The organism is Streptomyces sp. NPDC045431, from assembly GCF_040646655.1.
Taxonomy (GTDB): domain Bacteria; phylum Actinomycetota; class Actinomycetes; order Streptomycetales; family Streptomycetaceae; genus Streptomyces.
The window spans coordinates 226121-283121 of sequence record NZ_JBEZAQ010000008.1 but is presented as its reverse complement, the minus strand read 5'-3'; the positions used below and the strand labels follow the sequence as shown (position 1 = coordinate 283121).

The 57001-nt window shown below is 72.4% G+C and carries 51 protein-coding genes, 1 tRNA gene and 1 pseudogene (2 of these 53 cut by a window edge); 34 read left to right on the top strand and 19 right to left on the bottom strand.

Translation table 11 applies throughout. From position 1 onward, the window contains the following. The 4 genes from AB0A69_RS19795 to AB0A69_RS19780 form a co-directional block, all read right to left on the bottom strand. Positions 1-1670: the 5' portion of an ATP-dependent RecD-like DNA helicase gene (locus AB0A69_RS19795; RefSeq protein WP_361423169.1), read on the bottom strand. 625 nt of this gene lie to the left of the window's left edge; only the first 1670 of its 2295 coding nucleotides appear in the window; it begins with the start codon at positions 1668-1670; its stop codon lies beyond the left edge, outside the window. Between the two features lie 265 nt (positions 1671-1935). Further along, on the bottom strand, positions 1936-2745 hold the full coding sequence (locus tag AB0A69_RS19790; protein WP_361423166.1) for a sugar phosphate isomerase/epimerase family protein: 810 nt from the start codon (positions 2743-2745) through the stop codon (positions 1936-1938). Continuing rightward, on the bottom strand, positions 2742-3881 hold the full coding sequence (locus AB0A69_RS19785) for a dihydrodipicolinate synthase family protein (RefSeq protein WP_361423163.1): 1140 nt from the start codon (positions 3879-3881) through the stop codon (positions 2742-2744). Before AB0A69_RS19785 ends, AB0A69_RS19790 begins: the two co-directional genes overlap by 4 nt. Then, on the bottom strand, positions 3878-5029 hold the full coding sequence (locus AB0A69_RS19780; protein WP_361423160.1) for a Gfo/Idh/MocA family oxidoreductase: 1152 nt from the start codon (positions 5027-5029) through the stop codon (positions 3878-3880). The genes AB0A69_RS19785 and AB0A69_RS19780 overlap by 4 nt, the downstream gene beginning before the upstream one ends. Before the next feature lie 123 nt (positions 5030-5152). Here AB0A69_RS19780 and AB0A69_RS19775 point away from each other — a divergent pair, with 123 nt between their 5' ends. The 4 genes from AB0A69_RS19775 to AB0A69_RS19760 all read left to right on the top strand — a co-directional run bounded on the left by AB0A69_RS19775 (position 5153) and on the right by AB0A69_RS19760 (position 9645). Then, a complete protein-coding gene (locus tag AB0A69_RS19775) occupies positions 5153-6223 on the top strand; it encodes a LacI family DNA-binding transcriptional regulator (RefSeq protein ID WP_361423157.1) in 1071 nt (356 codons plus the stop codon). Positions 6224-6278: 55 nt separating this feature from the next. Beyond that, the gene (locus AB0A69_RS19770; protein ID WP_361423154.1) at positions 6279-7055 is read left to right on the top strand and encodes a sugar phosphate isomerase/epimerase family protein; all 777 of its coding nucleotides are present in this window, start codon (positions 6279-6281) and stop codon (positions 7053-7055) included. A gap of 197 nt (positions 7056-7252) precedes the next feature. Further along, complete coding sequence (locus tag AB0A69_RS19765) at positions 7253-7693, top strand: NUDIX hydrolase (protein WP_361423151.1); 441 nt, start codon at positions 7253-7255, stop codon at positions 7691-7693. 143 nt (positions 7694-7836) lie between these two features. Beyond that, a complete protein-coding gene (locus tag AB0A69_RS19760; RefSeq protein ID WP_361423148.1) occupies positions 7837-9645 on the top strand; it encodes a glycoside hydrolase family 3 protein in 1809 nt (602 codons plus the stop codon). A 50-nt stretch (positions 9646-9695) separates the two neighbouring features. On the opposite strand, the gene AB0A69_RS19755 is transcribed toward AB0A69_RS19760, so the two are convergent. The 4 genes from AB0A69_RS19755 to AB0A69_RS19740 all read right to left on the bottom strand — a co-directional run bounded on the left by AB0A69_RS19755 (position 9696) and on the right by AB0A69_RS19740 (position 16819). Next, complete coding sequence (locus AB0A69_RS19755; protein WP_361423145.1) at positions 9696-11096, bottom strand: aminopeptidase; 1401 nt, start codon at positions 11094-11096, stop codon at positions 9696-9698. 79 nt (positions 11097-11175) lie between these two features. Further along, complete coding sequence (locus AB0A69_RS19750) at positions 11176-11520, bottom strand: hypothetical protein (protein WP_361423215.1); 345 nt, start codon at positions 11518-11520, stop codon at positions 11176-11178. A 633-nt stretch (positions 11521-12153) separates the two neighbouring features. Then, positions 12154-15876, bottom strand: coding sequence for an ABC transporter ATP-binding protein (locus tag AB0A69_RS19745; RefSeq protein WP_361423142.1), 3723 nt, complete (start codon positions 15874-15876; stop codon positions 12154-12156). A gap of 55 nt (positions 15877-15931) precedes the next feature. Beyond that, positions 15932-16819: a serine hydrolase gene (locus AB0A69_RS19740; protein ID WP_361423212.1), complete on the bottom strand. Its 888-nt coding sequence runs from the start codon at positions 16817-16819 to the stop codon at positions 15932-15934. A 196-nt stretch (positions 16820-17015) separates the two neighbouring features. Here AB0A69_RS19740 and AB0A69_RS19735 point away from each other — a divergent pair, with 196 nt between their 5' ends. Continuing rightward, positions 17016-17405, top strand: coding sequence for a hypothetical protein (locus tag AB0A69_RS19735; RefSeq protein ID WP_361423139.1), 390 nt, complete (start codon positions 17016-17018; stop codon positions 17403-17405). On the opposite strand, the gene AB0A69_RS19730 is transcribed toward AB0A69_RS19735, so the two are convergent. Both AB0A69_RS19730 and speB read right to left on the bottom strand, forming a co-directional pair. After that, positions 17377-19092, bottom strand: a complete 1716-nt coding sequence (locus AB0A69_RS19730; RefSeq protein ID WP_361423136.1) for a thiamine pyrophosphate-binding protein — start codon at positions 19090-19092, stop codon at positions 17377-17379. The genes AB0A69_RS19735 and AB0A69_RS19730 overlap by 29 nt on opposite strands. Before the next feature lie 234 nt (positions 19093-19326). Beyond that, positions 19327-20295 carry an agmatinase gene (speB, locus tag AB0A69_RS19725; protein WP_361423133.1) on the bottom strand — a complete coding sequence of 323 codons (969 nt, stop codon included), beginning with the start codon at positions 20293-20295 and terminating at the stop codon, positions 19327-19329. 147 nt (positions 20296-20442) lie between these two features. Between speB and AB0A69_RS19720 the strand changes: the two genes are divergently transcribed. Beyond that, positions 20443-21852 (top strand): PucR family transcriptional regulator ligand-binding domain-containing protein, encoded by a 1410-nt coding sequence (locus AB0A69_RS19720; RefSeq protein WP_361423130.1) that lies wholly within the window; start codon positions 20443-20445, stop codon positions 21850-21852. 55 nt (positions 21853-21907) lie between these two features. Here the strand turns inward: AB0A69_RS19720 and AB0A69_RS19715 are convergent, their stop codons facing one another. Next, on the bottom strand, positions 21908-22525 hold the full coding sequence (locus AB0A69_RS19715; protein ID WP_361423127.1) for a hypothetical protein: 618 nt from the start codon (positions 22523-22525) through the stop codon (positions 21908-21910). A 167-nt stretch (positions 22526-22692) separates the two neighbouring features. Here AB0A69_RS19715 and AB0A69_RS19710 point away from each other — a divergent pair, with 167 nt between their 5' ends. The 3 genes from AB0A69_RS19710 (at position 22693) to tesB (ending at position 26128) form a co-directional block, all read left to right on the top strand. Beyond that, positions 22693-23997, top strand: coding sequence for a helix-turn-helix transcriptional regulator (locus AB0A69_RS19710; protein ID WP_361423124.1), 1305 nt, complete (start codon positions 22693-22695; stop codon positions 23995-23997). Positions 23998-24101: 104 nt separating this feature from the next. After that, on the top strand, positions 24102-25259 hold the full coding sequence (locus AB0A69_RS19705; protein ID WP_361423121.1) for an acyl-CoA dehydrogenase family protein: 1158 nt from the start codon (positions 24102-24104) through the stop codon (positions 25257-25259). Positions 25260-25264: 5 nt separating this feature from the next. Beyond that, positions 25265-26128: an acyl-CoA thioesterase II gene (tesB, locus tag AB0A69_RS19700; protein ID WP_361423118.1), complete on the top strand. Its 864-nt coding sequence runs from the start codon at positions 25265-25267 to the stop codon at positions 26126-26128. Positions 26129-26197: 69 nt separating this feature from the next. On the opposite strand, the gene AB0A69_RS19695 is transcribed toward tesB, so the two are convergent. The 5 genes from AB0A69_RS19695 to AB0A69_RS19675 all read right to left on the bottom strand — a co-directional run bounded on the left by AB0A69_RS19695 (position 26198) and on the right by AB0A69_RS19675 (position 29806). Beyond that, the gene (locus tag AB0A69_RS19695) at positions 26198-26965 is read right to left on the bottom strand and encodes a phosphatase (protein ID WP_361423115.1); all 768 of its coding nucleotides are present in this window, start codon (positions 26963-26965) and stop codon (positions 26198-26200) included. Between the two features lie 80 nt (positions 26966-27045). Beyond that, the gene (locus AB0A69_RS19690) at positions 27046-28260 is read right to left on the bottom strand and encodes a DUF418 domain-containing protein (protein WP_361423112.1); all 1215 of its coding nucleotides are present in this window, start codon (positions 28258-28260) and stop codon (positions 27046-27048) included. Positions 28261-28390: 130 nt separating this feature from the next. Continuing rightward, complete coding sequence (locus AB0A69_RS19685; RefSeq protein ID WP_361423109.1) at positions 28391-28600, bottom strand: helix-turn-helix transcriptional regulator; 210 nt, start codon at positions 28598-28600, stop codon at positions 28391-28393. Then, positions 28600-29076: a DUF2975 domain-containing protein gene (locus AB0A69_RS19680; RefSeq protein WP_361423106.1), complete on the bottom strand. Its 477-nt coding sequence runs from the start codon at positions 29074-29076 to the stop codon at positions 28600-28602. The genes AB0A69_RS19685 and AB0A69_RS19680 overlap by 1 nt, the downstream gene beginning before the upstream one ends. 82 nt (positions 29077-29158) lie before the next feature. Beyond that, complete coding sequence (locus AB0A69_RS19675; RefSeq protein WP_361423103.1) at positions 29159-29806, bottom strand: TetR/AcrR family transcriptional regulator; 648 nt, start codon at positions 29804-29806, stop codon at positions 29159-29161. Between the two features lie 77 nt (positions 29807-29883). On the opposite strand from AB0A69_RS19675, the gene AB0A69_RS19670 reads away from it, so the two are divergent. The 11 genes from AB0A69_RS19670 (at position 29884) to AB0A69_RS19620 (ending at position 43419) form a co-directional block, all read left to right on the top strand. Beyond that, positions 29884-31500, top strand: a complete 1617-nt coding sequence (locus AB0A69_RS19670) for a carboxyl transferase domain-containing protein (RefSeq protein ID WP_361423209.1) — start codon at positions 29884-29886, stop codon at positions 31498-31500. A 7-nt stretch (positions 31501-31507) separates the two neighbouring features. Then, the gene (locus AB0A69_RS19665) at positions 31508-33445 is read left to right on the top strand and encodes an acetyl/propionyl/methylcrotonyl-CoA carboxylase subunit alpha (RefSeq protein WP_361423100.1); all 1938 of its coding nucleotides are present in this window, start codon (positions 31508-31510) and stop codon (positions 33443-33445) included. Beyond that, positions 33442-34401: a hydroxymethylglutaryl-CoA lyase gene (locus tag AB0A69_RS19660; RefSeq protein ID WP_361423097.1), complete on the top strand. Its 960-nt coding sequence runs from the start codon at positions 33442-33444 to the stop codon at positions 34399-34401. The genes AB0A69_RS19665 and AB0A69_RS19660 overlap by 4 nt, the downstream gene beginning before the upstream one ends. Before the next feature lie 7 nt (positions 34402-34408). Beyond that, positions 34409-35569 (top strand): acyl-CoA dehydrogenase family protein, encoded by a 1161-nt coding sequence (locus AB0A69_RS19655; RefSeq protein WP_361423094.1) that lies wholly within the window; start codon positions 34409-34411, stop codon positions 35567-35569. Between the two features lie 66 nt (positions 35570-35635). Further along, positions 35636-36067, top strand: a complete 432-nt coding sequence (locus AB0A69_RS19650) for a hypothetical protein (protein WP_361423091.1) — start codon at positions 35636-35638, stop codon at positions 36065-36067. Between the two features lie 65 nt (positions 36068-36132). Continuing rightward, positions 36133-37182, top strand: a complete 1050-nt coding sequence (locus AB0A69_RS19645) for an ABC transporter substrate-binding protein (RefSeq protein WP_361423088.1) — start codon at positions 36133-36135, stop codon at positions 37180-37182. Between the two features lie 4 nt (positions 37183-37186). After that, complete coding sequence (locus AB0A69_RS19640; protein WP_361423085.1) at positions 37187-38074, top strand: siderophore-interacting protein; 888 nt, start codon at positions 37187-37189, stop codon at positions 38072-38074. Positions 38075-38359: 285 nt separating this feature from the next. Beyond that, positions 38360-39802 carry an aspartate aminotransferase family protein gene (locus tag AB0A69_RS19635; protein WP_361423082.1) on the top strand — a complete coding sequence of 481 codons (1443 nt, stop codon included), beginning with the start codon at positions 38360-38362 and terminating at the stop codon, positions 39800-39802. Further along, the gene (locus AB0A69_RS19630; RefSeq protein ID WP_361423079.1) at positions 39786-41057 is read left to right on the top strand and encodes a lysine N(6)-hydroxylase/L-ornithine N(5)-oxygenase family protein; all 1272 of its coding nucleotides are present in this window, start codon (positions 39786-39788) and stop codon (positions 41055-41057) included. Before AB0A69_RS19635 ends, AB0A69_RS19630 begins: the two co-directional genes overlap by 17 nt. Then, positions 41054-41638 carry a GNAT family N-acetyltransferase gene (locus AB0A69_RS19625; protein WP_361423076.1) on the top strand — a complete coding sequence of 195 codons (585 nt, stop codon included), beginning with the start codon at positions 41054-41056 and terminating at the stop codon, positions 41636-41638. Before AB0A69_RS19630 ends, AB0A69_RS19625 begins: the two co-directional genes overlap by 4 nt. Then, a complete protein-coding gene (locus tag AB0A69_RS19620) occupies positions 41635-43419 on the top strand; it encodes an IucA/IucC family siderophore biosynthesis protein (RefSeq protein ID WP_361423073.1) in 1785 nt (594 codons plus the stop codon). Before AB0A69_RS19625 ends, AB0A69_RS19620 begins: the two co-directional genes overlap by 4 nt. Positions 43420-43471: 52 nt before the next feature. On the opposite strand, the gene AB0A69_RS19615 is transcribed toward AB0A69_RS19620, so the two are convergent. Further along, a complete protein-coding gene (locus AB0A69_RS19615) occupies positions 43472-45205 on the bottom strand; it encodes a beta-N-acetylhexosaminidase (protein WP_361423070.1) in 1734 nt (577 codons plus the stop codon). 15 nt (positions 45206-45220) lie between these two features. On the opposite strand from AB0A69_RS19615, the pseudogene AB0A69_RS19610 reads away from it, so the two are divergent. From AB0A69_RS19610 to glmS, 3 genes and pseudogenes are all read left to right on the top strand, one after another. Further along, positions 45221-45312 (top strand): annotated as a pseudogene (locus AB0A69_RS19610) (Tat pathway signal sequence domain protein); the annotation flags it as partial. A gap of 95 nt (positions 45313-45407) precedes the next feature. After that, positions 45408-45683: a hypothetical protein gene (locus AB0A69_RS19605; protein ID WP_355353671.1), complete on the top strand. Its 276-nt coding sequence runs from the start codon at positions 45408-45410 to the stop codon at positions 45681-45683. Positions 45684-45735: 52 nt separating this feature from the next. Then, positions 45736-47553, top strand: a complete 1818-nt coding sequence (gene glmS, locus AB0A69_RS19600) for a glutamine--fructose-6-phosphate transaminase (isomerizing) (RefSeq protein ID WP_361423066.1) — start codon at positions 45736-45738, stop codon at positions 47551-47553. 119 nt (positions 47554-47672) lie between these two features. Here the strand turns inward: glmS and AB0A69_RS19595 are convergent, their stop codons facing one another. Continuing rightward, positions 47673-48248: a GPR1/FUN34/YaaH family transporter gene (locus tag AB0A69_RS19595; RefSeq protein ID WP_361423064.1), complete on the bottom strand. Its 576-nt coding sequence runs from the start codon at positions 48246-48248 to the stop codon at positions 47673-47675. Positions 48249-48449: 201 nt separating this feature from the next. Continuing rightward, complete coding sequence (locus AB0A69_RS19590; protein ID WP_361423061.1) at positions 48450-48971, bottom strand: universal stress protein; 522 nt, start codon at positions 48969-48971, stop codon at positions 48450-48452. A gap of 365 nt (positions 48972-49336) precedes the next feature. On the opposite strand from AB0A69_RS19590, the gene AB0A69_RS19585 reads away from it, so the two are divergent. The 11 genes from AB0A69_RS19585 to AB0A69_RS19535 form a co-directional block, all read left to right on the top strand. Beyond that, positions 49337-49672 (top strand): hypothetical protein, encoded by a 336-nt coding sequence (locus tag AB0A69_RS19585; protein ID WP_361423058.1) that lies wholly within the window; start codon positions 49337-49339, stop codon positions 49670-49672. 377 nt (positions 49673-50049) lie between these two features. After that, positions 50050-51201, top strand: a complete 1152-nt coding sequence (locus tag AB0A69_RS19580) for a helix-turn-helix domain-containing protein (RefSeq protein WP_361423055.1) — start codon at positions 50050-50052, stop codon at positions 51199-51201. 68 nt (positions 51202-51269) lie between these two features. Beyond that, a complete protein-coding gene (gene orn, locus AB0A69_RS19575) occupies positions 51270-51881 on the top strand; it encodes an oligoribonuclease (protein ID WP_361423052.1) in 612 nt (203 codons plus the stop codon). Positions 51882-51981: 100 nt separating this feature from the next. After that, positions 51982-52054 (top strand) — tRNA-His (locus tag AB0A69_RS19570). Positions 52055-52388: 334 nt separating this feature from the next. Then, positions 52389-53612 carry a helix-turn-helix transcriptional regulator gene (locus AB0A69_RS19565; RefSeq protein ID WP_361423049.1) on the top strand — a complete coding sequence of 408 codons (1224 nt, stop codon included), beginning with the start codon at positions 52389-52391 and terminating at the stop codon, positions 53610-53612. 286 nt (positions 53613-53898) lie between these two features. Next, entirely contained in the window at positions 53899-54369 is a 471-nt protein-coding gene (locus tag AB0A69_RS19560; protein WP_361423046.1) for a hypothetical protein, read from the top strand. Between the two features lie 264 nt (positions 54370-54633). Further along, positions 54634-55092, top strand: coding sequence for a hypothetical protein (locus tag AB0A69_RS19555; protein ID WP_361423043.1), 459 nt, complete (start codon positions 54634-54636; stop codon positions 55090-55092). 34 nt (positions 55093-55126) lie between these two features. After that, positions 55127-55264, top strand: a complete 138-nt coding sequence (locus AB0A69_RS19550) for a hypothetical protein (RefSeq protein ID WP_361423040.1) — start codon at positions 55127-55129, stop codon at positions 55262-55264. A 374-nt stretch (positions 55265-55638) separates the two neighbouring features. Beyond that, positions 55639-56226 carry a DUF4352 domain-containing protein gene (locus tag AB0A69_RS19545; RefSeq protein ID WP_361423037.1) on the top strand — a complete coding sequence of 196 codons (588 nt, stop codon included), beginning with the start codon at positions 55639-55641 and terminating at the stop codon, positions 56224-56226. Next, positions 56223-56780: a hypothetical protein gene (locus tag AB0A69_RS19540; RefSeq protein ID WP_361423034.1), complete on the top strand. Its 558-nt coding sequence runs from the start codon at positions 56223-56225 to the stop codon at positions 56778-56780. The genes AB0A69_RS19545 and AB0A69_RS19540 overlap by 4 nt, the downstream gene beginning before the upstream one ends. Before the next feature lie 95 nt (positions 56781-56875). Then, positions 56876-57001 carry the 5' portion of a hypothetical protein gene (locus AB0A69_RS19535; RefSeq protein WP_361423031.1) on the top strand. The gene runs 39 nt beyond the window's last position, so the window shows 126 of its 165 coding nt (coding positions 1-126); it begins with the start codon at positions 56876-56878; its stop codon lies off the right edge, out of view.

Genomic DNA, 57001 nt, shown 5'->3' with positions numbered 1-57001 from the left:
GGATCAAGGCCGAATTTCATCGGCACGCGGCGGGCGGCGACGTCCACCGCGAGGCGCCCGGCCTCCTCGGTCTCCTCCGCGACGAAGAGGAAGAAGTCCGGCAGTCCCGAAGTGAGGGGCTGCTGACCGGAGTTGATCCGGTGGGCGTTGGTGACGACACCGGACTGCTGGGCCTGCCGGAAGATCTTCGTCAGCCGGACGGCGGGCACCGGGCTGTCCGGGGCCAGCAGGTCGCTGAGCACCTCGCCGGCACCGACGCTCGGCAGCTGGTCCACGTCCCCCACCAGCAGCAGGTGCGCGCCCGGGGCGACCGCCTTGACCAGCTTGTTGGCCAGTAGCAGGTCGAGCATGGAGGCCTCGTCGACGACGACCAGGTCAGCGTCGAGCGGCCGGTCCCGGTCGTACGCCGCGTCACCGCCCGGCTTCAGCTCCAGCAGCCGGTGCACGGTGGAGGCCTCCGCGCCGGTCAGCTCCGCCAGCCGCTTGGCGGCGCGGCCGGTCGGCGCGGCGAGGACGACCTTGGCCTTCTTGGCCCGGGCCAGCTCCACGATGGAACGCACGGTGAAGGACTTGCCGCAGCCGGGGCCACCCGTCAGCACGGCCACCTTCTCGGTGAGGGCGAGGCGCACGGCCTGCTCCTGCTCGGGCGCCAGCTCCGCGCCCGTACGGTCCGCGAGCCAGGCGAGCGCCTTGTCCCAGGCGACGTCGCGGAAGGCGGGCATCCGGTCCTCCTCGGTGCGCAGCAGCCGCAGCAGCTGGGCGGCGAGGGAGACCTCGGCGCGGTGGAACGGCAGCAGGTAGACGGCGGTCAGCGGCTCCCCCGCGGGCCCCTCCGGCCCCGGCACCCGCTCCCGTACGACCCCGCCCTCCTCCTCGTCCGCGACGAGCTCGGCGAGGCACTCGATGACCAGGCCCGTGTCGACCTGGAGCAGCTTGACCGCGTCCGCGATGAGCTGCTCCTCGGGCAGGAAGCAGTGCCCCTGGTCGCTGGACTGCGACAGCGCGTACCGCAGCCCCGCCTTCACGCGCTCCGGGCTGTCGTGCGGGATGCCGACGGCCTGCGCGATCCGGTCGGCGGTGAGGAACCCGATGCCCCACACGTCGGCGGCCAGCCGGTAGGGCTGGTTCTTCACCACCGAGATCGAGGCGTCGCCGTACTTCTTGTAGATCCGCACCGCGATGGAGGTGGAGACGCCCACCCCCTGGAGGAAGACCATCACCTCCTTGATCGCCTTCTGCTCCTCCCACGCGGCCCCGATGAGCTTGGTCCGCTTGGGCCCGAGCCCCGGCACCTCGATGAGCCGCTTCGGCTCCCGCTCGATGACGTCGAGCGTCTCCACCCCGAAGTGGTCGACGATCCGCTCCGCGATGCGCGGGCCGATGCCCTTGATCAGCCCGGACCCCAGGTACCTCCGGATGCCCTGCACGGTCGCGGGCAGCACGGTCGTGTAGTTCTCCACCGTGAACTGCCTGCCGTACTGCGGATGCGACCCCCAGCGCCCCTCCATCCGCAGCGACTCCCCCGGCTGCGCGCCGAGCAGCGAGCCGACGACGGTGAGCAACTCCCCACCGCCGCGCCCGGTGTCGACCCGCGCGACGGTGTAGCCGTTCTCCTCGTTGGCGTACGTGATCCGCTCGAGGACACCTTCGACGACTGCCAGTGTGGACATGCCTCGACGCTACCGGGCAGGTCGGACAGTCCGGCAGGCCTGTGGACAACTCCCGGCGGGCACTGGACCGGCACTCGAGGGGCCCGGTCCGATGACCGGGCCCCTGTGCGCTCCCCCCACCCCTCAAGGCCTCCCGAATCCCCCCAGATTCCCCCCGGAAGCCCTGACGCCATGTACGACACCCCTCACCGCCGGTTGGTTGCACGGATGCGGGGGGTAATTTTTCCGGAAGCCGGATTCCACAAGAAGCGCGCAGGCGACCGCCCTACAGCGCGTGTTCCGCGTACCGGCGGGCCGTCTCCTCCAGGACCTCCAGGCCGTCGCGTGCCCACAGGCCGTCGTTGAAGAGCTCGACCTCGACGGGGCCGGTGTAGCCCGCCGCGTCGACCAGTTCGCGCCAGGCGCGGAGGTCGATCGTGCCGTCGCCGAGCTGGCCGCGGCCGGTGAGGACGCCGGCCGGGAGGGGGAGGGTCCAGTCGGCGAGCTGGAAGGAGTGGATGCGGCCCTGCGCGCCCGCGCGGGTGACCGCCGCAGGGGCGCGGTCGTCCCACCAGACGTGGTACGTGTCGACGACGACGCCGACCTGCGATGCGGGGAAGGGCTCGGCCAGGGCGAGGGCCTGGTCCAGGGTGGAGACGGCGCAGCGGTCGGCCGCGTACATGGGGTGCAGCGGCTCGATCGCCAGGCGGACGCCGCGCTCGGCGGCGTACGGGGCGAGTTCGGCGAGGGCGTCCGCGATGAGGGAGCGGGCGCCGGGCAGGTCCTTGCCGCCCGGGGGCAGACCGCCGGAGACGAGGACCAGGGTGTCCGTGCCGAGGGTCGCCGCCTCGTCGATGGCGGCGCGGTTGTCGTCGAGGTCGGTCGCGGTGGTGAAGAAGCCTCCGCGGCACAGGGTGGTGACCGTCAGGCCGGCGTCCCGGACGAGCTTGGCCGTGGCCTCGACCCCGTACGCGTGCACCGGCTCGCGCCAGAGGCCGACGCCGGGCACGCCGAGCCGGACGCAGGCCTCCATCAGCTCGGGGAGCGGGAGTTGCTTGACGGTCATCTGGTTGATGCTGAAGCGGGTCAGGTTCACCGGTCGGCTCCGTACACGGTCAGCAGGCTCCTCATGCGGGATTCCGCCAGCTCGGGGTCGGGGAACAGGCTCAGCCGGTCGGCCAGTTCGTACGCCTTCGCCAAGTGCGGCAGGGAGCGCGCCGACTGGAGGCCGCCGACCATCGTGAAGTGGTCCTGGTGGCCGGCCAGCCACGCCAGCAGCACCACGCCCGTCTTGTAGTAGCGGGTGGGCGTCTGGAAGAGGTGGCGCGCGAGGGGGACGGTCGGGTCGAGGAGGGCGCGGAAGCCCGCCGTGTCACCGGTGTCGAGGCGGCGGACCGCCTCCGCCGCCAGCGGCCCCAGCGGGTCGAAGACGCCCAGCAGCGCGTGGCTGAAGCCCTGGTCGTCGCCCGCGATCAGCTCGGGGTAGTGGAAGTCGTCGCCGGTGTAGCAGCGCACGCCCCTCGGCAGGCAGCGGCGCAGGTCGACCTCGCGGTGCGCGTCCAGCAGGGAGACCTTGATGCCGTCGACCTTGTCGGGATGCTCGGCGATGACCTTCAGGAAGGTGTCGGTCGCGGCGTCCAGGTCCGCCGATCCCCAGTAGCCCTCCAGGGCCGGGTCGAACATCGGGCCCAGCCAGTGGAGGATCACGGGCTCGGACGCCTGGCGCAGGAGGTGGGTGTAGACGGCCAGGTAGTCGTCGGGGCCCGTCGCGGCCGCCGCCAGGGCGCGGGACGCCATGAGGACGGGCTGCGCGCCGGCGGATTCGACCAGCGCGAGCTGCTCCTCGTACGCGTGCCGTACGGTTTCCAGGTCCGCGGGACCCGTCAGCTGGTCCGTGCCGACGCCCGCCGCGATCCGGCCGCCCACCGCCTTGGCCTCCGCCGCCGAGCGGCGGATCAGCTCGGCGGCCCCCGCCCAGTCCAGGCCCATGCCCCGCTGCGCGGTGTCCATGGCCTCGGCGACGCCGAGCCCGTGCGCCCACAGGTGGCGGCGGAAGGCGAGCGTGGCGTCCCAGTCCACGGCCGCCGGGGAGTCGGGCGAGACGTCCGCGTACGGGTCGGCCACGACGTGCGCGGCGGAGAAGACCGTACGGGAGGTGAGGGCGGCGCCCGGCGTGAAGGACCCGGCGGAGGTGCGGGGTTCGTACGTGCCGTGCGGGAGGCGGATCGTCACAGCGACAGCTCCGGCACCTCGTAGCGGCGGCCCTCCGCCGAGGACTTCAGGCCCAGCTCGGCGAGCTGCACACCGCGCGCGCCCGCCAGCAGGTCCCAGTGGTACGGCTCGTCGAGCGCGATGTGGCGCAGGAACAGCTCCCACTGGGCCTTGAAGCCGTTGTCGAACTCGGTGTTGTCCGGCACCTCCTGCCACTGGTCGCGGAAGGCCTCCGTCACGGGGATGTCCGGGTTCCAGACGGGCTTGGGGGTCATGGACCGGTGCTGGACGCGGCAGCCGCGCAGCCCGGCGACGGCCGAGCCGTGCGTGCCGTCGACCTGGAACTCGACGAGTTCGTCGCGGTGGACGCGTACCGCCCAGGAGGAATTGATCTGCGCGACGGCGCCGCCCGCCAGCTGGAAGATGCCGTACGCGGCGTCGTCGGCGGTGGCGGCGTACGGCTTGCCGTCCTCGTCCCAGCGTTGCGGGACGTGGGTGGTGACGTGGGCGGTCACGGACGTCACGCGGCCGAACAGCTCGTGGAGCACGTACTCCCAGTGCGGGAACATGTCGACGACGATGCCGCCGCCGTCCTCGGCGCGGTAGTTCCAGGAGGGGCGCTGGGCCTGCTGCCAGTCGCCCTCGAAGACCCAGTAGCCGAACTCTCCCCGTACGGACAGGATCTCGCCGAAGAAGCCGCCGTCGACGAGGCGCTTCAGCTTGAGCAGGCCCGGCAGGAAGATCTTGTCCTGGACGACGCCGTGCTTGATGCCGGCGGCCCGGGCGAGCCGGGCCAGTTCCAGGGCGCCGGCGGTGTCGGTGGCGGTGGGCTTCTCGGTGTAGACGTGCTTGCCGGCGGCGATGGCCTTGGTGAGGGCGTCGACGCGGGCGGAGGTGACCTGGGCGTCGAAGTAGACGTCCGTGCGCTCGTCGGCGAGGACCGCGTCGAGGTCGGTGGTCCACTCGGTGAGGCCGTGGCGTTCGGCGAGGGCGCGCAGGGCGTGCTCGCGGCGGCCGACGAGGACGGGCTCGGGCCACAGGACCTCGCCGTCGCCGAGGTCCAGGCCGCCCTGCTCGCGGATGGCGAGGATCGAGCGCACCAGGTGCTGGCGGTAGCCCATCCGCCCCGTGACGCCGTTCATGGCGATCCGCACTGTCCTGCGTGTCACGAAGGTCCCTCCAAGAGTCGGTAAGCGGCGTAGTAAGCGCTTTCTATACGGGGTGACGCTAGCCTGCGGGCAGCGGCGCGTACAAGAGCCACGCCCGACTCTCCTCGGAGGAACGCGATAGCGATGACAGTCACCCTGGCCGATGTGGCGGCGCGCGCCCGGGTGTCCCCGGCGACCGTGTCGCGCGTCCTGAACGGCAACTATCCGGTCGCCGCGGCCACGCGCGAGCGCGTCCTGCGCGCGGTGGAGGAGCTCGACTACGTCCTGAACGGTCCGGCCAGCTCGCTGGCCGCCGCCACCTCCGACCTGGTCGGCATCCTCGTCAACGACATCGCCGACCCCTTCTTCGGGATCATGGCGGGAGCGGCGCAGAGCGCGATCGGCGAGGGTGCGCCGGGGCGGGCCGGGGGCGAGAAGCTCGCCGTCGTCTGCAACACCGGCGGCTCGCCCGAGCGCGAGCTGCGCTATCTGACGCTGCTGCAGCGCCAGCGCGCGGCGGCCGTCGTGCTCACCGGCGGCGCGCTGGAGGACCCGGCGCACACGGCGGCGATGGCGGCGCGGTTCGCCAAGCTGGCGGACGCGGGCACGCGCGTGGTGCTGTGCGGGCGGCCGCCGATGCCGGAGGGGAGCGGCGGCGAGGCGACCGTGGCCGCGCTGACCTTCGACAACCGGGGCGGGGGGCGGCGGCTCACCGAGCACCTGCTGGCCCTCGGCCACCGGCGGATCGGTTACGTCGCCGGGCCCGCCGACCGCACGACGACCCGGCACCGGCTGGAGGGGCACCGCGAGGCGATGGCCGCGGCGGGGGCGGCGGGCGGCGGCCCGGACCACCTCACCGTGCACGGCTCGTACGACCGCCGCTCCGGCTACGACGCGACGCTGGAACTGCTGCGGCGCGACCCGGGCCTGACGGCGGTCGTCGCCGCCAACGACACCGTGGCGCTGGGCGCCTGCGCCGCGCTGCGGGACCGGGGGCTGCGCATCCCCGAGGACGTCTCGGTGGCGGGCTTCGACGACCTCCCCTTCTCGGTGGACGCGGTGCCGGCGCTCACGACCGTACGGCTTCCGCTGTCGGAGGCGGGCGCGCGGGCGGGCCGCCTCGCGGTCGGCGCCGAGGCCGTGCCCCCGGGCGGCATCGCGACGATCGCGGCGGAGCTGATGGTGCGGGCGTCGACGGGGCGGCCCCGGGGGTAGCGCCTCGGTCATGGCCTCAGTCATAGAGGGGCGGGGAGCGGGTAGGTTCGCGCCCATGAAGTACGCCTTCTCCACGCTCGGTGTCCCCGGGATGCCCGTCGCCGACGTCGTACGCCTCGCCGCCGAGACCGGTTACCACGGTGTCGAACTGCGCGCCCACCCCGAGGAACCGGTCCATCCGGGGTTGCCGGCGCATGAGCGCCGCGCGGTGGTCGAGGAGTTCGCGCGCGGCGGTGTCGAGATCCTCGCCGTCGCCGGATACGCGCGGGTCGCGGCGCCCGGCGACGACGAGGCCGTGTACGAGGAGCTGCACCGGCTGCTGTACCTGGCGGCCGACCTGGGCGCGCCGTTCGTCCGGGTCTTCCCGGGCGGCGGCGACCAGGACCCGGCGGAGGCGGACGCGACGGCCGCGCGGCGGCTGGGGGCGGCGGCGGAGGTCGCGGCGGAACTGGGGGTACGGGTGCTGCTGGAGACCCACGACTCGCACCGCACGGGCGCGGACGTGGCCCGCGTCGTGGGCGCGGTCGGCCACAAGCACGTCGGCGCGCTGTGGGACGTGATGCACCCCTGGCTCGCGGGCGAGCCCCCGGAGGCGACGTACGCGGTCCTCGCGCCGTACCTCGGCTACGTCCAGGTCAAGGACATCGCCTCCGCCGAGGACACGACCCCGCTGCCGCTGGGCACCGGGGTGCTGCCGCTCGCGGAGTGCCTGGGCCTGACGCGCGGTCAGGGCTGGGCGTGCTGGGAGTACGAGAAGCGCTGGTACGCCGACGCGGCGGAGCTGCCGCCCCTGCTGGCCGCGGGGCGCAAGCGACTGGCGGGGCTGGGGTAGGGACACCCCGGGCCAAACGGAGGAAGCCCTGCTGCGACGAGAGCGGACGCTTGGGCGGTGGCCGATCCTCATGTGCGCCGACCATGGCGACGCGTTACGGCGACGACGGCTATCAGGGCCGGGACATCGCGCACCCGGCCGTCATGAACGTCCCCTTCGCGGCCATGGTGCGTGGGTGACCACTACGCTCGCGCCGCATGAGCAGCTCCTCGACGCACAGCACCGCGCCGGACGCCTCGGTCGTCGTCGCCCGTGACGACAAGGGACTCGTCGCCCTGCTGAGCGCGGACTTCCCGGACCATGGCGGCGAGTACCTCTTCCTTCCCGGTGGACGCCGCGAAGAAGGAGAGACCTCCGAAGAGTGCGCGCGACGCGAGCTGCGGGAGGAGGCGGGCATCACCGCCTTCTCCTGGCGTGCTCTCGGCTCGTACGCCATCACTCTCGGCTCCACGGCCCGCGTCCACCTGTTCGAGGCGCAGGGCCTGACCCTCGGCGCGCAGCAGCTCACCCCGGCCGAAGGGGACTTCACGCTGTCCTGGTGGCCCCTGCAGGAGGCCATCGACGCGGCCGGGACCGGACGCTTCCTCCTGCCGGCCGGGCCACTCGCCCTCATGCTCGCCGCCCGTCAGGGCGTGTAAGCCGCGCGGCCGCGCCGGGGGCTTTGTCGCGCGGTGCGGTCACGGTTCTTGACCTGGCAGTTACTTTCCGGCTAAGCGTGACTCCTTGGCAGTTTCCTTCACCGCCCCCCACTCCCCCCTCCGCACGGCCGGAAGGAGCACCAGTGCACCACCGCGCCACCACCTCGAGACGTACCCTCCTCACCGTCACCGCCGCCGCGGCGGCCGCCGCCGCCACCGGGGTGGCCACCCCCGCGCGGGCCGCCGACGACCGGCGCCTCCAGCAGCTCGTCGCGCGCATGAGCCTGGAGGAGAAGGTCGGCCAGCTCTTCGTCTCGCGCGTGTACGGGCACTCCGCCACCGCGCCGGACCCGGCCGACGTCGACGCGAACCTCAAGGAGATCGGCGTGCGCACCGCCGCCGAGCTCGTCGAGCGGTACCACGTCGGCGGCGTCATCTACTTCACCTGGGCGCACAACACCCGCGACCCGCACCAGATCGCCGACCTGTCCAACGGCATCCAGCGCGCCGGGCTCGCGCAGCCCGCGCCCGTACCGCTCCTCATCTCCACCGACCAGGAGCACGGTGTCGTCGCCCGGATAGGGGAACCCGCCACCCTGCTGCCCGGCGCGATGGCGCTCGGCGCGGGCGGGTCCCGTTCCGACGCCCGGCGCGCCGCGCGCGTCGGGGCACGGGAGCTCGCCGCGATGGGCATCCGGCAGAACTACGCGCCCGTCGCCGACGTCAACGTCAACCCCGCCAACCCCGTCATCGGCGTCCGCTCCTTCGGCGCCGACCCCGAGGCCGTGGCCGAGCTGGTCGCCGCCCAGGTGAAGGGGTATCAGCGGGCCGGGGTCGCGGCCACCTCCAAGCACTTCCCCGGCCACGGCGACACCGAGGTCGACAGCCACTACGGGCTGCCGAGGATCGGCCACACCCGCGAGCAGTGGGAGAAGCTGGACGCGCCGCCGTTCCGGGCGGCCATCGCCGCCGGTATCGACTCGATCATGACGGCGCACATCGTCGTCCCGGCGCTCGACCCGGCCGAGGACCCCGCGACCCTCTCCCACCCCATCCTCACCGGCATCCTGCGCGAGCGCCTCGGCTACGACGGCGTGGTCGTGACCGACTCGCTCGGCATGGAGGGCGTCCGCACCAAGTACGGCGACGCCCGCGTGCCCGTCCTCGCGCTGAAGGCGGGCTGCGACCAGCTGCTCAACCCGCCGCACCTCCCCACCGCCTGGAACGCCGTCCTCAAGGCCGTACAGAGCGGCGAGATCAGCGAAGCCCGCATCGACGAATCGATTCTGCGCATCCTGCGCCTCAAGGCGAAGCTCGACCTCTTCCGCGAGCCGTACGTCACCCACGAGGGCGTGGACCGCACCGTCGGCTCCCCCCTCCACCTCGCCACCGCCGACCGGATCGCGGAACGGACGACGACGCTCCTCCTCAACGAGGGCGGCCTGCTGCCGCTCGACCGCCGCGAGCGGCCCCACCTGCTCGTCGTCGGCGCCGACCCGGCGTCCCCCTCCGGCACCACGGGGCCGCCGACCGCCACCCTCGCCGCCGCCCTCACGGAGCTGGGTTTCACGGCGTCGGTCCTCTCCACCGGCACGGCGCCCTCCACCGCGAAGATCGACGAGGCCGTGGCGGCGGCGGCCGGCAAGGACGCGGTCGTCGTGGGCACGTACAACGTCTCGGCCACCAGCAGCCAGCGCACGCTGGTGTCCCGGCTCGCCGCGACCGGTGTCCCGGTCGTCACGGTCGCCCTGCGCAACCCGTACGACATCGCACGCCTCAGCGGCCAGCGCGCCACCCTCGCCGCGTACTCCTGGACCGACGTCGAACTGCGCGCCGCCGCGCGGGTCATCGCCGGCCGGGCGCGGCCCGGGGGGCGGCTGCCGGTGCCCGTGCAGCGCGCCGACGACCCGGCGCAGGTGCTGTACCCGATGGGCTACGGCCTGACGTACTGAACGCGGCGGCCGGGCGGGACCACGCCCCGCCCGGCCGCCACCGCCCCGTCCTACGGCCGCAGCGTCTGCTCCCGCACGAGCGTGCGCTTGTCCAGGCCCGGGACCGTGCGGACCGGCGCCGGGGCGATGCCCGCCCACGCCTGGATCCGCGCCGTGGCCTTCGCGCGCTCGGCCTCTACCAGAGCGGAGACGCTCGCCCCGTGGTTGGCGCCGGGCGCCGCGAAGACGTAGCTGTCGCGGGCGCCCCGGTCGACCCGGAACCGCTCCGCGCCCCAGGGGTCGTTGGCGCCGTACACGAAGAGCATCCCCCGCGCCCGCGTGCGCACCCAGGTGTCGACGTCCCGCATCGCCCACGCCTGGAAGCGGGGCAGCGGGACGTCACGCGGGACGAAGGCGCGGGCGGGCTGGTAGCCGTACCGCGTCAGCCCCTTGAGGTGGTCCATCCGCAGGCTCGGCGAACCGAGCTGGGTCGCGGCCTGGTAGTAGTACGGAACCGCCCACTCCAGGCCCTGGTCGGTGTAGTACGACCAGCCCGAGTAGCCGTCGATGGTGTCGTAGACGGTCTGGTCGGAGGCGGTGGCGGCGTCCGGGATGTCGGCGCACTCGGCCTCGGTGTGGTACTGCCAGAAGCCCCAGACGAAGTCGAGGACGACCGCTTCGTACGCCTTGTCGAGGCTGCCGACGGTGGTGAACGTCGCGCCCGTCTCCTCCGCCCACGCGCGGTACTTCTTCTGCAGCGGCTCCCGGCGCACCAGCGCCTCGCGCTGCATGGCGTTGAGCCGGTCGCGGCACTCCTGCGTCCCGACGGTCGTGAAGAACCGGTCGTACGCCGAGTCCTCCTTATCCACCACGTCGTTGGGCGCGACGTACGCGACGACGCCGTCCATGTCCCGGGGGTAGAAGCGCTCGTAGTACGTCGCCGTCATGCCGCCCTTCGACACGCCGGTGGCCAGCCACTTGCGGTCGTACAGCGGCTTCAGCGCGGCGAAGATCCTGTGCTGGTCGGAGGCCGCCTGCCAGATGTCCAGCTTCGACCAGTCGGCCGGCTCGGGGCGGGACGGGCTGAAGAAGCGGTACTCCATGGCGACCTGGTTGCCGTCGACGATGGCCGCCGGCTCGCTGCGCCAGGGGCGGGTGCCGAGCTCGTACCCGCTCGTGTAGAAGACGGTGGGGCGTGCGGTGTCCTTGTGCAGCACGGTGAGGCGCTGCTGGAAGGTTCCGCGGGCCGGGTCACGGTGGTCGACCGGCTGGGTGTAGCCGAGGACGAAGAAGCGGTAGCCGGGGTAGGGCTTCTCCTCCAGCAGGGTCATCCCGGGGATCGCCAGGATGCGGTCCTTGATGTCCCTGTCCTTGTCGGCCGGTACGACGGCGGTGGCCGTGGCCGTACCGGTCGCGCTCACGGTGCCTATGAGCACCACGAGCGACAGCAGCCATCTGAGCGCCTTACGCATGCACCCTCCACTTGGGTCACGGTGGTCGCCCGTGAACCTAGCGGGGTCAACACCGCCGCCACCAGAGGCGGTTACCCGCTCAGCACAGGATCCAGCCGGTGCTGCCGCCCTTGTCGGCGACCGTGCCGGACGCGCGGACGCAGCGGTTGAGGGCGTACACCGTCACGGGGCCGGCCTGCCGGGTGAAGCGTCCCTTGTCGATCGCCGCACGGCCGCCGCGCGCCTGGATGGAGACGAACATGGCGCGGCGCACGCCCGGCTTCTTGGCGACGGCGACGGCGCACGCGTACTGGCGGCTCTTGTAGATCCTCAGCTCTCCGGTGGAGAACGACACGGTCTTGACGAGCCGTCCGGAGCAGGCCGCGGCGGCTTCGGCGGGGGCGCTGTGCCCGGCGAGGGTGAGGGCGCTCACGGCGACGAGCACCGCGAGGACGTGCGTGAACAGTCGCCTAGTCGCCCCGGCCGCGGCCGTCGCACCACCGAACACCCTTGCACTCCTTCGCCTCGTGAGCGTACATGCGTACGACGCACGAGGACGCCGCTCGGTTGCGCGGGGCCTTTCCCCCACCCCACCCTTTCCCGTAACCGGGGGCTCCGCCCCCAGACCCCCGGGGAGGTTGTACGTGGGGGCTAACGCCCCCACACCCCGGTACGCGGCAGCTTTGCGCCGCGGGGCTTGGGCACCAGGCCCTGGTCGACCAGGGGCGTACGCGGGGCGCGCCCCCGCGCCCGGGTCGGCGGCGGCTTCGTGTCGAGGGGCAGGTCCATGGGTGGGGCCAGGAAGCGACCTCAAGCCACCCGCCGGGGGATGCACGCACCGACGGCGCGAGGGACCACCGTCGCAAGGGGGTCGGGGGTGGAGCGTGGGGGGTGGGGGGTGGTCGGACGTAAAACGACTGAACTCGCGCGAAGCGCGGTGAACGAGAGTCCGACCACCCCCCACCGGAACCCCCGGCACCCGACCCACGCCCACCGGCGCAAGCCACGGCGCGCCGGAAAGCCGCCCACCGGGCAGAAGCACCGCGCAGCGTCCCGCACCCACCGGCGCGAGCCACCCTCACGCCACCACCGGCGCCTCCCCCACGAACGTCGCCCACAGCCGCGCGTACCGCCCGCCCCTCGCCAGGAGCTCCTCGTGGGTGCCGTCCTCCGCCACGCGGCCGTGGTCCATGACGATCACGCGGTCCGCGCGGGCCGCCGTGGTGAGCCGGTGCGCGACCACCAGGGTGGTGCGGCGTCCGGCCAGGCGGTCGGTCGCGGCGTTGACCTGGGCCTCCGTCGCGAGGTCCAGCGCCGCCGTCGCCTCGTCGAGGAGGAGGACGTCCGGGTCGACGAGCTCGGCCCGGGCGAGGGCGATCAGCTGGCGCTGGCCGGCCGAGAGGTTGCGGCCGCGCTCGGCGACCTCGTGGAGGTAGCCGCCGTCGAGCGTGGCGATCATGTCGTGCGCGCCGACGGCCCGCGCCGCCGCCTCGACCTCCGCGTCGCTCGCCCCGGGGCGCCCGTACGCGATGGCGTCGCGGACGGTGCCCGGGAAGAGGTACGCCTCCTGGGGGACGACGCCGAGGCGGTGGCGGTACGCGGTGAGGTCGAGCTCGCGCAGGTCGGTGCCGTCGACGGTGACGCGGCCGGCGGTCGGGTCGTAGAAGCGGGCGACGAGCTTGACGAGCGTCGACTTGCCGGCGCCGGTCTCGCCGACGAAGGCGACGGTCTGACCGGCGGGGATGCGCAGGTCGACCCCCGCCAGCGCCTCCTCCTCGTCCCCGTAGGCGAAGGAGACCTTCTCGAAGGCGATCTCGCCGCGCAGCGCGCTCACGGAACGCGGCCGCACGGGCGCGGCCGTCGAGGTCGGCTCCCGCAGCAGCTCCTGGATGCGGCCGAGGGAGACCGTCGCCTGCTGGTAGCCGTCGAAGACCTGCGACAGCTGCTGCACGGGCGCGAAGAAGAGGTCGATGTAGAGCAGGTACGCGACGAGGGCGCCGGTGGTGAGGGTGCCCGCCTCGACGCGGCCCGCGCCCACGATGAGGACGGCCGCCGCGGCGACGGACGACAGCAGCTGCACGAAGGGGAAGTAGACGGAGATCAGCCACTGGCCCCGGACGCGCGCCTCGCGGTACTCCGAGCTGCGCTCGGCGAAGCGCGCCGCGCCCGCGCGCTCGCGCCGGAAGGCCTGCACGATCCGCAGCCCGGACACGGACTCCTGGAGGTCGCCGTTGACGCCGCTGATCCGCTCGCGCGCCAGCTCGTACGCCTTGACGCTCGACCGGCGGAAGAACACCGTCCCGACGACGAGCACCGGCAGGGTGGCGAAGACGACGAGGGCCAGCTGGAGGTCGATCACGACGAGGGCGACCATGATGCCGAAGAAGGTCACCACGGAGACGAAGGCGGTGACGAGTCCGGTCTGGAGGAACGTCGACAGGGCGTCGACGTCGGTCGTCATGCGGGTCATGATGCGGCCGGTCAGCTCGCGCTCGTAGTAGTCGAGCCCGAGGCGCTGCAGCTGGGCGAAGATCTTCAGGCGCAGCGCGTACAGCACCCGCTCACCGGTGCGGCCGGTCATGCGGATCTCGCCGGTCTGCGCCACCCACTGCACGGCGACGGTCAGCAGCCCGAGGGCCGACGCGGCCCATACCGCGCCGAGGGCGAGCCGCTCGACGCCTTCGTCGATGCCGTGCCGGATGAGGATGGGTAGCAGCAGGCCCGCGCCCGCGTCGAGCGCGACGAGCCCGAGGCTGACGAGGAGCGGCAGCCCGAAGCCGCGCAGCAGCCGGCGCAGCCCGTACGACTCCTCGGGCGTGACCGCCCGCGCCTCGTCGATGTCCGGGGGGTCGGCCGCCGGGGGCAGGGCCTCGACCTGGGCGAGCAGCTCGGGTGTGGCGCCGGGGGTCTCGGAGGCGCCACCGGCGCCGGCCGCGTCGGCGTCGCGCTCCCACAGGGCGGGGGTGATGCCGCGTTCCGCGTCGAACTCGGCGTCGAGCTCCTCGCGGACGGTGTGGTCCTCGGGGACGTCCACGGGCAGGGCGTGGCCGGGTGAGACGCCGCCGAGCTCGTCGGGGTCGGTGAGCAGCCGCCGGTAGAGCGCGGAGCGTTCCTGGAGCTCGTCGTGGGTGCCGATGTCGGAGAGCCGGCCGTCGTCGAGGACGGCGATCCGGTCGGCGAGGTTCAGGGTGGAGCGGCGGTGGGCGATGAGGAGGGTGGTGCGCCCGGCCATGACGGAGCGCAGCGCCTCGTGGATCTCGTGCTCGACGCGCGCGTCGACGGCCGAGGTGGCGTCGTCGAGGAGCAGCAGCCTCGGGTCGGTGAGGATCGCGCGGGCGAGGGCGATCCGCTGGCGCTGGCCGCCGGAGAGGGTGAGCCCGTGCTCGCCGACCTTGGTGTCGTAGCCGTCGGGGAGCTCGCCGATGAAGCCGTCGGCCTGGGCGGCCCGGGCGGCGGCGCGTATCTCGTCGTCGGTCGCGTCGGGCTTGCCGTAGGCGATGTTCGCGCGGACGGTGTCGGAGAAGAGGAAGCTGTCCTCGGGTACGAGGCCGATGGCGTCCCGCAGGGAGGCGAGGGTCAGCTCGCGCACGTCGTGCCCGCCGACCAGGACGGCGCCGTGCGTCACGTCGTAGAAGCGGGGCAGGAGCAGCGAGACGGTGGACTTGCCGCTGCCGGAGGATCCGACGACGGCGACGGTCTCGCCGGGCCGGATCTCCAGCGAGAAGCCGTCCAGGACCGGGCGCCCGTCCTCGTAGGCGAAGGACACGTCGTCGAACTCGACGCTCGCGGCCGCGTCCGCCGGGAGCTCCTTCGTGCCGTCCTTCAGGACGGGCTCGGTGTCGATGAGCTCCAGGACGCGCTCGACGCCCGCGCGGGCCTGCTGGCCGACGGTGAGGACCATGGCGAGCATGCGGACGGGGCCGACGAGCTGGGCGAGGTAGGTGGAGAAGGCGACGAAGGTGCCGAGGGTGATCTGGCCGCGGGTGGCGAGCCAGCCGCCGAGCGCCAGCATGGCGACCTGCCCGAGGGCGGGCACGGCCTGGAGCGCCGGGGTGTAGCGGGCGTTCATCTTGATGGTGCGCAGGCGGCCCGCGAACAGCTTGCGGCTGGCCTCCCGCAGCTTCTGCGTCTCCTGCTCCTCCTGCCCGAAGCCCTTGACCACGCGCACGCCGGACACGGCGCCGTCGACGACGCCCGCGACGTGACCGGCCTGGGCCTGGGCGTACCAGGTGGCGGGGTGCAGGCGGGTGCGGCTGCGCTTGGCGATGAACCACAGGGCGGGGCCGACGGCGATGGCGACGAGGGTGAGGGGGAGGGAGAGCCACGCCATGATGCCGAGGGAGATCAGGAAGAGCAGGATGTTCCCGATCGTCATCGGGAGCATGAAGAGAAGGCCCTGGATGAGCTGGAGGTCGCTGGTGGCGCGGCCGACGACCTGCCCGGTGGACAGCTGGTCCTGACGCCGCCCGTCGAGTCTCATGATCGTGTCGTACATCTCGGTACGCAGGTCGTGCTGCACGTCGAGGGCGAGGCGCCCGCCGTAGTAGCGGCGGATGTACGTCAGGGCGTAGACGACGACGGCGGCTGCGATGAGGAGCCCGGTCCATACGGCGAGGGACCGGGTTCCCGAACCGATGACGTCGTCGATGACGATCTTGGTGATCAGCGGGACGACGGCCATGACGGCCATGCCCGCGAGGGACGAACCGAGGGCGAGCACGACGTTGCGCCGGTATCGCCAGGCGTAACCGGCCAGCCGCCGTGCCCATCCTCGTTCCGCGGTCGTGTCCGCCGCCGCCACTGGTGCCTCCCGTTGTCTGTTCCGCCGGAAGCACCAACACGCTGAAATGCGATTTTCATCCCGCCGGGTGGGCGGGTCCCGTCTCCGGTACCGGAGGCATGGCCTCCTGGGGGACGGCGGGCAGCTGGAACGTCTTGCCCATCTTCGACGGCGTCGGGTTGAGGTCGCGGTGGACCACCCGTGAGACGGCCTGGATGGTGTTGATGCCGTCGTTCATCGTCTTGTTGTCGTGCGTGAGGACGGTGATCGAGTAGTTGGCGGTGCTGCTGGAGAAGACGCCGATGCTGTGCACGCGCCAGCCGTGCGTGGCGCGCGACAGCCAGCCGTTCTTGACGTGGACGGTCATGCCGGCGGGCGCGCCGGCGGGGGTGCCCCAGCGCTGCGAGGAGACGACGTTCCGCATGAGCTTGCGCATGTACGAGCGGGAGCTCTCGGTCAGGACGGTGTTCCGTACGGAGACCAGGTCGAGCAGCTTGCGCTGGTCACGGGCGGTGATCTGGGTGAGGCCCCAGTAGCCGCCGGAGCCGGGCACGGTCTGGGTCATCCCGGCGGCCCGCAGGAAGGCGTTGATCTTGGTCACGCCGAGCTGCTTCCACAGGGTGCTGGTGGAGGCGTTGTCCGACTTGGTGATCATGGCCGTGGTCAGGTCGACCTCGCGCTGGGTGAGCCCGCGCCCCTGCTTGCCCGCGTCCCACAGCAGGGCGGCGAGGACGGTCGACTTCACGATGCTCGCCGAGTCGAACTTCTGCGTCGGGCGGAGCTCGCAGTGCGTGTTGGTGACGCGGTCGTGCACGACGACGGCCGTCATGGAGGTGCGGCCCTTGAGGGCCGCGGCGATGTCCTGGGACAGCTTGGCGGCCAGTCCGGACTTGCCGGACGTACACGTCACGGCCGGGGGCGCGGCGCTCGCGGGCGTCGCCGTGGCGACGACGGGCAGCAGCACCCCGAGGGCGAGGGCGGCGCGGAGTGCGCCGCGCCGGGGATGGCGGAATATGGATGTCACGCCCTTCCAGACGCGTGACCGGCCGGAAGGTTGTACGCGATCTACGGCGCGGCGCGCCGAAACCGCGTTCCCGCGCGCCTCGTGAGGGGTAGTCAGTCCCGGCGGCCATCGAGGGAAACGGGGCGGGGGGACGGTCATGCCGGGTGGTGAGCGGAGGGCTCCGTACCTCTGCGGCCAGTTGTACGCGACGCTGGAGGCGCTGAGCGTCATCGGCACGGGCGGCGCGGGGATGGCGCGCCCGGAAGAGGTCCGCAGGGCCATGCAGCCGCCGCGGACCGTGCTGCTACGCCACCTGCGGGCGGTGGGCGAGCACCTGCACCTCGCGGTACGGCGGAGCCCCGCCCACGCGGAGGCCGCCGCCGAGGTCTTCGCCGCGATACCCGGCTTCGTCCCGGCCGGCGGCCTGCCCGCCGGCAACCTCGGTGTGGCTGAGGCCGCCGAGTTCACGGCCGGTTACGAGGCGCAGCGGTCGGTGTACGAGGAGAAGCACGGGCCCCTCATGCGCCGGGCGGGGCGGGCTCCGTGAGGTGCGTCGGCGCGAACATGCGCAGGACCGCCGGGAGGACGACCACCGAAGGGCCGGGCGTGGCGAGGGAGGCGGCGAGGTCCTCGCGCAGCGCGTCCGGCGTCGTACGGACGGCCGGGACGCCGAAGGACCCGGCGAGGGCGACGAAGTCGGGGCGGGCCAGTTCGGTGCCGGTGGCCCGGCCGAAGGCGTCCGTCATGTACTCGCGCAGGATGCCGTAGCCGCCGTCGTCGACGATGAGCCAGGTGACGTCGAGGCCGTACTGCTTCGCCGTCGCGAGCTCGGCGAGAGAGTACATGGCGCCGCCGTCGCCGGAGACGGCCAGGACCGGGGTGGTGGGGTCGGCGAACGCCGCGCCGAGCGCGGCCGGGAAGGCGTAGCCGAGGCCGCCCGCGCCCTGGGCGGAGTGCATGGTGTTGGGGCGGCGGGCGTCGAAGGCGGACCAGGCCCAGTAGGCGAGGATCGTCATGTCCCAGAAGCTGGGCGCGTCGTCCGGCAGGGCCTCGCGTACGGCGGCGAGCACCCGCTGCTCCAGCGTCAGATCCTGGGCCGCGAGCCGGTCGCGTACCTTGCCCAGCACCGTACGGACGCGCTCGGCGGCGCCGGTGTCCTCGCGCGGCGGAACCGCCTCCAGCGTCTCCAGCAGGGCGGAGAGCGCGAGCCGCGCGTCGGCGTGGATGCCGAGGGCCGGGTGGTTGGACTCCAGCTTGCCGAGGTCGGCCTCGATCTGGACGACCCGGCCGCGCGGGGCGAAGGTGTGGTAGTTCGAGGACAGCTCGCCGAGCCCGGAGCCGACGACCAGCAGGACGTCGGCGTCCTCCAGGAACTCCGTCATGTGGCGGTCCTCCAGCCAGGACTGGAGGGACAGCGGGTGGGTCCAGGGGAAGGCGCCCTTGCCGCCGAAGGTCGTCACCACCGGCGCCTTGAGCCGCTCCGCCAGGGCCCGCAGCTTCCCGGACGCGTCGGAGCGTACGACTCCGCCGCCCGCGATGATCGCGGGCCGCTCGGCGTGCGCCAGCAGGTGCGCGGCGACGGCGGTGAGCTCGGGGCGGGGCACCAGCTCGTCGGGGAAGGCGTCCGGGGCGGTGACGACCGGAAGGAGGGTCTCGGCGGCCAGCACGTCCTGCGGGATCTCGACCCAGACGGGCCCGTGCGGCGCGGTGAGCGCGGAGCGCCACGCGGCGGCGACGGCCGACGGGATCTGCGACGCCGTTCGGACGGTGTGCACCGACTTCACGACGTCGCGGAAGGAGGCCTGCTGGTCGCGCAGCTCGTGCAGGTGCCCGCGGCGACCGCCGCCGAGCCCGGCCGCCGGCACCTGGCTGGCGAGGGCGACCACGGGCGCGCTGGCCGCGGCGGCCTCCTGGAGCGCGGCGAGCGACATCAGGGCGCCCGGCCCGGTGGACAGCAGCAGCGGCGCGGCCTCGCCGGTGATCCTGCCGTACGCGTCGGCGGCGAACCCCGCGTTGTTCTCGGTGCGCAGGCCCACGTACCGGAGCGTCGAGCGGCCCACCGCGTCGAAGAGGGCGAGCGCGTGCTGGCCGGGCAGGCCGAAGACCGTGGTGGCCCCGAGCCCGGCCAGCGTCTCCACGACGAGGTCGCCGCCGGTGCGGCCGGGCGGAGGGTTGAGGGCGGCGGCGGTCTGCGCGGCGGTGGGCCTCAGCACCAGGTCGTGGTCGTGCGTCACGCGTGTGGTCCCCTTTTTTTGAAGGCTCGGTTCGGCTCCGGGGCGCCAAAGGCTGTATCGACGGTCGATCGTGCTCGGGTCGTTCGTTCCTCACGACCCTCCGCGCGTTCTCCCTTTCGATACAGCCGCGCCCCTTCACCTCACTCGCCATGAGGTACTGCGGCATGGCCCTTGGGCGCCCGGTCCCGCAGCAGCGGGGCCCGGGGGAACGGTACCGGGACGCCCGGGGGAGGGTCAGGCGCGGGCCGCGGCGATCTGGCGGGACATGATCGTCGTCAGCTCGTACGCCGTGTGGGAGGCGGCGACGGAGGTGATCTCGGCGTGGTCGTACGCCGGGGCGACCTCGACGACGTCGGCCGAGACGAGGTTGCAGGAGGACAGGCCGCGCAGGATCTCCAGCAGCTCGCGGGAGGTCATGCCGCCCGCCTCGGGGGTGCCGGTGCCGGGGGCGTGGGCCGGGTCGAGGCAGTCGATGTCGATGGAGATGTACAGCGGGCGGTCGCCGATGCGCTGGCGCAGCTGGTCGGCGATCTCGTCGGCGCCGCGGCGGTAGACGTCGGCGGAGGTGACGATGCCGAAGCCCATCTTCTCGTCGTCGGTCAGGTCCTGCTTGCCGTACAGCGGGCCGCGGGTACCCACGTGGGAGAGCGCCTCGGTGTCGAGGATGCCCTCCTCGACGGCCCGGCGGAACGGCGTGCCGTGCGTGTACTCGGCGCCGAAGTAGGTGTCCCACGTGTCGAGGTGGGCGTCGAAGTGGAGCAGGGCGACGGGGCCGTGCTTCTTGGCGACCGAGCGCAGCAGGGGCAGCGCGATGGTGTGGTCGCCGCCCAGCGTCATCAGGCGGGCGCCGGTGGAGAGCAGGTCGTCGGCGGCGGCCTCGACCGTCTCGACGGCCTCGTTGATGTTGAAGGGGTTCACGGCGATGTCGCCGCCGTCCGCGACCTGCGCGAGCGCGAAGGGCGAGGCGTCCTGGGCCGGGTTGTACGGGCGCAGCAGGCGCGAGGCCTCGCGGATGGCGTTGCCGCCGAAGCGGGCGCCGGGGCGGTACGACACGCCGGAGTCGAAGGGCACGCCGATGACGGCGACGTCGGCGGTGCCGACCTCGTCGAGCCGCGGCAGCCGCGCGAACGTCGCGGGTCCGGCGTACCGCGGGACGCGGGACGAGTCGATGGGGCCGCGCGGCGTCTCGGGGGTGCTGGTCATGATCGGTCGCCTTCTGCCTTCGGTACGGACGTGCGGAGGTTCGGAGGTGCGGATTTCGTACTCCTGGACCCGACAGTAGGTGGCTGGGAAGCCCGACAGAAGTGTACGTTTCCTCCACTACCCCGCTCTTCGATGGAGGAAGTGTCCATGCCCGAGGCGACACCGGCGCCGGCCCCGCCCGGGCCGGTCATCCCCCTCTCGGCACTCCTCGCCCGTGAGGACCTGGGTCTGCGGCTGATCGCCGGGTCGCCGGAGGCGGAGCTGCACTGGGTGCACACCTCGGAGATGGCCGATCCGTACCCGTATCTGCTCGGCGGCGAGCTGCTGCTGACGGCGGGCGTTCAGCTGACGGACCCCGAGCGGTACGTCGCGCGCGTGGTCGCGGCGGGCGCGGCGGCGCTGGGCTTCGGTGTGACGCCGGTCTACGACACGGTGCCGGAGGCCCTGGTCGCGGCCTGCGCCCGGCATGGGCTGCCGCTGCTGGAGGTGCCGCCGAGGACGCCGTTCGCGGCGGTGGGGCGCGCGGTGTGGCGGCTCATGGCGCAGGCGCGCCACCACGAGCTGCGGCGCGTGACGGAGGCGCAGCAGTCGCTCGCGACCGCGGCGGCGCGGCCTGACCCGGTACCGGCGGTGCTGCACGCGCTGGCGTCCCGCCTGTCGGGCCGCGCCGCCCTGTACGCGCCGGACGGCACGGAGTACGCGGCGGCCGGGCGGCCCGTGGAGCCGGGGGCCCGGGAGGCGCTGGTGCGCCTGATCGGGGTGGTGCGGGCCGGCCCGCGGGCGCCGGCGTCGGCGACCGACACCTCGGGCGGGGTCCATCTGTCCGCGTACGCCCTCGGCGGTGACCTGCGCCTGACGCTGGCGCTCGCCACCGCGCGCCGCGAACCGGGCGACCACACGATCGCGGGCGTGGCGGTGGTGCTGCTGTCGCTGCTGACCGCGCCGCACCAGGGCGCCGACGAGGCCGCGCGCTCGACCGCCCTGGTGCGCCTGCTGCTGGGCGCCGCGCCCGCCGAGGTGGCCCCGCTGCTCGGCGAGGCCCCGTGGACCGTGGTGCACGCGCGCGGCGAGGGCCCACCGCCGCCGCTGGGCACGCCGCTGCTGGACCTCGGGGAGCCGGGCGCCGTACGGGCGCTGCTGCCCGCCGGCCGGGAGCCGTCGCCGCACCCGGGCTGGACGCTCGGGGTCAGCGCCCCGGCCGCCCCCGACGGGCTCGGCGACGCGGACCTCCAGGCCGCCCGCGCACTGCGCCGCGCCGAGGCCGGGCACGTACCGCTGGCCCGGCACCACCGGGAGGCGGGCCTGGCCGGGCTGATGGCGCCCGAAGAGGCGGCGGCGTACGCCCGCCACCTGCTGCACCCGCTGACGGAGCCGCTGACCGAGACCCTGCGCACCTGGCTGTCGCTGCACGGCAGCTGGGACCGTACGGCCACGGCGCTCGGCGTGCACCGCAACACCGTGCGGCAGCGGATCGCGCGGTGCGCGGCGCTGCTGGAGGCGGACCTGGACGACGCGGAGGTGCGGATGGAGCTCTGGTTCGCGCTGCGCTGGCGCTGAGTCGTTGTGGCTGGACAGCAGGACGCCGGCGTGAGCCCTTGGGAGAGCCCCCGGATCAGTGGAGCTTGTTGACGGCGGTCTTCGTCGTGGTGCGGAAGGCGGTCAGCGGGGCGTCCTTGAGGTCGCCCGTCTGACCCCAGCGGACGAGGGTGACGGTGCGGCCGTCGCGGCCGACGGAGAAGAGGTGGATGTCGGTGATGCCGATCTGCGGGTCGGCGGTGTCCAGGCTGTAGACCCAGGCGCCCTCCTCGACGGCGAGCTTGCCGTGGGAGGCGCTGACGGCCTTCAGGCCCGGGTTCTGCCGCTCCAGCAGGGGCCCGCAGCCGGCGAGGGCCGTGCGGAGGGTGGCGACCAGCTTCACGGCGTCGGCCTCGGTGCGGGCGACGGTGGTGACCTGGACGCCGTTGGTGTCGAGCTCGGTGCTGAACTCGCGGTAGCGGGTGTTCTGCGCCGGGATCTTGTACGGGGCGCAGAGGACGCCGCCGTTCTCCGGGACGCCGGTGAAGACCTGGGTGGCGGTCCACGGCGTCGACGACGGCGGCATCTCGGAGGCGGCGAGGAAGGCGGGCTGGGCAGCGGCCTGCGCCGGGGCCGTGGCGAGGGCCGCGAGGCCCAGGGCGGCAGCGGCGGCGGTGGCGGTGGCGGTGGCGAGTACGGTACGGAGCTTGTTCATGGTGGTGGGTCCCCCGTCGGGTCGTTCGCTCGGTCAGTGCTCAACCAGCGTGGGGCCGGCGCCCGCCGCCCGCAACGATCACGCGCCCACCATCCGTCCCGGAACCATTCCACCCCCGTTGACGTGCAGGGATGTAAAGGGTGGGACGCAGGGTCGAGGGGGATGGAATGCCGAAGGACGCCGCCGTCGAGGAGTTCGCGGGGCTCGTCCGCACGTTGAAGGCGCGGGACGGGAGGAGTTACGAGGCGCTGGGCCGGCGCCTGAGCGTCAGCGCGTCCACACTCCACCGCTACTGCTCGGGCGCGACCGTCCCGGAGGGGTTCGCCGTGGTCGACCGCCTCGCCCTGCTGTGCGGGGCGGACGAGGAGGAACGGCGGGCCCTGGAGGCGGCCTGGACGGAGGCGGACCGCGCCCGCCGCCGAACGGCCTCGCCCGTGCCCTCGCCTGCGCCTGTCCCGTCCGCGCCGGAATCGAACCCGGAACCGTCCGCCCCGGCCCCGACCGCGCCGGAACCGGGCCCCGACCCCGCCCCGGACCCGACCACGCCGGAACCGACCGCGCCGGAACCGGGCCCCTCCCCCGCCCCGAAACCGTCCGCCCCGGCCCCGACCACGCCGGAACCGGGCCCCTCCCCCGCCCCGAAACCGTCCGCGCCGGAGGCGCCCCGCGCCCGCCCCCGTCGTGCCGTCCCCGCTCCCCTCCTCGTCGCCGCCGCCGTCGCCCTCGTCGTGCTCGCCCTCGCCGCCGCCCTGCTCGGCCACCCCACCCGTACGGCTTCCGCCCCCGCTCCCGATTCCACCCCTCCCGGGCGGACCGCTGCCCCCCTCCCCTTCACCTGGACCATCGGTTCCGAGCTCTGGCAGGGCGGCTGCGGGCACACCTACCTCGTGGACCGGGCCCCCGGCGCGGTCGCCCCGCCGCCGGTCGCGGCCGACTCCGGGGCGTGGGCCGGGACGCACGGTGCCGTGCACGGCGGGGAGGCGCTGGTGCGGATCACGCTCCAGGGCCGGTCGCCGTCCGACGCCGTCGTCCTCGAGGCCCTGCACGTGCGCGTGGTCGACCGGGCCGCACCACTGCCGTGGACCGCGTACCGGATGGACAACGGCTGCGGCGGCGCCGTCACCCCCCGCCACTTCGCCGTGGACCTCGACCGGCCGCGCCCGCTCGCGAGGCCCGTCGACGGCCTTGACGCCTCCGGCGCCGAGGTCCGGACGATCCCGGCCGTCTCCTTCCCGTACAAGGTCACCTCCTCCGACCCCGAGGAGCTGCTCGTCTCCGCCCGGACGGCGGGCTGCGACTGCCGCTGGTACCTGGAGCTGGAGTGGAGCGCCGGGGGCCGTTCGGGGACGGTGCGGATCACGGACGGCGGGAAGCCGTTCCGCACGAGCGGGACCGCGGGGAGGCCGGCGTACCTGTACGACTCCGCCGAAGGGCGCTGGATCACAGACGCGGAGTCTGGACAGACCGGGTGACCGATGAGTAACTTCGTCTGACATAGGCTGAGCAAGCGCTTAGGCACATGCCGGAGCGTTGGAGCGACCGGCCGGACCAGGACAGGAACCGAAGGAGGCGGCTCGTGCGCCGTACCGTATTCAACGAGGACCACGAGGCGTTCCGGGAGACCATCCGCGCCTTCATCGAGGCCGAGGTCGTCCCCGTCTACGACGAGTGGTTCGCGGCCGGCCAGGCGCCCCGCGACTTCTACTACAAGCTCGGCGAGCTGGGCGTCTTCGGCATCAACGTCCCGGAGGAGTTCGGCGGCGCGGGCCTGGACACGCACAAGTTCGAGGCCGTGATGTACGAGGAGACGGCGCGCGCGGGCGTGCAGTTCGGCGGCTCGGGCGTGCACGTCCTGCTGGCCCTGCCCTACCTCAAGATGCTCGCCACGGACGAGCAGAAGAAGCGCTTCCTGCCGAAGTTCGTCACCGGCGAGGAGATGTGGGCGCTGGCGATGACCGAGCCGGGCACCGGCTCCGACGTCGCGGGCATGAAGACCACCGCCAAGCTCTCCGAGGACGGCACGCACTACGTCCTCAACGGTGCCAAGACCTTCATCACCGGCGGTGTCCACGCGGACCGCGTCATCGTCTGCGCCCGCACCGCCGCCCCCACCGCCGAGGACCGCCGCTTCGGCATCTCGCTCTTCGCGGTGGACACCAAGTCCGAGGGCTACTCCGTCGGCCGCAAGCTGGACAAGCTGGGCCTGAAGACCTCCGACACCGCCGAGCTGGCCTTCGTCGACGTCAAGGTCCCGGTCGAGGACCTCCTCGGCGAGGAGGGCAAGGGCTTCTACTACCTCGGCCACAACCTGGCCTCCGAGCGCTGGGGCATCGCCTTCGGCGCGTACGCGCAGGCCGCCGCCGCCATCCGGTTCGCCCAGCAGTACGTCACCGACCGCACGGTCTTCGGCAAGCCGGTCGCGTCCTTCCAGAACACCAAGTTCGAGCTGGCCGCCTGCCAGGCCGAGGTGGACGCCGCCCAGGCGGTCGCCGACCGCGCCCTGGAGGCCCTGGACGCCGGCGAGCTCACCCCGGCCGAGGCCGCGAGCGCCAAGCTGTTCTGCACCGAGGTCGCCCACCGCGTCATCGACCGCTGCCTCCAGCTGCACGGCGGCTACGGCTACATGAACGAGTACCCGATCGCCCGCCTGTACGCGGACAACCGCGTCAACCGCATCTACGGCGGCACCAGCGAGATCATGAAGACCATCATCGCCAAGTCGATGGGCCTGTAAGCCAGGTGACGGAACCGCTCGACGCCCTGCTCGATCTGCTCGACCTGGAGCGGATCGAGCAGGACATCTTCCGCGGCGAGTCCCGGTCGGCCCTCGTCCCGCGCGTGTTCGGCGGCCAGGTCGCCGCCCAGGCGCTGGTCGCGGCCGGCCGGACCGTCCCGGAGGACCGGCTCGCCCACTCGCTCCACGCGTACTTCCTGCGCCCCGGTGACCCGGGCGCGCCGATCGTCTACACCGTGGACCGCATCCGCGACGGCCGCTCCTTCACCACGCGGCGGGTCGTCGCCGTCCAGCACGGCCAGCCGATCTTCCACCTCTCGGCGTCGTTCCAGACGTACGAGGAAGGGCTCGACCACCAGGCGGCCATGCCGCCCGCGCCGGACCCCGAGACCCTCCCCACAGCCGCCGAGATCCTGCCGCGCCACCTCCCGGCCCCGGTCGCCGAACGCCTGATCGAGGCCCGCGCGGCGGTCGACCTGCGGTACGCCGACACCCCGCCCTGGGGCAGCGTCGGCGAGCCGCGCGAGCCCCGGTCGCAGGTCTGGTTCCGCACCAACGGCAAGCTCGCCGACGACCCGCTGCTCCACGTCTGCCTGGCGACGTACGTCTCCGACATGACGTTGCTCGACTCGGTGCTCCTCGCCCACGGCCGCGGCGGCTGGGCGGTCGGCGACGTGGTCGGCGCGTCCCTGGACCACGCGATGTGGTTCCACCGCCCCTTCCGCGCCGACGACTGGCTCCTGTACGACCAGGAGTCCCCGTCCTCCTCGGGCGGCCGGGGCCTGGGGCAGGCCCGCATCTGGACCCGGGACGGCCGCCTCGCGATCTCGGTCATCCAGGAGGGCGTGGTGCGGGTGCCGCGGGGGTGAGGCGTCGCCCGACGGGGTGTGGGCCCGGCGTGGACGTGCGCCACCGCCCGGCCCTCCCCGTCGGGACCCTCAGACCAGCCCCGCCGCGCCCAGCAGGTACTCGGTCATCGGCTCGTAGAAGCGCGGGTCCAGTACGTGGTCGTCGAGCGGGATCGTGACCTGCATGGTGCCCTCGGCCTCGCCGATGAAGAGGGCGGGGTCGTTGCAGTCGGCGTACCCGATGGAGTCGATGCCGCGCTGCCCGGCCCGTCCCGCCCACCCGTGGTCGGCCACGACCAGGTCCGGCTGCACGTCGAGCCGGTCCAGGATGGCGTTCATCGGCTCCGGCGAGTGCGTGTGCCACAGGCTCGCGCCGCGCTCGAAGACGGCGACGTCCGCGAACTGCACGACGTACCCCTCGTCGGCCGTGAGCCCGCCGGGGATGCGCACGATGTCGCACCCGGCGGCGCGCAGCGCGGCGGCGGTCCTGCTGTGCACGTCGAGCAGCGCCCCGGGGTGCCCGGTCGCGAACAGCACCCGCTGCCTCCCGGCGGCGGCCTTCCGCAGCCGCGCCGCCGCGCGCTCCAGCCCGTCGACGGTGAGCTCGGGATCGATGGTGTCCTGACCGGCCCGGTGCGCCGGGTCGTCGTTCACGCCGCACCGCTCGGCCATGACGGCGAGGACGTCCTGCTCGTCCGTCCACCGGTCGCCGAGCTCCAGCCCGAGCCAGTAGTGGCGGTCGCCGTTCGCGAGCTTGCGGTAGTGGGAGAGGTTGTTGTCGCGGGGTGTGGCGACGTCTCCGGCGATCCGGGTGCGGACGAGGTGCTCGACGAGGGCGGCGCGGCTGGGTATCGGCATGCCCCCCATTCTGCCGCCCGCCGCCCGCGGTGGCGGCGCCATTCCGTCGGGTGGACGGCGCGCGGCGGCGGTGGCCGCGTTCAGGAGCGGCGTGGCGGCCTGCCCAGCGTCACCGTGCGCAGCACCCACTCCACGGGGCCGTGGGAGTAACGCCGCATCAGCCGGGCGCTGAGGAACAGCTGGGCCGCGTACACGGCGAGGGCCACGGCGCACGCGACCGCCGCGCCCGTGCGGCCGTACAGGCCGAGGCCGTACCCGGTGAAGACCAGCGCCAAGACCAGTGACTGGGACAGGTAGTTGGTGAGCGCCATCCGGCCGGCGGGCGCGAGCAGCGCGGCCAGGCGGGCGCCGCGCGGCGTGGTGAACCAGAGCATCAGCGCGCTCACGTAGGCGGCGGTGAGCATCGGGGCGGCGGCCATGCCCAGGGCGAAGCAGACGACCTCCCAGCGCTCCGGGAGGGGTGCCACGGTGCCCGCGGCCATGAGGAGACCGCCCGGCAGGCCCACGGCGAGGCCGATGGCGCGGGTGCGCCGCAGCCGGGCCGGGTCGACGACGCCGCCCGTGAGCAGGCGTCGCTTGCCCGCCCCGCAGCCGACCAGGAAGGCGGCCACGATCGAACCGCCCATGAGCAGCAGCGCGCCCATGGCCTCGGGCCAGGTGGCGAGGTGGGCGCCGATGACGTCGGCGGCACCGCCGCGCATCTCCTCGGCGATCCGGGCGGCTTCCCGGGTGGCGTCGGCCGTGGCGGACGGGTCGGGGGTGTACGCGGCCCCGGCCAGCGCGCCGACGAGGACCAGCAGGACCACGGGCACGGCGTAGAACCAGCGCGCGGCCCGCCACAGGCGCTCGGGGGGCGCGTTGCGCGCGGCGAGCAGGATCAGCCCCAGCACGGCGTACATGGTGAGGATGTCACCGCTGTACAGCAGCGCCATGTGCGCGGCGCCGAGCAGCAGCAGGCCGGTCAGGCGGCGCAGCATGCGGGGGACGAAGGCCGCGCCCGCCCGCCGCGCCGACTCCATCTGCAGGGTGAAGCTGTACCCGAAGAGGAAGGAGAAGAGGAGGTAGAACTTGGTTTCGAAGAAGGCGATGACCAGCCAGTGCGCCACGAGGTCGGCGCCGGCTACGGCCGGGTCGACCGCCGTGCGGCCGTAGGTCCCCGACAGCACCAGGACGTTCACCAGGACGATGCCGCCGAGCGCGAAGCCGCGCAGCGCGTCGACCTCCGGCACCCGCCGTCCGGTGTCCCCCTGTCCCGCCACCGGCTGGGTGGCGGTGCCCGCCTGTTCCCCCGTCACGCCATGCCCCCGTCGTCCGTGCGATCAACCCCGGCGACGAGCGTGTCAGTCGGGGGCCGCGGCGGCATCACACCTGGGCAGGACCGGCCTCTCCGACCTGGGGTGGAGGGGTACGGCGGGGCCTCACCCGTCAGTCCTCCGGCTCCCAGCGCAGCAGGTCCCCCGGCTGGCAGTCGAGCGCCTCGCAGAGGGCGGCGAGCGTGGCGAAGCGGACCGCCTTGGCGCGGCCGTTCTTGAGGACCGCCAGGTTCGCGGGGGTGATGCCGACGCGCTCCGCGAGTTCGCCCACGGACATCTTGCGCCTGGCCAGCATCACGTCGATGTCGACGGCGATCGGCATCAGATGACCTCGGCCAGTTCGGCCTGCATCCGCGTCGCCTGGGCGAGCAGCATCCGCAGGACGAGCACGATGAGCGCGACCCCCAGGGCGGCCAGGCTGACCCCGCAGACGAGGAGCACGATGCCCGGCGCGACGGCCTCGCCCGGGGCCAGGACGACCGCGAGGGCGAAGACCAGCAGGGCGGCCGCCACGAAGGCGCCGGTCACGACGTCCACGTACCGGAAGGCGGCGTGCGAGAACACCGTCCCGCGCCGCACCATCGTCACCAGGCGCCACACGCAGACCAGGACGACCTGGAACGTCACGGCCCCCAGGAACATGATCGCGAGAAGCGGGGCGCGCAGGTACGCGTACTCCGGGTTCAGCTGCCTCAGGTCGATGGCCAGCAGTGGCACCATCACCGCCTCCACGAACACCGACCCGGCGAGCAGCACCACGAGCACGGCGCGCAGCGCGAGCACGGTCAGCTTTCCCATCGCTCCTCCTCATATCGAGCAACGATGGGAATCTATCGAAATTCGATAGCCCGGGCAAGCGCCCGGCCACGTGCCCGGCCCCTCACTCCGCCGACGCCGAGGCCGAGGCCGACACCGAGGCCGATGCCGGCGCCGACGCCAGCGCCCCGAACGCGCCGTGCGCCAGCCGCCGCAGCAGGGACTCCGCCTCCGCGCGGCCCAGCACCCTGCTGCCCGCGGAGGCGGAGCCGAGGTGCGGGGTGGAGTTCAGCAGGCCGAACACCGCGTGGACCGTCGCCCGGGCCTCGGCCTCCGGGGGCGCGGGGTACAGACGGCGCACCACCGCCACCCACAGTTCGACGTACTGGCGCTGGAGCTGGCGCACCCGTTTGCGGTCCGTGTCGCGCAGGCGGTCCAGCTCGCGGTCGTGCAGGGTGATCAGCGGGCGGTCGTCGAGCGCGAAGTCGATGTGGCCGTCGATGAGCGCGCCGAGCAGGGCCTCGGGGTCGCCGTCCGACTCCTCCACCCGCTGCCGGCCGCCGTCGAGCAGCCGCTCGCTGATGCCGATCAGCAGCTCCGCGAGCATCGCGTCCTTGCCGGGGAAGTGCCGGTACAGGCCGGGGCCGCTGATGCCGACCGCCGCCCCTATCTCGTCGACGCCCACGCCGTGGAAGCCGCGCTCGGCGAAGAGGCGGGCGGCCTCCTTGAGGATCTGTTCGCGGCGCGTCGGGGCGTCGGTCCTGGTGCTCATGGGATTGATTCTAGACAACGCGGTTAGCGGTCGTTAACCTGATGGACATACGTTAACGCTCATTAACTGGGGGCATGATGCAGCAGGCACCCGTGCTGACCAGCGCGGCTGATCCCGCCTCCGCGGCCTGGCAGGCCAACGAGGCCGCGCACCGCGAGCTCGTCGAGGATCTGCACGCCCGGCTGGCCGCCGCGCGGCTGGGCGGCGGTGAGAAGGCCCGGGCGCGGCACACCGCGCGCGGCAAGCTGCTGCCGCGCGAGCGGGTGGACACGCTGCTGGACCCGGGGTCGCCGTTCCTGGAGCTGGCACCGCTCGCGGCGAACGGGATGTACGACGACCAGGCGCCGGCCGCCGGGGTGATCGCCGGCATCGGGCGGGTCAGCGGCCGCGAGGTGGTGGTCGTCGCGAACGACGCGACCGTCAAGGGCGGCACGTACTACCCCATGACGGTGAAGAAGCACCTGCGCGCGCAGGAGGTGGCGCTGGAGAACCGGCTGCCGTGCGTGTACCTGGTGGACTCGGGTGGCGCCTTCCTGCCGATGCAGGACGAGGTATTCCCCGACCGCGAGCACTTCGGGCGCATCTTCTACAACCAGGCCCGCATGTCGGGCGCCGGAATCCCGCAGATCGCCGCCGTCCTCGGCTCCTGCACGGCCGGCGGGGCGTACGTCCCCGCGATGAGCGACGAGGCCGTGATCGTACGGAACCAGGGCACCATCTTCCTGGGCGGCCCGCCGCTGGTGAAGGCCGCCACGGGCGAGGTCGTCACGGCCGAGGAGCTCGGCGGCGGCGAGGTCCACTCCCGGGTCTCCGGGGTGACCGACCACCTCGCGGAGGACGACGCGCACGCGCTGCGGATCGTGCGGAACATCGTCGCGACCCTGCCGGAGCGCGCGCCGCTGCCGTGGTCCGTCGAGCCGGTCGAGGAGCCGAAGGTCGATCCGTACGGGCTGTACGGCGCGGTGCCGGTCGACCCGCGCACCCCGTACGACGCCCGGGAGGTCATCGCGCGGATCACCGACGGCTCGCGGTTCCAGGAGTTCAAGGCGGAGTTCGGGCAGACGCTGGTCACCGGGTTCGCCCGGATCCACGGCCACCCGGTCGGGATCGTCGCCAACAACGGCATCCTCTTCGCCGAGTCCGCCCAGAAGGGCGCCCACTTCATCGAGCTGTGCGACCAGCGCGGCATCCCGCTGCTGTTCCTGCAGAACATCTCCGGCTTCATGGTCGGCCGGGACTACGAGGCGGGTGGCATCGCCAAGCACGGCGCGAAGATGGTCACCGCCGTCGCCTGCACGCGCGTACCGAAGCTCACCGTCGTCGTCGGCGGCTCGTACGGCGCGGGCAACTACTCGATGTGCGGCCGGGCGTACTCGCCCCGCTTCCTGTGGATGTGGCCGAACGCCAAGATCTCCGTCATGGGCGGTGAGCAGGCCGCCTCCGTCCTCGCCACGGTCAAGCGCGACCAGCTGGAGGCGCGCGGCGAGCAGTGGCCGACGGAGGACGAGGAGGCGTTCAAGGCGCCGATCCGCGGCCAGTACGAGCGGCAGGGCAACGCCTACTACGCGACGGCCCGGCTGTGGGACGACGGTGTGATCGACCCGCTGGAGACCCGCCAGGTGCTGGGTCTGGCCCTGACGGCTTGTGCCAACGCGCCCCTGGGTGACCCCCAGTTCGGCGTCTTCCGGATGTGAGGGTGGGATGTTCACGACTGTTCTTGTCGCCAACCGGGGCGAGATCGCGGTACGCGTGATCCGTACGCTGCGGGCCCTCGGTATCCGCTCGGTCGCCGTCTTCAGCGACGCGGACGCCGACGCCCGCCACGTACGGGAGGCCGACGCGGCCGTACGCATCGGACCGCCCGCGGCGACCGACAGCTATCTGCGCGTCGACCGGCTCCTGGAGGCCGCCGCCCGCACCGGCGCCGAGGCCGTCCACCCCGGGTACGGCTTCCTCGCCGAGAACGCCGCCTTCGCCCGGGCCTGCGAGGACGCCGGAATCGTCTTCATCGGGCCGCCGGCCGAAGCCATCGCCCTGATGGGCGACAAGATCCGGGCCAAGGAGACCGTCAAGGCCGCCGGCGTCCCCGTCGTCCCCGGCTCCTCCGGGAGCGGGCTCAGCGACGAGGAACTGGCCGCCGCCGCCCGCGAGATCGGCATGCCCGTCCTGCTCAAGCCCTCGGCGGGCGGCGGCGGCAAGGGCATGCGCCTCACGCGTGTGGAGTCGGCCCTGATGGACGAGATCGCGGCGGCCCGGCGCGAGGCGCGCGCCTCCTTCGGTGACGACACGCTCCTGGTCGAGCGGTGGATCGACCGGCCGCGGCACATCGAGATCCAGGTCCTGGCGGACGGCCACGGCAACGTCGTGCACCTCGGCGAGCGCGAGTGCTCCCTCCAGCGCCGCCACCAGAAGATCATCGAAGAGGCGCCGTCCGTCCTGCTGGACGAGAAGACCCGCGCGGCGATGGGCGAGGCGGCGGTCCAGGCGGCCCGCTCCTGCGGCTACCGCGGCGCGGGCACGGTCGAGTTCATCGTCCCGGGCGGCGACCCCTCCTCCTATTACTTCATGGAGATGAACACCCGCCTCCAGGTGGAGCACCCGGTCACCGAGCTGATCACGGGCGTGGACCTGGTGGAGTGGCAGCTGCGCGTCGCCGCCGGCGAGGCGCTCCCCTTCGCCCAGGAGGACATCACCCTCACCGGGCACTCCATCGAGGCCCGCCTCTGCGCCGAGGACCCCTCCCGCGGCTTCCTCCCCTCCGGCGGCACGGTGCTGGCGCTCGACGAGCCGCAGGGCGACGGCGTACGCACCGACTCGGGCCTGAGCGAGGGCACCGAGGTCTCCAGCCTGTACGACCCGATGCTGGCGAAGGTCATCGTCCACGCCGCCGACCGCCCCACCGCCCTGCGCAAGCTCCGCGCCGCCCTCGCGGACACCGTCACCCTCGGCGTGCCGACCAACGCCGGCTTCCTGCGCCGGCTGCTCGCCCACCCGGACGTCGTCGCGGGCGACCTCGACACGGGGCTGGTGGAGCGTGAGGTGGACGGCCTGGTTCCGGACGGCGTTCCGGAGGAGGTGTACGAGGCCGCCGCGGCGGTACGCGAGGCCCGGCTCCAGCCCCGGCCCGACGCCACCGGCTGGACCGACCCGTTCTCGGTGCCGAGCGGCTGGCGCCTCGGTGGAGAACCCGTGCCGGTCACCCACTGGCTTCGAGTAACGGGAGCTGAACCCGTCACTCACCGGACCCGGGGTCAGGCGCACGTCACCGAGGACCGGGTCACCGTCACCCTCGACGGCCTCACCCACACCTTCCGCCGCGCCGGCACCTGGCTCGGCCGCGACGGGGACAGCTGGAACGTCCTGGACCACGACCCCGTCGAGGCGTCCCTGAGCCGCGCCGCGCACGCGGGGGCCGACTCGCTCACCGCGCCCATGCCGGGCACGGTCACCGTCGTCAAGGTCGCCGTCGGCGACGAGGTCACCGCCGGGCAGGGACTCGTCGTCGTGGAGGCGATGAAGATGGAGCACGTCATCTCCGCCCCCCACGACGGCACCGTCGCCGAGCTCGACGTCACCCCCGGCACCACCGTCGCCATGGACCAGGTGCTGGCCGTCGTCGTCCCGAGGGAGGAATCATGACGACCGGACCCGGGGCACTCCCCATGACCGTCCCCGCCCCCGGGCTGCCCGCCCGCGTGCGGATCCACGAGGTCGGCCCGCGCGACGGTCTGCAGAACGAGCAGGGCACCGTCCCCACCGAGGTGAAGGCCGAGTTCATCCGGCGCCTCGCCGCCGCGGGGCTCACCACCGTCGAGGCCACCAGCTTCGTCCACCCCAAGTGGGTGCCCCAACTGGCCGACGCCGAGCAGCTGTTCCCGCTCGTCCGCGAAACCGGCGTACGCCTGCCGGTCCTCGTGCCGAACGAACGCGGGCTGGACCGGGCGCTGGCGCTCGGGGCGCGGGACGTCGCCGTGTTCGCGAGCGCCACCGAGTCCTTCGCGAAGGCCAATCTCAACCGCACCGTCGACGAGTCGCTCGCCATGTTCGCGCCGGTCGTCACCCGCGCCATAGAGGCGGGCCTGTCGGTGCGCGGCTACCTCTCCATGTGCTTCGGCGACCCGTGGGAGGGCCCCGTCCCCGTCGAGCAGGTCGTCCGGGTCGCCCGCCGCCTGATGGACATGGGCTGCGACGAGCTGAGCCTGGGCGACACCATCGGCGTGGCCACCCCCGGCCACGTGCGGCGGCTCCTCACGGCCCTCAACGAGGCGCAGGTGCCCACCAGCGCCCTCGCCGTGCACTTCCACGACACGTACGGCCAGGCCCTGGCCAACACGCTCGCCGCGCTCCAGCACGGCGTGACGACGGTCGACGCCTCGGCGGGCGGCCTCGGCGGCTGCCCGTACGCCAAGTCCGCGACCGGCAACCTCGCCACCGAAGACCTCGTGTGGATGCTCCACGGCCTCGGCATCGACACCGGGGTCGACCTCGGCCGGCTCACCGCCACCAGCGTGTGGCTGGCCGGACACCTGGGCCGCCCGAGCCCCTCCCGTACCGTCCGCGCCCTCGCCGGCGCGGACGCCTCCCACAAGGAGTGACCGACCCATGTCCCTGGACCACCGGCTCTCACCGGAACACGAGGAACTGCGCCGCACCGTCGAGGAGTTCGCCCACGAGGTCGTCGCCCCGAAGATCGGGGACTTCTACGAGCGCCACGAGTTCCCGTACGAGATCGTCCGCGAGATGGGGCGGATGGGCCTGTTCGGGCTGCCCTTCCCCGAGGACTACGGCGGCATGGGCGGCGACTACCTCGCCCTCGGCATCGCGCTGGAGGAGCTCGCGCGCGTCGACTCGTCCGTCGCCATCACCCTGGAGGCGGGCGTCTCGCTCGGCGCGATGCCGGTCTACCGCTTCGGCACCGAGGAGCAGAAGCGGGAGTGGCTGCCGCGGATGTGCAGCGGCGAGATCCTGGGCGCGTTCGGGCTGACGGAGCCGGGGTGCGGCTCGGACGCGGGCGGCACCCGCACGACGGCCGTGCGCGACGGCGACGAGTGGGTCATCAACGGCAGCAAGTGCTTCATCACCAACTCCGGTACGGACATCACCGGCCTGGTCACGGTCACCGCCGTCACCGGCCGCACCCCGGAGGGCAAGCCGCTGATCTCGTCGATCATCGTCCCGTCCGGCACGCCGGGCTTCACGGTCGCCGCGCCGTACTCCAAGGTGGGGTGGAACGCCTCGGACACCCGCGAGCTGTCCTTCTCGGACGTCCGCGTCCCGGCGGCGAACCTGCTGGGCGAGGAGGGCCGCGGGTACGCGCAGTTCCTGCGGATCCTGGACGAGGGCCGGATCGCCATCTCGGCGCTCGCCACCGGCCTCGCGCAGGGGTGCGTGGACGAGTCGGTGAAGTACGCCAAGGAGCGCGTGGCGTTCGGGCGGCCCATCGGCGACAACCAGGCCATCCAGTTCAAGCTCGCGGACATGGAGATGCGGGCCCACATGGCCCGGATCGGCTGGCGCGACGCCGCCTCGCGGCTCGTGCACGGTGAGCCGTTCAAGAAGGAGGCGGCCCTGGCGAAGCTGTACTCGTCGACGGTGGCGGTGGACAACGCCCGGGAGGCCACTCAGATCCACGGTGGCTACGGCTTCATGAACGAGTATCCGGTCGCCCGCATGTGGCGGGACTCGAAGATCCTGGAGATCGGCGAGGGCACGAGCGAGGTGCAGCGCATGCTCATCGCCCGGGAGCTGGGCTTCTCGGCCTGAGCCGGTCTCCGCGGGCAGCGCCTGCCGCCGTAGCCTGACCCCTCGGACGAAAACCGGGGGGAACAGGTGCATTTCGAGGCCGCTGTCCACATCATCGGCGTTCTGGCGCTGCCGATCGGCGTCGTGGCTCTGATCACCTGGATGGTGGTCAGGGCCACGGCGGGCCATCCCTGGGCGCGTGCCGCGGTCCTCCTCGCGCTGGGGACGGGGCTGCTCTACCTCTGGGGCCTGGCGGGCCTGTTCACGTTCGACCGCCAGGAGTTCTGCACGCTGTCGCGAGGCCAGGAGTTCGCCCCCGACGAGACCGGCCCGGACTCGCTGCTGCCGCTTTCGGCCAAGTGCAACGCGTCGTACGACCTGGTCCCCGGCTATGTGAACCCGGGCCTCGCGGTGGGGGCGGTGGGGACCGTGGCGTGCGTGGTGCTGGCCGTGCGTCAGAAGGTGCGGCAGGGGCGCGTGACGGGCGATGTGGCGGGGGCCACTCTGGACAACGGCTGAGGTTAGGCTAACCTACCCTCGAACTTGCCCAGTGGCCGAAACCGGCCGTACGAAAGCGATCCGCCATGCCCAGCAACGCACGAGCCACCCAATTCACCCGTCGCGGTCTGCTCGCCGCGGGCGGCGCCCTCGGGCTCGGCGCCGCGCTCGTGGCCTGCGGCGGCAAGGACGCGAAGAAGGACGACGCCAAGGGCGGCGCCGCCAAGTCCGGCCCCTTCACCTTCAAGGACGACCGCGGCCAGACCGTCGAGCTGAAGGCCGCCCCGAAGAACATCGTCGCCTTCACCGGCATGGCCGCCGCGCTCCACGACTTCGGCGTCGAGGTCAAGGGCGTCTTCGGCCCGACGTACGTCGAGGACCCGAAGACCAAGAAGCGCGTGCCCGACGTCCAGGCCGGCGACCTCGACATCAACAAGGTCGCGGTCATCGGCAACGTCTGGGGCGAGTTCAAGATCGAGGAGTACCTCAAGCTCCAGCCCGAGCTGCTCATCACCGACATGTGGGAGAAGGACCAGCTCTGGTACGTCCCGGACGAGCAGAAGGCCAAGATCCTCAAGGTCGCGCCGGCCGTCGCCCTGTGGGCCGCCGACGCCACCATGCCCAAGGTGCTCCAGCGCCACGTCGACCTGGCCGAGGCGCTCGGCGCCGACGTCAAGGCGAAGAAGGTCCAGGACGACAAGGCCCGCTTCGAGAAGGCGGCCGCCCGGCTGCGCCAGGCCGCCAAGGCCAAGCCGGAGATCAAGGTCCTGATCGGTTCGGCCGCCGCCGACACGTTCTACGTCTCCGACCCGGCCCGCCCGTCCGACACGCTCTACTTCAAGGAGCTGGGCGTCAACCTGGTCGCGCCGACCAAGCTGGACGAGGGCGGCTGGTTCCAGAGCCTCAGCTGGGAGGAGGTCGACACGTACAAGGCCGACATCATCCTCCTGGACAACCGTTCCTCCCAGCTCCAGCCGGAGGCCCTGAAGTCGAAGCCGACCTGGGGTCAGCTGCCCGCCGTCAAGGCCGGCCAGGTCGTGCCGCGCGTGACCGAGCCCGTCTACTCGTACGCCAAGTGCGCCCCCATCCTGGAGGACCTCGCCAAGGCGATCGAGAACGCCAAGAAGGTGGCCTGACCCGATGACGACAGCCGAGACCGCCACCGTCCCGTTCCGCTTCTTCGCCCTGCGGGTCGCCCGGACGCGGCGGCTCGGCCCGTCGCTCGTCCGCGTCACCTTCACCGGGGCGTCGGAGGACGCGCTGAAAGGTTTCGCCTCCGGCGGCCGCGACCAGTCGCTCTCCCTCTTCCTGCCGCACCCCGGCCAGCCGGAGCCGGTCCTGCCGCCGCTGGACACCGAGGACCTGTACGCGGTCCTCGGCGCCTGGCGGGCCATGGACGACGACGTACGGGCCGTCATGCGCTCGTACACCGTGCGGGAGCAGCGCCGGGAGGCGGGTGAGGTCGACATCGACTTCGCCCTCCACACTGCGACATCAGCCGCTGACGCGGCGGGCGTCGGCCCGGCGTGCCGCTGGGCCCAGCAGGCGTCCGAGGGTGACCGCGTGGTCGTCCTCGGCCCCGCCGTCGCCGACAACACCGGCGTGCGCTTCCGGCTCCCCGAGGACGCCGACGAGGTGCTGATCTGGGGTGACGAGACGGCGCTGCCCGCCGCCTCCGCCATCCTGGAGTCCCTGCCGGCGGGCCTGCGGGCGCGGGTCTGGCTCGAAGTGCCGTACGCCGCCGACCGCCTGGAGCTCGCGACGAAGGCGGACGCGACCGTCACCTGGCTCGTACGGGAGGAGGGCGCGCCCGCCGCCGTCGACGCCGTCCGCGCCGCCGAGCTGTCCGGCTCGTCGCCGTACGCCTGGATCGCGGGCGAGTCGGGGTCGGTCAAGGCGCTGCGCCGCCACCTGGTGAACGAGCGCCGGATCGACCGCCGCCGCGTGACCTTCGTCGGTTACTGGCGCAAGGGCATGAGCGAGGACGCGCTGCGCGAGGTCCCGGAGACCTCCGAGGACGAGGCGTAGGCCGACCCACCCCGCCACGGCGGCTTGCGTCCGGGAGGATCCCGGGGCGGGCCGCCGTGGCGTAGCACTGCCCCCGCGGCCGACCCGCGCCGCACACACCCCGCGGCCCGCCCGCGCCGCACACGTGCCCCGGATGGTGCAACAACTGCGGCCGGTGCGCTTTCTGAGGCCCTTGTGGCCGTTGGTATTTCAACTGAGGTTAGGCTAACCTTACTAACCACACGGTTCCTCGCCCTCCTGTCCCCTGAGGGCCGATCAAGTCCCCGTACCCGGGAGGACATTTCCATGCGCTCGCACCTGCTCAATGACGCAACCGCCGAGCAGTACCGGCGTTCCGTCACCGAAGGAGTCGAGCGGGTGGCGAACCGACTCGCCTCCACCCGGCGGCCGTTCACCGGCATCACGCCCGACGAGCTGGCCCCGCAGATCGCGGCGGTCGACCTCGACCAGCCGCTCGGCGACGCCACCGCCGCCCTCGACGAGCTGGAGAGCGTCTACCTCCGCGACGCCGTCTACTTCCACCACCCCCGCTACCTGGGCCACCTCAACTGCCCGGTCGTCATCCCGGCCGTCCTCGGCGAGGCCGTCCTCTCCGCCGTCAACTCCTCCCTCGACACCTGGGACCAGAGCGCCGGCGCCACCCTCATCGAGCGCAAGCTGATCGACTGGACGAACAGCCGCATCGGCCTCGGCCCCGCCGCCGACGGCGTCTTCACCAGCGGCGGCTCGCAGTCCAACTTCCAGGCCCTGCTCCTCGCCCGCGAGGAGGCCAAGACGGACGACCTGGCGAAACTGCGCGTCTTCACCTCCGAGTGCAGCCACTTCAGCGTCCAGAAGTCGGCCAAGCTCCTCGGCCTCTCCCCGCAGGCCGTCGTGTCCATCCCGACCGACCGCGACAAGCGCATGCAGTCCGTCGCCCTCGCCGCCGAGCTGGAGCTGTGCGCCGCCCAGGGCCTGACGCCCATGGCGATCGTCGCCACCGCCGGCACCACCGACTTCGGTTCCATCGACCCGCTCCCCGAGATCGCCGAGCTCGCCGCCCAGTACGGCGCCTGGATGCACGTCGACGCCGCGTACGGCTGCGGCCTGCTGGCCTCCCCGACCCGCCGCGGGCTCCTCGACGGCATCGAGCGCGCCGACTCCGTCACGGTCGACTACCACAAGTCCTTCTTCCAGCCGGTCAGTTCCTCGGCCGTGCTCGTACGGGACGGGGCGACGCTGCGCCACGCGACGTACCACGCGGAGTACCTCAACCCCCGGCGCACCGTCGAGGAGAAGATCCCGAACCAGGTCGACAAGTCGCTCCAGACGACCCGCCGCTTCGACGCGCTCAAGCTGTGGATGACGCTGCGCGTCATGGGCGCCGACGGGGTCGGGCAGCTCTTCGACGAGGTCTGCGACCTGGCCGCCGCCGGCTGGGACCTGCTCACCGCGGACCCGCGCTACGACGTCGTCGTCGAGCCGTCGCTGTCCACCCTGGTCTTCCGCTACGTCCCGGACGCCGTCACCTCCCCCGCGGAGATCGACCGCGCCAACCTCCACGCCCGCAAGGCGCTGTTCGCCTCGGGCGAGGCCGTCGTCGCCGGTACGAAGGTCGACGGCCGTCAGTACCTGAAGTTCACCCTGCTCAACCCCGAGACGACCGTGCACGACATCGCCGCCGTCCTCGACCTGATCGCCGGCCACGCCGAGCAGTACCTTGGAGAGAACCTTGTCCACGCCTCGTGACATCCACGACTTCATCGGTATCGGACTGGGTCCGTTCAACCTCGGCCTCGCCTGCCTCACCGAGCCGATCGACGAGCTGAACGGCGTCTTCCTGGAGTCCAAGCCGGACTTCGAGTGGCACTCGGGGATGTTCCTCGAAGGCGCGCACCTCCAGACGCCGTTCATGTCGGACCTGGTCACCCTCGCCGACCCGACGTCGCCGTACTCCTTCCTCCAGTACCTCAAGGAGAAGGGCCGGCTGTACTCGTTCTACATCCGCGAGAACTTCTATCCGCTGCGCACCGAGTACAACGACTACTGCCGCTGGGCCGCCGCCAAGCTGAGCAGCATCCGGTTCGACACGACGGTCACGACGGTGGAGTACGACGACGAGGCCGGCCTCTACACGGTCCGCACCGAGGGTGGCGAAACGTTCCGCGCGCCCCGCCTCGTCCTGGGCACGGGCACCCCGCCGTACATCCCGGAGTCCTGCCAGGGCCTCGGCGGCGACTTCATCCACAACTCGCGCTACCTCCCGCACAAGGAAGCGCTGCAGAAGAAGACGTCGATCACGCTCGTCGGCAGCGGCCAGAGCGCCGCCGAGATCTACTACGACCTGCTGAGCGAGATCGACGTCCACGGCTACCGGCTGAACTGGGTCACCCGCTCCCCGCGGTTCTTCCCGCTGGAGTACACCAAGCTCACGCTGGAGATGACGTCCCCGGACTACATCGACTACTTCCACGCCCTGCCGGAGACCACCCGCTACCGCCTGGAGGCCCAGCAGAAGGGCCTGTTCAAGGGCATCGACGGCGAGCTCATCGACGCGATCTTCGATCTGCTGTACCAGAAGAACCTCGGCGGCCCGGTCCAGACACGCCTGCTCACCAACGCGTCGCTGAACTCGGCGGCGTACGAGAACGGCACCTACACCCTCGGGCTGCGCCAGGAGGAGCAGGGCAAGGACTTCGAGCTGGAGACCGAGGGCCTGATCCTGGCCACCGGCTACAAGTACGTCACCCCCGCCTTCCTGGAGCCGGTGCGCGACCGCATCCGCTGGGACGGGCAGGGCCGCTACGACGTCGCCCGCAACTACTCCATCGACACGACCGGCCGCGGCATCTTCCTGCAGAACGCCGGCGTGCACACCCACTCGATCACCAGCCCCGACCTGGGCATGGGCGCCTACCGCAACGCGTACATCATCGGCGAGCTGCTGGGCTCCGAGTACTACCCCATCGAGAAGTCCATCGCGTTCCAGGAGTTCGCCGTATGAGCACCACCAGCACCCTCAGCACCACCCGGTCGGTCGGGAGCTTCTCCTTCCGGCCGCTCGACCCCCTCGCCGACGCCGAGCTGGTCCACGGCTGGGTGACCCACCCCAAGGCGTCCTTCTGGCTGATGTCCGAGCACTCCGTCGAGGACGTCCAGCGCGACTACGCGGCCATCGCGGCCCACCCGCACCACGACGCCTTCATCGGCCTCCACGACGGCGAGCCCGCCTTCCTCATGGAGCGCTACGACCCCTCGAAGGTCGAGCTGGTCGGGCTGTACGACGCCCGGCCCGGCGACGTCGGCATGCACTTCCTGGTCGCGCCCAGCGACGTCCGGATCCACGGCTTCACGCGCGCCGTCATCACCGCCGTGATGGCGGAGCTCTTCCGCGACCCGGCGACGGCGCGGGTCGTCGTCGAGCCGGACGTCGCCAACAAGGCCGTCCACGCGCTCAACGAGGCCGTCGGCTTCGAGATCGTCGAGAAGATAGCCAAGCCGGAGAAGGACGCGTACCTGAGCGTGTGCACCCGGGAACAGTTCTTGAAGAGTCGCAGCCACGCCGCCGTGGGAGCCACCCGATGAGCACCACGCACCCCATGAACCCCGTCGCGCACCTCACCCCCGAGCGCTGGGCCCAGGCCAACCGCCAGCTCATCCGCAAGGGCCTCGCCGAGTTCACCCACGAGCGCCTGCTCACCCCCGAGCCGCTCGGGGAGGACCGCTACCGGGTCCGCACCGACGACGGCACGGCCGAGTACCGCTTCACCGCCCGCCGCTACGCCCTGGACCACTGGCAGGTGGACGCCGACTCCATCAGCCTCCACCGGGACGGCGAGGAGCTCCCGCTCGACGCGCTGCGCTTCATCATCGAGCTGCGCGGCTCCCTCGGCCTGAGCGACGAGATCCTCCCGGTCTACCTGGAGGAGATCTCCTCCACCCTCTCCGGCACGGCCTACAAGGCGACCAAACCGCAGGTCCCCGCCGCCGAGCTCGCCAAGGCCGACTTCCAGGCCGTCGAGACGGGCATGACCGAGGGCCACCCCTGCTTCGTCGCCAACAACGGCCGGCTCGGCTTCGGCATCGACGAGTACCACGCGTACGCCCCCGAGGCCGCGAGCCCGCTGCAGCTGGTGTGGCTGGCCGCGCGCCGCGACCGCACCACCTTCACGGCGGGCGCGGGCATCGACTACGAGGCCTTCATCCGCGCCGAGCTGGGCGACGCCACCGTCGACGGCTTCGCCAAGACCCTCGCCGACCTGGGCCTGGACTTCGCCGACTACCTGCTGATGCCGGTGCACCCCTGGCAGTGGTGGAACAAGCTGTCCGTCACCTTCGCCGCCGAGATCGCCCAGCGGCGGCTGGTCTTCCTCGGCGAAGGCGACGACCGCTATCTGGCCCAGCAGTCGATCCGCACCTTCTTCAACACCAGCGACCCGGCCAAGCACTACGTGAAGACGGCCATCTCCGTCCTCAACATGGGCTTCATGCGCGGCCTGTCCGCCGCGTACATGGAGGCCACCCCGGCCATCAACGACTGGCTGGCCACCCTCATCGCCGGCGACGACACCCTCCAGTCCGTCCGCTTCTCGATCATCCGCGAGCGCGCGGCGGTCGGCTACCGGCACCTGGAGTACGAGGCCGCCACCGACCGGTACTCGCCGTACCGCAAGATGCTCGCCGCGCTGTGGCGCGAGAGCCCGGTGCCGACCATCGCCGAGGGCCAGCGCCTCGCCACCATGGCGTCGCTGCTCCACGTCGACCACGCGGGCGCGTCGTTCGCGGGCGCGCTGATCGCCGAGTCGGGGCTCGCGCCGACCGAGTGGCTGCGCCGCTACCTGGACGCGTACCTGCTGCCGATCCTGCACACCTTCTACGCGTACGACCTCGCGTGGATGCCGCACGGCGAGAACGTCATCCTCGTCATCGAGGGCGGCGCGGTGCAGCGCGCGATCTTCAAGGACATCGCCGAGGAGATCGTGGTCATGGACCCGGACGCGGTGCTGCCGCCCGCGGTCGAGCGCATCCGGGTGGACGTGCCGGACGACACGAAGCTGCTGTCCGTCTTCACGGACGTCTTCGACTGCTTCTTCCGCTTCCTGGGCGCCACGCTCGCCGCCGAGGGCGTCCTGGACGAGGACGACTTCTGGCGCACGGTCGCCGCGTGCGTGAAGGCGTACCAGGCGTCGAAGCCGGAGCTGGCGGAGAAGTTCGCGCAGTACGACGTCTTCGCGGACGAGTTCACGCTGTCCTGCCTCAACCGGCTCCAGCTGCGCAACAACAAGCAGATGGTGGACCTGGCGGACCCGTCCGCCGCGCTGCAGTTCGTCGGCACGCTGAAGAACCCGCTGGCGCGGTTCGCGTAACGGAACCAGCCGGCGCCCGGGGGTACGGTCCCCCCGGGCGCCGGCTCATCTCCTACTCCGTCCGCCACTCCACCTGGGGTGACCGGTAGAAGTCGATCCCGAGGGCCGCCAGGCGCGGCCCCTGCCCCGCGAGCCGCTGCCGGTACGCCTCCCAGTCGTGCGAGGCGGCCGGGGACCAGCCCAGCTCCGCCGCGCCCAGCACGCGCGGGAACGCCATCCGGTCGATGTGCGCGCTCGACGCGACGGTCTCGGTCCACAGCGGCGCCTCGACGCCCGCGACGGCGCCCGGCGGGACGCCCGGGAGGTAGTTCCCCGGGTCCCAGTCGTAGGAGCGCCGCACCTCGACGTACCCGGCCCAGGACAGGCCCAGCGGGGTGTCCTTGGTGTACTTCATGTCGAGGTAGAGCCGGTCGGCGGGCGACAGGACGATCCCGGTCCCGCCGCGCGCGGCGGCCGCCACCCGCGCCTTCTCGGCGTCGCTCGTCCGGTCCAGGCCCCAGTACTGCACGAGCGCGCCCTTCGCCGGGGTCGCGCCGGCCAGCTGGTGCCAGCCGATGACGGTCTTGCCGTACTTCGCCACGACCGCCTGCGCCCGGTCCATGAAGGCGACGTAGTCCGCGTGGCCGGTGGAGTGGGCCTCGTCGCCGCCGATGTGGACGTAGCGGCCGGGGGTGAGCGCGGCGAGCTCGCGGACGACGTCGTCCACGAAGTCGTAGGTGATGTCCTTGCCGACGCAGAGGCTGCTGAAGCCGACGGCCGTGCCCGTGTAGAGCGGTGGGGCGACGCCGTCGCAGTTCAGCTCGGCGTACGAGGCGAGGGCGGCGTTGGTGTGGCCCGGCATGTCGATCTCGGGCACGACCTCCAGGTGGCGGGAGGCGGCGTACGCGACGATGTCGCGGTACTGCTCCTTGGTGTAGTGGCCGCCGGGCCCGCCGCCGACCTGCGTGGAACCGCCGTAGGCCGCCAGGCGCGGCCAGGAGTCGATGGCGATGCGCCAGCCCTGGTCGTCGCTCAGGTGGAGGTGCAGCGCGTTGACCTTGTAGAGGGCGAGCTGGTCGATGTAGCGCTTGACCTGCTCCACGGTGAAGAAGTGCCGGGAGACGTCGAGCATCGCGCCCCGGTAGGCGTACCGGGGCGTGTCGACGATGGTGCCGCCCGCGACCGTCCAGGGCCCGGGCTGCCGCGTGTCGCTCTCCACCGCCGCCGGGAGCTGCTGGCGGAGGGTCTGCACGCCGTGGAAGAGCCCGGCGGGCGTGCGGGCGGTGAGGACGACGCCCTGACGCCCGGACTCCATCCGGTACCCCTCCTCCCCCAGCTCCTGCTCGCCCCGGCTCAGCCGCAGCCGGATGCCGCCGCGCCCCTCGCCGTCGTCGTCGGCGACGGGCAGCGCGAAGCCGGTGGACGGCCGCAGCACCTCCGCGAGGTACGCGGCGACGCGCCGCGCCTCGGGTGAGCCGTCGTCGGCGTGGACGCGGGTGCGGGCGGTGAGGGTGTACGGGGCTCCCGAGGGGCGTACGGAGGCGGGTACGGGCACGATGTCGCCGAGCGGCCGCACGGCGGGCGCGGCGGCGGCCGCCCCGCCGGGCGCGGCCCCGGCCCCCGCGACCCCGGCGGCCACGACGAGCAGCAGCGATCCGAGGAGCCTCAGGCGCGGGCGGGAGCGGAGGCGAGGGCGGGAGCGGGGGCGGGGGAACGTTGAGTGCTGTCTCACGAGCTGGTCCCTTCGACGGGTGTCGCACGGGCGTCGCAACCGTGGAGCCGGGCAGCCGCACCGGGCGTGCCCCATGCCAGAATCGACCTCCTGGCGGAAATCATCCAGAAGGACGGCACCTGGAGTTTCGACGGGGACGTCATACGCAGCGTGCCGGGGCCGACAAGGGCGTGGGGCTGCTGCCAGCCGGCTGTGGTTTTCCGTCGATCATGAAAGTCCTGCCCGATATCGGGCAGGAATCTTGCGAAGGCACCCCCTCAGCCCTCAGTATCTACGGGTGCTCGAACGCCGCCCGTCGCATGACGACCTCATCGACCACCTGGTCCGCAGCACCGCGCTCCAGCGCGGTGAGGCCGCCCGGGTGGTGCTCGACGTGCTGGCGTACTTCGACGAGACGACCGAGGAGTTCGTCCGCCGCCGCCACCGCGAGCTGCAGTCCGGCGGCGAAGTGAACTCCGCGATCTTCGAGCGCATCGCGGCCGAGCTGCCGCACCGCGCCGTGGCGCCTCCGGAGCTCTCGCTCCGGCAGCTGCGCCGCATCGTCTACGGCTGACGGCTGGTCCAGAGCCGGGCACACCCGCAATCACTCGGAGGGGCAGAACTTTATGTGCGGAATTGTCGGTTATATCGGTAAGCGCGATGTGGCTCCGCTGCTGCTGGAAGGTCTGGCACGGCTGGAGTACCGGGGGTACGACTCCGCGGGCATGGTCATCACCAGCCCCAAGTCGCCCGGGCTGAAGATGGTCAAGGCCAAGGGCCGGGTCCGTGACCTGGAGGCCCGCGTCCCCAAGCGCTTCACCGGCACCACCGGCATCGCCCACACCCGCTGGGCCACGCACGGCGCCCCGAGCGACATCAACTCGCACCCGCACATGGACCCCGAGAACAAGGTCGCGGTCGTCCACAACGGCATCGTCGACAACGCCGCCGAGCTGCGCGCCAAGCTCGAGGCCGACGGCGTGGTCTTCGCCTCCGAGACCGACACCGAGGTCCTCACCCACCTGATCGCCCGCTCCCAGGCCGAGACCCTGGAGGAGAAGGTCCGCGAGGCGCTCAAGGTCGTCGAGGGCACGTACGGCATCGCCGTCATGCACGCCGACTTCAACGACCGCATCGTCGTCGCCCGCAACGGCTCGCCGGTCGTCCTCGGCATCGGCGAGAAGGAGATGCTGGTCGCCTCCGACATCGCCGCGCTGATCGCCCACACCCGCCAGATCGTCACCCTGGACGACGGCGAGATGGCCACCCTGAAGGCCGACGAGTTCCGCACGTACACCACCTCGGGCACGCTGACCACCGCCACGCCCGAGACCGTGGAGTGGGAGGCCGCCTCGTACGACATGGGCGGCCACGACACGTACATGCACAAGGAGATCTCGGAGCAGGCCGACGCGGTGGACCGCGTCCTGCGCGGCCGCATCGACGAGAAGTTCTCCACCGTCCACCTGGGCGGCCTGAACCTCGACGCCCGCGAGGCCCGCGGCATCCGCCGCGTGAAGATCCTCGGCTGCGGCACCTCGTACCACGCGGGCATGATCGGCGCCTCGCTGATCGAGGGCCTGGCCCGCATCCCGGCCGACTCCGAGCCGGCGTCGGAGTTCCGCTACCGCAACCCGGTCGTGGACCCCGACACGCTGTACATCGCCGTCTCGCAGTCCGGTGAGACGTACGACGTGCTCGCGGCCGTCCAGGAGCTCAAGCGCAAGGGCGCCCGCGTCCTCGGCGTCGTCAACGTCGTGGGCTCCGCGATCGCCCGCGAGGCGGACGGTGGCGTGTACGTGCACGCGGGCCCGGAGGTCTGCGTCGTCTCCACCAAGTGCTTCACCAACACGGTCGTCGCCTTCGCGCTGCTCGCGCTGCACCTGGGCCGCATCCGCGACCTGTCGGTCTCCGACGGCAAGCGGATCATCGAGGGCCTGCGCAAGCTGCCGGAGCAGATCCAGGAGATCCTCCAGGGCGAGGAGGACATCAAGAAGCTGGCCGCGGAGTACGCGAACGCCAAGTCGATGATGTTCATCGGCCGCGTCCGGGGCTACCCGGTCGCCCTGGAGGCCTCCCTGAAGCTCAAGGAGATCTCCTACATCCACGCCGAGGCGTACCCGGCCTCCGAGCTCAAGCACGGCCCGCTGGCGCTCATCGAGCCCGCGATGCCGACGGTCGCGATCGTCCCGAACGACTCGCTGCTGGAGAAGAACCGCGCCGCGATGGAGGAGATCAAGGCCCGCAGCGGCAAGATCCTCGCGGTGGCGCACGCCGAGCAGGAGAAGGCCGACCACACGATCATCGTCCCGAAGAACGAGGACGAGCTGGACCCGATCCTGATGGGCATCCCGCTCCAGCTCTTCGCGTACCACACGGCCCTGGCCCTGGGCCGGGACATCGACAAGCCGCGCAACCTCGCGAAGTCCGTCACCGTGGAGTAGATCCCCCCGGAGCGATTGCCTCCCGGGCAGGGGGCGACCCCCGGCGCGTGCCACCAACGCGCCGGGGGTCGCCCTTTTCGTACGGCCGGCGCCGCCCGGCACCGGCCTCCGTGGCCCTCTCAGCCCGTGGCCGTCACACCTGGGCTCCGGCCCGCGGACCTGTTCGCCAGCGTCGGCCACTTGGCGACCGTCGCCGTCGCGCCGTACCAGGCCGCCAGGCCCGCCAGCGCGGCGGCCCAGCCGCCGGCCTTGGTCAGGACGCCCGCCTCCGCGAAGGCGCCGACGCCGGACGAGAGCAGCGACAGGAACAGCAGGCCGTACACGCCCTGTCCCATCAGGCCGCCGCCCTTCGCCGAGACGGTCAGCGTGAGCGCCAGGAGCGACCACACCAGCAGGAACAGACCCGATGCCTCCGCCGAGGCCCCGCCGCCGACGGCGGTGCCCCAGGTGAACCAGAAGGCGCCGAGCCCGGCGAAGGCCGTGCCCTCGCCGCCGTCGCCCGCGCGCAGCGCCAGCAGCCCGGTCGTGAACAGCGCGACTCCACCGACCCAGGTGGCGAGCGCCGAGGTGTCGGCCGCCGCGACGTGGTCGATCACACCGGTGTTGCCGAGGCCGAAGGCCAACAGGGTCAGTCCGAGCGCGAGATGGCCGAGAGTGGAGGTGGTGGTGCTCCCCGCAGAGACGTCGTTGTCCACGGCGGGCTCCCTTCGTGAGTGTGCCGAGCACTGGATCCCAGCCATCTGGATATACCCTTCACAAGCGCACAATCCACCTGTGGGCGGGGCTGAATTCCATCGGTACGGAAGGAAGTTGATGCACCCTCACCAGCGATAACGCCGGGGCAACGGCCGGATTACGACCCGGCCACGGGGGTGCGGGCCCGAGGACGGGGAGGGCTACGGGATGACGACGACCGGCCGCTGCGCGCGCCGCGCCAGCCGCCCGGCCACCGAGCCGAAGATCCGCCCGACGATGCCGTGCGTCGAGCCGACCACGATCGCGTCGGCGGAGTACTCCCGGCCGACCTCCTCCAGCTCGTGGCAGATGTCACCGCCGCGCTCGACCAGGATCCACGGCACCTCGGAGAGGTAGTCGGCGCACGCCAGCTCCAGGCCGAGCACCTCGGTGCGGTGATCCGGTACGTCGACGAAGACCGGCGGCTCGCAGCCCGCCCAGACGGTGGTGGGCAGCCGGTTGGCCACGTGCACGATGATCAGTCCGGAGCCGGCCCGCCGGGCCATGCCGATGGCGTAGGCCAGGGCGCGCTCACTGGAGGTGGAGCCGTCGAACCCCACGACGACGCCGTGGAGGAAGGCGGGATCGCAGGCGTGGCGCGGCTGGTCCGCCGCGAGGGGGTCGACCGTGAAGTCGGCGACCTGCCTGCGGTCCGCGGGTTCAGGGAATTCGTGACCGGCCATCGGAGTCTCGGCGAAGACAGTCCTCGTGAGAAGGGACGGGGGAACAACGGTAGGCGGCGTGTCCGGGAATCATCTTCCCAACCCCATACCCCCAAGGGTACGGCGACACTCCTGCCCTGCCCAGTGCCCGCCGCCCTGCCCACGGCGCTCACAGGCGTTCCAGGGAGCATGCCCGAGCCCGCCCAGGATGGCAATGCCGGTTGTGTCGTACAGGCGCACTTTGGACACGGAACGTGACCGCCGGGTGACCTCGCGGACACCCGCCCGGTCCGCGCGCACACCCCGTGCGCGCGCAGTGACCCGAGCTGCGGCCCGTCGTTGGCCCACACGTCCACCCCGCCGCCGCGCCGCCCAGGGAGCCCCTCGTGCCCATCCCCCCGCCCCTTCCCCCGACCGCGCCCGGAGCCTCCGAGTCGGCGAGTGAGGTGGTGCGCTGGGCCGCCTTCAGCTGCGCCCTGGTCCCCGTGGTCCTCGTCGTCAACGGAACCTCCCTCGGCGGCGCGGTCACCACCGCGCTGGGCCTGGCGGCCGTGACCGCCGCCTGCCGGGCGCTGCTGCGCCGCTCGGAGCGGCTCGCCGCCCGCGTGCCGGCGGAGCCGTACGCGGCGTACCGGGCCCGTCACTCCCGTACGGGTACGCGGACGGGGGCGGGGGCGCACCGGGGAGGCCGTCACGGGGGACGGTGTACGCCCGCGGGCTGAGGGTTTCGCACACCTGCGCCCGTTGGTTTTCAGCCAACTTCGGGGAGGTGGCGAGTCCTTGCCAAAATGGCCTGCCAACCCCCTTGCCACCAGGGAAGAAAGCCTCGACGGGGTCGCGGGAACCCTACGCGGATGGGCCATGCACGTGACGCGCACTTCCCTGCGGGCCTCGGGAGTGGAAGCCTTCGTGATCGAATGCTTCGCGCCAAGTTGCCTTGTCGACATAGTCCCGGATGCGGAACTTGTCACTGCGGCGCCACGGGACACAGTAGATTCGATCATGAGTATCGAAGACTGGGGACTCGTGCAAAACCGAGGGGAAACGTGCAGGAGCGACAGGACCTAGGAGACGCGAACACCGAGGGGGGCTTAGCGTCATGAGCCAGGACTCCGCCGCACCGGAGAACGGACGCAGACTGTCCGGACGCCGTCGTCGCGAGGTCGTCGCGGTGCTGCTGTTCAGCGGCGGCCCCATCTTCGAGAGTTCCATTCCTCTCTCCGTGTTCGGGATTGACCGCCAGGACGCCGGAGTGCCCCGCTACAGGCTGCTGGTCTGTGCGGGCGAGGAAGGACCCCTGCGGACCACAGGGGGACTGGAACTCTCCGCACCGTATGGCCTGGAGGCCATCAGCAGGGCCGGCACCGTCGTCGTACCGGCGTGGCGTTCGATCACATCGCCGCCACCGCCCGAGGCGCTCGACGCGCTGCGCCGCGCGCACGAGGAAGGCGCCCGCATCGTCGGGCTGTGCACCGGTGCCTTCGTGCTCGCGGCGGCCGGTTTACTCGATGGCCGCCCGGCGACCACGCACTGGATGTACGCGCCGACGCTCGCGAAGCGCTACCCGTCGGTCCATGTGGACCCGCGGGAGCTCTTCGTCGACGACGGCGACGTACTGACGTCCGCCGGCACGGCGGCCGGAATCGATCTCTGTCTGCACATCGTGCGGACGGACCACGGGGCCGAGGCCGCCGGGGCGCTGGCCCGACGGCTGGTGGTGCCACCGCGGCGCAGCGGCGGCCAGGAGCGCTATCTGGACCGCTCGCTGCCCGAGGAGATCGGCTCGGACCCGCTGGCCGAGGTGGTCGCGTGGGCACTGGAGCACCTCCATGAGCAGTTCGACGTGGAGACGCTCGCCGCCCGCGCGTACATGAGCCGGCGGACCTTCGACCGGCGGTTCCGTTCGCTGACGGGCTCGGCGCCGCTGCAGTGGCTGATCACCCAGCGGGTGCTCCAGGCCCAGCGGCTGCTGGAGACGTCCGACTACTCGGTCGACGAGGTGGCGGGCCGCTGCGGCTTCCGCTCGCCGGTGGCCCTGCGGGGCCACTTCCGGCGCCAGCTGGGCTCGTCGCCGGCCGCGTACCGGGCCGCCTACCGGGCCCGGCGGCCGCAGGGCGACACCGCGGCCTCCTCCGCTCCGCCGCCGCAGGCGGTCGTGGAGGCGGTCCTGCCGGGCGCCAGGCGCCCGGGAGGCCCCGGGGAGCCGGGCAGACAGCACGTGGCCCTGCCGGTCCAGCGCAGCGCACCGTGACGATGGGCCGCGGCGGAGGGGGTGCACGACCACACCCCCTCCGGCGCGGCCCATCTAAGGTAGGACGCATGAACGACCGCATGGTGTGGATCGACTGCGAGATGACCGGGCTCTCGCTGACGGACGACGCACTCATCGAGGTGGCCGCGCTGGTCACCGACTCGGAACTGAACGTACTCGGCGACGGCGTGGACATCGTGATCCGCCCGCCGGACGCCGCGCTGGAGACCATGCCCGAGGTGGTGCGCCAGATGCACACGGCCTCCGGCCTCCTCGACGAGCTCGCCGCCGGCACCACCCTCGCCGAGGCCGAGGAGCAGGTCCTGGCTTACGTACGCGAGTACGTGAAGGAGCCCGGCAAGGCGCCCCTGTGCGGCAACTCCGTCTCCACGGACCGCGGCTTCCTGCTGCGCGACATGCCGACGCTGGAGGACTACCTCCACTACCGGATCGTCGATGTCTCCTCGGTCAAGGAGCTGGCCCGCCGCTGGTACCCGAGGGCGTACTTCAACAGTCCGGAGAAGAGCGGCAACCACCGCGCGCTCGCCGACATCCGCGAGTCCATCGCCGAGCTCCGCTACTACCGCGAGGCGATCTTCGTCCCCCAGCCCGGCCCGGACTCCGAGACCGCCCGCGCCATCGCGTCCCGCCACGTCCTGCCCACCGAACCGGCCGTCTGACACCCGCGCGGAGCCGCCACACGAAAGGCGGGAGCGAGCACCCTCTCGGACCCTGTACACTTTTTCTCGGCCGGTCGGGAAAAAACAAAGACCGGTCGTGGTGGGTATAGCTCAGCTGGTAGAGCACCTGGTTGTGGTCCAGGATGTCGCGGGTTCGAGTCCCGTTACTCACCCTTGATGATCGGCCCGGTGACCTGCGGAAACAGGTCACCGGGCCGATCTTTGTCGTTTCGTGGCCGAACCGTGGCCACAAGGGGGCCACGCCCGTACAGTCCCGGCATGGCGAGCATCCGGAAGCAGGAGAACAAGAACGGGACCGTCGCCCACCAGGCCGATGGCGTCTGCGCCATCCTCGAGCTCGAGTCCGCCGGTGATCCTGTCTGATCGCCGTCGGATGTGACGACGCCCCCTCTCGCCTTCGGGCGGGAGGGGGCGCTTTCGTCATTCCCCCGTCACCGCAGGGGAGTAGCGTTCTGAGTGTCGAGGTCAGAACGGATGGAGCTCAGTATGCCCGAGCAGCACAGCCCCGTACCCGCGCCTGAGACATTTGCCCAGCGTGCCCGGCGTGCCCGCGACCATGCCGGGCTCAGCCGACCCGTGGCTGGCGGCCTGGTCGGCCGGTCCGCCGAGTGGGTCAAGGGCATTGAGAACGGCACGATCGGAATGCCCCGCCTGCCCATGCTGATCCGCCTTGCCACGGTCTACGAGTGCGACGTCGCAGACCTCACCGGCGATGACCGCATTGCTGCCGCGACCTACACCAAGGCCGCCCACACAGAACTGCCTGCGATCAAGCGAGCACTCACCACCTACTACCTCGCCCCAGCGAACACCGAGCCCGAGCCTGCGATCGTCCTCACGGCCCGTGTACAGCAGGCGTGGAAGTTGTGGCACGGAAAGGGAGATCACCGGTCCCGCGTCGCCGCGCTGCTGCCCGACCTGCTTGCCGATACGCAACACTCCGCCCGCGCCCTGGAAGGCGCCGATCGGCGCCGGGCGCTCGTGGCGCTGGGGCAGACCTACCACCTGGCCCAGCTTTTCCTCAGCTTCCAGCCCGCTCCAGACCTGATCATGCTGACCGGCGACCGATCGATGACCGCGGCACAGGACGCCGACAGCCCGCGAGCCATGGCTGGCGCGGCTTGGTACATGAATCACGTGTACCGCGACGCCAACGAGGCTGCCGAGGCGCGTGTCGAACTGGCCGAGCAGGCGGCTGCTCTGCTTCGCCAGGACGACCCCGAGGACCTTGCTCGGTGGGGTCTGCTGCAACTCGCGGTCGCGCTCTCGTTCGCGAAGGTCGGAAAGGCGGGCGACGCATGGCGGTACTGGGACCGCGCGAACGACGCGGCGAACCGCCTCGGCGAGGGGTACGCACATCCGTGGTTGATCTTCGGTCAGGGCGTTGTCGACGCGTACGCGCTCACGATGCACAACGACCTCATGCAGCCGGGCAAGGCGCTGGAGGTTGCGGGGGCTCTGGACCTGGGCAAGGTGCCGTCGGCGACGCGCCGCTCGTACCACCTGATCGAGACCGCCCGCGCGTACGGCATGAAGGACGAGGGCGTGGCCGCCGTCGCCCTGCTGGAGAAGGCGTTCAGGGAGTCGCCCGAGACGATCCGGTACAACATGTACACGCGGATGGTGCTGCCCGAGCTGGCGAAAACGGGGCCACGGATGGTCCGAGCGGATGCTCAGGCACTCGCGCTGGAACTCGGCATCCCCACGTGATCGTTTAAGGGGTAGGAACCTTACCCCTCGTCAAGGGGGTGGGAACCCTACCTCGACGCCGCCGGGATCGCTCCTAACGTCGTGTCAGAGCCGACCAACTGACCGACGGAGACCGACGCGTGAAACCGTGTGTGCACTGCCCGGAGCCCGGCGCGGACGTCTGTGTCCGCGTCACCGGCAAGGACGCTGGCGGGCAGCATCTGTTCGCCCACCGAGCGTGTGCTGAGGACCGCGGCGAGGACGTGCTGTACGAGGTGCTGAAGCCCGCGGTGTCGGGGGGTGAGCGATGAGCCCCGTGACCGGGCCTCCGGCGCCGCCGAGCCACACCTCCGGCGCGATGTGGCTCGCGTCCGTGATGGATCCGCCGTCGATCGTCTTGACCGCGTGGGCCGACAGCGCCTACTCCTTCGCGGAGGTACCCCTCGGCGTGCGGTTCGACGTCGTGCGTGCCACCGCGTGCCTGGGTGTGCGCGCCCTCGACGCCTTGGCCAACGCGTCTGTGTCCCTGGGGCCGGTGCTGTACTGCCGCCCGCGCCAGGCCGTCGAGTTCCTCGTACCGGCGGGCACCGCCGAAACGTGGGAGCCGTTGCGCCGCACCGTATGCGCCGGGCGTGGCGGCGCGCTGCTCTGCCCGGCGCCGGGCGTGACCCGCCGCGGCCGGACGTGGCTGTACCCGCCCAACGGCGACGGCGTGCTGACGGACCCCGGCCTCCTGCGCGACCATCTGCGCCGCGCGTACGAGCGGAGACGGGCATGACGGACCATAAGCCCCAGTGCGCGGGATGCGGCGCCACGCAGCGCCTCAGGCTCGTCAACGCGCCGACCCGCCTCTACAGCTGCCGAAGCTGCCAGGTCGGCCCGCACGACATCCTCGCCGATCTGGCCTGGCTCCAAGCGACCCGACCGCAGCGCGTTCCGGCGCGCCGCCGATAAGCCCCGCCCGCTGCCGCGCGCCGATGCAGCAGCGGGCGGCCACACCCCGCCGTACCGCGGGGACCACCACACCCCGACAGGAGACCACATGCACACTGCACGTGCCCTGATCAGCGACGCCGAGTTCAACAACGTCCGCGCCACCATCCTCGACAACAACCCCGGCATGGACCCCGGCATGGCGTCTCGGATCCTGACCGACGCCCTCGCCTTCGTCGCCACCGCCGCCACCAGCCCGCGGCCCGGACTCGTACCGTCCCGCGTCGTCGACGAGGGCTGGCACGCCCTCATCCTGCACACCGGCCTTTACTCCAGCCTGTGCCAGCGCTTCGGCCAGTTCGTGCACCACCTGCCCGAGCAACCGGACCCCAGCCGCCACAACCCCGCAGCTCTGGAGCGCACCATCGCCGCGATCGAGGCGGCCGGATTCGACGTGGACCGCGACCTGTGGCGGGGGCCGGAGGACACCCTCGTCTCCGTGGCCGCGGGGTGCCAGCACTCCGACGACTCGGGACCCATCGTCATCATCCCCAAGCCCAAGGGCTGATCGGCCCCTAGGCTCGGCGCGGAAGGAGGTTCTGATGCAGGAGTGGATTGACCCGCGGTACGCCCACCTCGTGAACGCCTGGATGCAGGCGGAGCGCGAGGCTGACGAGATCAGCCCGACCGCTCCCCGGCCGCGCGCGTTCCTCGTGCCGCCGAAGCCCGAGAAGGACTGACCGACCGCCTCGGCCGCTGCACCCAGTCCGCAGCCGCCGGGGCCCCGGCCGGCCGCGCCCACCCCCGGCGCGGCCGGCCGCTCAACGTACGAGCTCGGCGAGGGGGACGCCGGTCGCGTCGGCGATGAGGATCGGGGTGTCGAGGCACAGCGGCTGCTGGCCCTGCTCGGTGCGGACGATCGAGGGCCGGTCGATGCCCGTGGCGTTGGCGACCTGCTCTCACAGCTGCACGGGCGCTCTGATGGGGGCCCTCCGGCCGCTCCTCGCCACCGATCCCGCAGCCGCCCTCTCGTCACGAAACGGTCGCGACGGCTCCACATACGCTCCATACAGCGCATGATGGCTCTCTGATCACGATCAACGCTGGGGGGACCATGCGACGCACCACCATCACCCTGACCGCCCTCGTCTGCCTGGGCGCGCTCACCGCCTGTGGCGGACCGCAGTACGCCGACAGCGCGCCAAAGGTGAAGGCCTCCGCCGACCCGGCCGCCACGGGAGCGGCGCCGGCGGACAAGCCCAAGGCCGACAAGCCGAGCGCCGCGAGGGTCGGCGGCACGATCACCCTCAAGGGCATGGAGGAGGGCGAGCAGCTCGCCGTCACCCTCAAGAAGATCGTGGACCCGGCCCAGCCGAAGGACGAGTTCTTCAAGCCCCAGGACGGCAGCCGGTGGGTCGGCGCCCAGTTCGAGCTGGTCAACACCGGCACCAAGGTCTACGTGGACAGCCCCGGGAACGGCGCCCAGGTCGCCGACGCCGAGGGGCAGCGGTTCGGCACCACCCTCGCCGACATCAGCGCCGGGCCGTCCATGACCTCCGACGCCAATGTGCCGCCCGGCGAGAAGGTGCTCGGCTGGGTCGTGTTCGAAGTGCCCAAGGCGTCCAAGCTCGCCTCCGTGCAGTTCGCGATGAACTCGGGCTTCTCCGACGAGACCGGGCAGTGGAAGCTCGGCAAGGAATGAGCGACGTCATCGCGTCCGCGTGGTGGGGCCTGCTCCCGGCCGGCATCCGGGAGCAGGCCGACGGCTACGTCCTGCAGGACGCGCGCATGCGGGCCCTCCGCGTCGTCTTCGCAGCCGGCCGCGCCCACGGGATGGGCCTCCACGACGCCGAACTGGTGGTCCACGCCCGGTACGTCCACCACGGCGACCGGGTCGCCCGCACCCCCGACAGCCCGCTCGACCTGGAGTCCCTGGCCGCGCTCGCCGCCGGGGCGCCCGGGCGTGTCGTGGCGATCGAGGCCGTGTGGGACGGCGACACCGTCCACGACTGGTTCGTGGACCTGCTGGCCGTCACCGCCGACCCCGTCGGCGAGTACCGGCTCGCCACCGTCTATCGGGGCACGGCCGTACGGCACCTCGGCGGCGAGGACGTCGGCGGACGCCACCCGTCGGCCGTGGCCGCCGACCGCGTCGGCAGGGAGCTGGCCGCCCACCTGGGGGTGCCGTTCCACTTCGGCAGCCCGGAGACCCCGGACGACGAGGCGCCGCGTTACGTGCCCGGAAGCCCCGCCTGAGCCCGCGCGGGTGGCCTGCGGGCATGCCGAACCGTCCGACCGGCGACCGGCGGTCAGAGCTCGCAACGGTTCGCCGGCGACGGCCGGGTGGGCCCATGCCCGAGATCACCGAGACCGACTGCGAGCGGTGCGGCACTCGGATCGCGGGGCTGACCGGCCGTTACGCGTGCGGCGTGTGCGGATGGGTCAACCACTGGTCGCAGGGGCACACGGATCTGCCG

Coding starts and splice junctions, on each gene's coding strand:
- AB0A69_RS19625 (WP_361423076.1), top strand. CDS start 41,054: ATGAGCACCACCAGCACCCTCAGCACCACCCGGTCGGTCGGGAGCTTC.
- AB0A69_RS19620 (WP_361423073.1), top strand. CDS start 41,635: ATGAGCACCACGCACCCCATGAACCCCGTCGCGCACCTCACCCCCGAG.
- AB0A69_RS19640 (WP_361423085.1), top strand. CDS start 37,187: ATGACGACAGCCGAGACCGCCACCGTCCCGTTCCGCTTCTTCGCCCTG.
- AB0A69_RS19540 (WP_361423034.1), top strand. CDS start 56,223: ATGAGCGACGTCATCGCGTCCGCGTGGTGGGGCCTGCTCCCGGCCGGC.
- AB0A69_RS19655 (WP_361423094.1), top strand. CDS start 34,409: ATGTCCCTGGACCACCGGCTCTCACCGGAACACGAGGAACTGCGCCGC.
- AB0A69_RS19765 (WP_361423151.1), top strand. CDS start 7,253: ATGAGCAGCTCCTCGACGCACAGCACCGCGCCGGACGCCTCGGTCGTC.
- AB0A69_RS19590 (WP_361423061.1), bottom strand. CDS start 48,971: ATGGCCGGTCACGAATTCCCTGAACCCGCGGACCGCAGGCAGGTCGCC.
- AB0A69_RS19755 (WP_361423145.1), bottom strand. CDS start 11,096: ATGCGTAAGGCGCTCAGATGGCTGCTGTCGCTCGTGGTGCTCATAGGC.
- glmS (WP_361423066.1), top strand. CDS start 45,736: ATGTGCGGAATTGTCGGTTATATCGGTAAGCGCGATGTGGCTCCGCTG.
- AB0A69_RS19545 (WP_361423037.1), top strand. CDS start 55,639: ATGCGACGCACCACCATCACCCTGACCGCCCTCGTCTGCCTGGGCGCG.
- AB0A69_RS19555 (WP_361423043.1), top strand. CDS start 54,634: ATGCACACTGCACGTGCCCTGATCAGCGACGCCGAGTTCAACAACGTC.
- AB0A69_RS19665 (WP_361423100.1), top strand. CDS start 31,508: ATGTTCACGACTGTTCTTGTCGCCAACCGGGGCGAGATCGCGGTACGC.
- AB0A69_RS19695 (WP_361423115.1), bottom strand. CDS start 26,965: ATGCCGATACCCAGCCGCGCCGCCCTCGTCGAGCACCTCGTCCGCACC.
- AB0A69_RS19670 (WP_361423209.1), top strand. CDS start 29,884: ATGCAGCAGGCACCCGTGCTGACCAGCGCGGCTGATCCCGCCTCCGCG.
- orn (WP_361423052.1), top strand. CDS start 51,270: ATGAACGACCGCATGGTGTGGATCGACTGCGAGATGACCGGGCTCTCG.
- AB0A69_RS19685 (WP_361423109.1), bottom strand. CDS start 28,600: ATGCCGATCGCCGTCGACATCGACGTGATGCTGGCCAGGCGCAAGATG.
- AB0A69_RS19720 (WP_361423130.1), top strand. CDS start 20,443: ATGCCCGAGGCGACACCGGCGCCGGCCCCGCCCGGGCCGGTCATCCCC.
- AB0A69_RS19775 (WP_361423157.1), top strand. CDS start 5,153: ATGACAGTCACCCTGGCCGATGTGGCGGCGCGCGCCCGGGTGTCCCCG.
- AB0A69_RS19635 (WP_361423082.1), top strand. CDS start 38,360: ATGCGCTCGCACCTGCTCAATGACGCAACCGCCGAGCAGTACCGGCGT.
- AB0A69_RS19660 (WP_361423097.1), top strand. CDS start 33,442: ATGACGACCGGACCCGGGGCACTCCCCATGACCGTCCCCGCCCCCGGG.
- AB0A69_RS19680 (WP_361423106.1), bottom strand. CDS start 29,076: ATGGGAAAGCTGACCGTGCTCGCGCTGCGCGCCGTGCTCGTGGTGCTG.
- AB0A69_RS19615 (WP_361423070.1), bottom strand. CDS start 45,205: ATGGGGCACGCCCGGTGCGGCTGCCCGGCTCCACGGTTGCGACGCCCG.
- AB0A69_RS19770 (WP_361423154.1), top strand. CDS start 6,279: ATGAAGTACGCCTTCTCCACGCTCGGTGTCCCCGGGATGCCCGTCGCC.
- speB (WP_361423133.1), bottom strand. CDS start 20,295: ATGACCAGCACCCCCGAGACGCCGCGCGGCCCCATCGACTCGTCCCGC.
- AB0A69_RS19735 (WP_361423139.1), top strand. CDS start 17,016: ATGCCGGGTGGTGAGCGGAGGGCTCCGTACCTCTGCGGCCAGTTGTAC.
- AB0A69_RS19710 (WP_361423124.1), top strand. CDS start 22,693: ATGCCGAAGGACGCCGCCGTCGAGGAGTTCGCGGGGCTCGTCCGCACG.
- AB0A69_RS19565 (WP_361423049.1), top strand. CDS start 52,389: ATGCCCGAGCAGCACAGCCCCGTACCCGCGCCTGAGACATTTGCCCAG.
- AB0A69_RS19560 (WP_361423046.1), top strand. CDS start 53,899: ATGAGCCCCGTGACCGGGCCTCCGGCGCCGCCGAGCCACACCTCCGGC.
- AB0A69_RS19675 (WP_361423103.1), bottom strand. CDS start 29,806: ATGAGCACCAGGACCGACGCCCCGACGCGCCGCGAACAGATCCTCAAG.
- AB0A69_RS19715 (WP_361423127.1), bottom strand. CDS start 22,525: ATGAACAAGCTCCGTACCGTACTCGCCACCGCCACCGCCACCGCCGCC.
- AB0A69_RS19580 (WP_361423055.1), top strand. CDS start 50,050: ATGAGCCAGGACTCCGCCGCACCGGAGAACGGACGCAGACTGTCCGGA.
- AB0A69_RS19645 (WP_361423088.1), top strand. CDS start 36,133: ATGCCCAGCAACGCACGAGCCACCCAATTCACCCGTCGCGGTCTGCTC.
- AB0A69_RS19550 (WP_361423040.1), top strand. CDS start 55,127: ATGCAGGAGTGGATTGACCCGCGGTACGCCCACCTCGTGAACGCCTGG.